This window comes from Gracilibacillus sp. Marseille-QA3620 (assembly GCF_054950035.1).
On sequence record NZ_CM143102.1, the window covers coordinates 2399386 to 2457056 of the forward strand.

Here is a 57671-nt window from a genome sequence, read left to right on the forward strand (position 1 = left end):
GACATCGATTTTGTTCCCTTTAATCGCTCCGCCGATATCCGCTGCTATCGCAGTACCATAGCCCTCTACATACACTTCTGTACCAAGCGGAATGACGGAAGGGTCGACTGCAATGACTTTGGCATCTGGGTTAGCTTTTAAATCAATCCCTGTATAGGTTACTCCGCTTCCCCCTTCACAGTCTGCCGTATAGGCTGTTGCTGTCATGGTAATCACGGTTTCTTCAGCAGCTTCTTCTATCTGAGGTTTCACGGTATCCTCTGTATTTTCAGGTGCTGACTCTTCTCTGCTCTCATCTACAGAGGCTATGACTGGTTCTTCCTCTGTGAGCGTTGCTTCTTCGACAACAGGTTCTTTTTTCTCTGGCTCAGCTTCTTCGGCTGCTGTCGTATCTATTACGCTATCATCCTTATCCTCTTTTGGAGATACAGCTTCCTCTTTTCTTTCTGTTTCTTCAGCGGAAGCAACAACAGTCTCCTTGGTTTTTACAGCCTGTATCTCGCTTGCGATTTCCTCATATAGCATAGCGGCATGGAAGGAGTCCTCCTTCTCTTTATCTGCAAGCTCAACAATTCCTTCGTTTATGAAATGTTCGATTGCATATGGATCAGCAGCTTCTATTTCCTCATCATCCTTCTCCGCAACGATTTTCATCGAAGACAGCCGAATAAATTCTGGTGATAGATTCGATAAATCTTTATCTATATTAATCATATTGGATTCTTCTGCATGCAGCTCTTCTGTCATAAGCTCCTCTTGGTCAGCCGCATAAAAGCCCTCTGCGGAGCCAATGATGGAAGCACATGCTAAAAAAGTCATACAAATTTTCTTCAAAACAAAATCCTCCTGTCATTTGCCGTTTTAACGGGCAAGACCTATCCTATCAGCGGGGATGGTTTTTTGTTAAGGTCAAGAATGTAATAAGAGCATGACATTGATTGCAACAGGATTACAATAATGTAACAAATTGACAGAAAAGTCCTTCTGTAAACGCTCCATCACCCGCCAGTCTTGAGGCTGGATTTGGTCCTTTTTTCGTCTTCATCATGGTTTTTATCCATAAATTACCGGACAATGGGGCTCATTTTTCATTTTCAGCATCTTCTTTATCCCCGTCCCTTTCAAAAAAGGGGATGATAATGATATAATTTGCTAGATAACAGTTAACGGAGGAATTTTATTACATGATAACAGTTAGTAATGTTGGTCTGCGTTTTGGCGACCGAAAATTATTCGAAGACGTAAACATTAAATTTACGCCTGGAAATTGCTATGGTTTAATCGGTGCAAACGGTGCAGGTAAATCCACATTCTTAAAAATATTGTCTGGTGATCTTGAGCCGCAGCAAGGGAATGTCTCCTTAGGGCCTGGTGAAAGACTTGCCGTTTTGAAACAAAACCACTTTGAATATGAGGACACAGAGGTCATCCAGGTTGTCATCATGGGTCACGCTCGTCTCTTTGAAGTCATGCAGGAGAAGGATGCCATCTATATGAAGGCTGATTTTACAGATGAGGACGGCATGAGAGCTGCTGAGCTTGAGGGTGAATTCGCTGAGCTTAACGGCTGGGAAGCAGAGCCTGAGGCTGCAATTCTCTTAAAAGGTCTTGGCATTCCGGAAGAATTGCATAACAAGAAAATGTCTGAGCTTGACGGCGGCGAGAAGGTTAAAGTTCTCCTAGCTCAAGCCCTATTCGGCCAGCCTGATGTTCTTCTTCTCGATGAGCCGACGAACCACTTGGACATTAAAGCCATCCAATGGCTGGAAGAGTTCCTCATTAACTTTGAAAACACAGTCATCGTTGTATCTCATGACCGTCACTTCTTAAATAAAGTATGTACTCATATCGCTGACCTAGACTTCGGCAAGATTCAGCTTTATGTCGGAAACTATGACTTCTGGTATGAATCCAGCCAATTAGCGCAAAAGCTAACGGCTGAATCCAACAAAAAGAAAGAAGAAAAAATCAAGGAATTGCAAGCCTTCGTTGCCCGCTTCAGTGCGAATGCATCGAAATCGAAGCAAGCGACGTCCCGTAAGAAATTGCTTGAGAAAATCACGCTTGACGATATCAAGCCATCTTCAAGACGTTATCCATACGTCCACTTCACGCCAGATCGTGAAATCGGCAATGATTTATTACGCGTTGAAGGCTTATCCAAAACAATCGACGGCGAGAAAGTCTTAAACAACATCAGCTTCACCATGAATAAAGACGACAAAATTGCCTTGCTCGGAGCGAATGATAATGCGAAATCCACTCTCTTCAAAATCTTGATGGGTGAAATGGAAGCAGATGAAGGCACATTCAAATGGGGAATCACGACTTCTCAATCCTACTTCCCGAAAGATAACTCTGAGTTCTTCGAAAACAGTGACCTCACATTGGTTGAATGGCTGCGTCAATTCTCTCCGCAGGATGAAAGCGAATCCTTCTTGCGTGGATTCTTAGGCAGAATGCTCTTCTCTGGCGAAGAAGTAATGAAGAAAGCATCCGTCCTATCCGGGGGAGAAAAAGTCCGCTGCATGCTCTCTAAAATGATGCTTAGCGGCGCTAATGTTCTCTTGCTTGACGAACCTACCAACCACTTGGATTTGGAATCCATCACAGCAGTCAATAACGGACTAATCAACTTCAAGGGATCCATGATTTTCACATCCCATGACCATCAGTTCATTCAAACGATTGCGAACCGTATTATTGAAATCACGCCAGATGGCTTGATTGATAAACAAATGACTTATGATGAGTATTTGGAAACAGTGAAGAAATAATCCGATTAAAGGAAATAAGGCTGGGACATAAATATTTCAGCCAATGATAAACCCGAATGATTAAACGATAAAGGAATGAATTCTATCGTCTGAACTGCCCCCTGTCAAGTAGACAGTGGAAATAATAAAAATACTTTATGCGGCTTGAGTCCTGTATTCTAGGGGGCTCAAGCCGTTTAATGTTTCTTGGTAACGTTCATTATTGTAGAACTTTATGTACTGATCAATGGCGTGCTTTAACGCTTCATAAGTCTCGTATTTATGTAAATAATACTTCTCTACTTTTAATGTCCCCCAAAACGCTTCAATGGGTCCATTATCGATGCAGCGACCCACTCTCGACATACTATGTGTCATGTTTGCTTTCTTTAGGATTCGCTTAAATTCTTTGGATGTATATTGATAACCACGATCGCTATGTAATAGTGGGCATTCATCCTCTTCTAATGCTCGAATAGCCGGTCTTATGGTCTTAAAGACAAGATCGTTATTATTCGAATGTCCCAATTCATACCTTACAATTGACTTATCATATAAATCGATAATGGCACTTAAATAAGCCTTTTTACCATTGCCATACTTAAGTTCAGTTACGTCGGTACACCATTTCTGATTTGGCTTTTCGGCTGTAAACTTGCGTGCTAACACGTTTTCAGCTACGTAATCTGGTTTTACTTTTCGATATTTTTTAGGGCGACGTCGAATCACCGCCTGTAGGCTACAAATTTGCATAATGCGATAAATACGCTTCTTATTCACTTTGTTTAAGCCGTTTTTTTCACGTTGGCGGTTAATGGTCATCGTAATACGGCGGTAGCCATATATGCCATCTACTTGTGTATATAATTGTTGGATAGACGCCACTAGTTGTTCGTTTTCTCTTTCTTGTGCAATTGGTTGCCGGTTTAGCCATTTGTAGTAAGCTGCACGTGAAATCTTCGCAATCCGGCAGAGTAACACGATTGATAGATTTTCTTTCTCAACTAATTCTTGAATCGCTAAATAACGGCTTTGTGTCCGAATTCTGCTTAACGAAACCTCCTTTCGATTTCCTCTAACTTTTTTAATAGTAAGTTTTCTGCACGTAATCGTTCATTTTCACGCTCCATCTGTCGGATTTTCAAGCGTAATTCATCTTCTGGTGTGCGATCTTCTACTGGTTTTGTACGACCACGGCGGTCATGAAGCCCCTCTTCTCCATGTTGTTCAAACTTACGTACCCATTGATATACCTGTTGGTATGACACCTCGTATTGCATTGCTGTCTCTTGATAATTCTTTTCGTTAGCTAGGCAAGCTTTGGCGATTTCAATACGTTCTTCTACGGTTGTTTTTCTTCCTTTAGTCATAGTTTGGCTCATTCCTTTATCCGAATCTTTTAATTCACTATGACTAGTATAGATTTTCAACCACTTTTTGAACACAGACAAACTGCTAATTCCGTATTTGGCAAGAATATCGTACTTTGAATATTTTTCTGTTAAATAGTCTTCAATAGCGCTTTGTTTCAATTCTTTTGAGTAAACTTTACTTTTCTTAGGACGCATTAAAGCTTCTATGCCTCCAAATTGATATAGCGAACGCCATTGGTAGAGTGTATCTGGATGAATAGCGAACATTTGACAAATTTCTTTTATCGTATATTGACCTTCCTCTAAATATTGTAGTGCCAGAATTTTAATGTCTGTTGAAAATGATTTTTTAGGCATAAAAAACTCCCCATTTGATAAACAGATTTTATTTTTTCATCTGTCTACCTAATGGGGAGCATATCAGTCTAATTATTCGGGTCTTTATGTTTTCCATACATATTAGTTGATTGTGGCCTTCTATTATTCGTGACTAGTAGAATGAAGCGAAATGCACTCGACTCCTGCGGGAAGTAGAGGAAAGGCTGAGACCCACAGGTGTAAGCGCCGAGGGGGCTCAAGCTTCCTCCCCGTGGAAAGCGGGTGCCTTTTTTGTGTTTCCAGCTGCTATTGAATAGGAAGAATAAGTTACCATCATTCATTTTTGAGAGTCATTTATTTAGTTTTCTCCCAACCTCATTTTCTCAGAAGGATATTCTGTTTATTCCCTTACAGTGTTAGAATGAATAAAAGGTAAAAACTGGAGGAGTGGGTATTTGAAAAAGATATTTGCTGGTCGCTATGTGACAGATGCCAAAACGGATTTTGTCCTCTTCATCATTGGGATGCGAGTTAACAATCTTCTTGCTTTTCGCAAATGGATTCCTGTTGCCAAAGCGATGGGTCCAATGATTAAGGAACTATATCAAAACCCTGAACTTGGATTTATACACACGGAGGTTTCATTAAGCTGGAGGGGAGTCACCCTCATCCAGTATTGGAGGAGCTTCGAGGACCTTGAAGCCTATGCACATGGAAGGATTCACATGAGAGCTTGGACAAGGTTTAACAAGAAAACAAAAGGGAATGATGCGGTCGGTATCTTTCATGAAACCTATCGGATTGAAAAAGGATCTACCGAGGGTATTTACGTAAACATGCCAAAAACCGGCCTTGCCCATGTTACCACCCATGAACCAGTGACGAAAGAAATGAACACCTCCCGTATGCGTTTGATGAAATAAGCAAAAAGGGAATCCCAAAATACATAGGACTCCCTTTCATTCATTTCTTAATATGGGGCACCTTCTCAAAAAACTCCCGGTAATCATCCACATAGTAATCCGCCTCAGCAGAATGATTCTGAAACAGGCACGTTTGAATGCCCAGCATCTTGGCGGGAATGATATCAAGCTCCCGGTCCCCGACTGCCAGGTCAAGCCCATATTTTTCATGCAAATATCGATAGCTCGCCGGGTCAGGCTTCCTCGGATACCCATCATCAATGGCGACAATCTCCGTAAAATAACGACTTAGACCATTTGCCTCTAGAATAGCTCTTGCAAGCGCCCGCTCCTTATGAGTCATAATCACATTCACGTCAGCCGCTGCAAGTACCTCGCAGAGACCTGGAAAAGGCTTAAAGTCTTCGGGTTCAAGTTCACGCTCCAGCTGTTTCACTCGCTTGATTTCCTCATCCGATAAACCAAGCTCCTTGAAGGCATGGCCAAAGGAGACCTTCAAGAGGGCAAAGATTTCTTCATCAGAAAGACCGCACTGAACGGCCTCCTTGACCATTTTTGTATAGGCAGGATACGTATCCATCAAAGTACCATCAAAATCCCATAATATGTTCATGCGGTTTCTCCTATTTCTTGACCGTCGTCCACCCGTCGGCCTGCGTCACTTTTCCTTCTTTCATTAATCGGCCTAAAGCACGCTTAAATGCCGCCTTGCTCATGCCGAATCGCTTCTGAATATCCTCTGGGTCAGATTTATCCCAATAAGGCATGCTGCCTCCACGGCTCTCAAGATACGTAAGAATTCCCTCTGCATCTTCATCTAAACGTTCATGTGTTCGAGGAAGAAGGGAACCATTTAAGCTGCCGTCCTCCTTCACGCCGATTACACGGCCTTTCACAAGCTCGCCAAGACGAGGCTCGACAGAACGCTCGCTTTCATGAACGAAGCAGCGATAGCCCTCTGTTGTCAGGATGAATGTCCCAACCCTAAGGAGACGATAGGCACGCCCTTCAAATTCCTTGTTCATGAGAGATTCTGGAGCTGGTTTGCTTAACTCCTGGACCACTGTTTCCGTCGCAAGACGGCCGAACATACGGCCGCGGCTGTCGACCATCAGCGTGACATACAGCTGATCGCCCACCTCCGGCCAAATTCGTTTAATCCGAGGAAGGTCATCAGAGGAAATCAATAAGTCCTTTTGAAGACCGATATCTAAGAATACCCCATGACTCGGGTGAACATCTACGACAGGTGCCCAGCCATATTCCCCTTCCATGATAGACGGGAGATTCATCGAAGCAGTCAAACGGCCATCCTTATCATTGAATAAGAATACTTCAATTTGCTGGCCAATTTCGATTTCTCCGACAATCTCATTTGTATGGAGCAAGACATCCTCTTCCCCATTTGAAAGGAAATAACCAAATGTCACTTCCCTTTCTACTGTTAATATTGCTTTCATTCCTGGTTGTAATTGATTCATTAACCTTCACCGCTTCCTTAAATTCAAAAATCGTTTATTTCATTATTATTCCCTATTCTCCGGTCAAATAAGGACTCATAGGATCATGTTTTTTTCGGTTTGCTTGGACAAGCTTATCACTTCTAACCGCATAGCAATACGGACAGCCGAACGGACAAGTGTCATAGCTTCCCATATCAATTGACTCTGCGCAGCCGCATTCTGCCCGCTGGTATTTATCCTTCTTAACCGGCAATGAATGATTCAGTACCTTTTCAATATAAGCTTGATCGATACAAGCTCCATGCATAATCCCATACTTCTCCAGATTTACCTGTTCCGAGCAGGTTGCAATGGACATTCCATTCTCTCGTGCGATGCTGGATAAGCCCTTCACTAAATCGGTCAGCTTCTCCTCTCGATCTGGAGAAAGCCAATCAAAGAACACATACTCCTTCTCTGTTTCCAAACGGCCTAGTCTTCCTTTTGTTTTGGCGTAAAAATCCATAAAACTGATTACGACCCTGCTTGTCTGTCCATTCAGTTCTTTGGCGATATGGGCAAACCGTTCCAAATGATAGCAGGCATCCGTTTGATTACTAAGGATGATTGGGTCATATCTCCACACCATATGCTCAGGGCCAAGCACATCAGCCAGGCGCCTAAAGGTGTCGATCCGAAAAGATAAGCTTGGGACTCCCGGCTCTAACGCATCCGGATAGTCATTTAAGGTATAATGCATAATAGACTTATACCCTTTATCCAAGAGCTCAGGCAGATAACGAAGAATGGGCCTCGGATTCTTTGACCAGAATACGATTGCATCCACATGATCTGCAGCCAAGGAAACCTGCTTTATCTGCTTTCGATTATACGGATTGACCTTCATGAAGGAACCTGCCCTGATTCGATTCATGAACCACTCAGCATAAAACGCCGGAATATCAGTACGCCTGCTTGCGCTAATGATCATTTTATTTCTCCCCTTGTCTTTATCTTAAACGGAAATATCTCTTTTGACAAAGAACCACCATGCCACACCGTAAAAGAAACAAAAATGAAGCCCTAATATGACTATGGAAAACAAGAAGCTCATCTCATCATAAACAGGTCTGTTCCCGAAGAAATATTGATCAAGCTTCGTATTCTCAAACAATAGTATCATTCCAGCCTTCCATTCAAGAAGACGAAACACCTCAGTCACCAATTTTCCGCCAAGTAAGGCAGCCATGCCAACTCCGATGGAAAAGGCCCCATTCTTAAAGACTGCCGATACCATATACGTAAATGTCACGATCAGCATCGATTCCGTAAAGGCTATCATGTATTTGAGCATAATCCCTTTGAACAGATAACCGCTTGCCGAGAACCCTTCAAACCCAAACAAAAGGCCGCCAATAACCGCCGATACGGCAAATGCGAGAATAAAGAGATAGAACAGATAGAGGATGACTGTGAGCCATTTCGAGAACAATAGAGCCGAGCGCGAAATAGGCCGTATCACAATCAGCTTGATGGTTCCATATTGAAACTCATTTGAGAGAATGGTGCCCGCAGCTCCAATCCCCATAAAGGCAATAATGATCAGTGTGTTTGCTGTAATAGACATGTAGTTTAACATATTTCCATTGTTAGCTCGCACTATATCTGAAAAAAATAAAGCAAGTATACACATCACGACCGGCATAATCAGAAAAGAGAGCTGAACAAACCGGTTCCTCGCCATCCGATAATGCTCATTGATCAGCATCGATATCATGATGGTTTCCTCCCTTCACTAACGGATTGGAGAAACACTTGTTCAAGTCCTTGATTTTCAAATGCTAAATGAAAGACATCTATCCCCTCTTGAACGAGCAGCGCATTGACAGCGGGGACTTGGCTCTTTTCGACTGCAAGCCGAATCCAGCCATTGTCATTAGAGATAACGGCATAGCGCTCACTCAATAGCATCGCTGCCTTGTCCGGCTCACTCGTCTCAATTACGAGCACCTCTTCTTGTACTGTTTCTCTTATATCCACTATTCGTCCATCCTTCATAATAGCAATTCGATCACAAAGCATTTCCACTTCCGATAGCAAATGTGTAGAAAGAAAGATGGCTGTTCCCTCTTCACGGGCAAGGCGCAGCAAATGCTGGCGCAAGTCATGCATACCGGTCGGGTCAAGCCCATTAGTCGGCTCATCTAATATAAGCAATCTTGGTTTATGTAGAATAGCTTGTCCGATTCCAAGCCGCTGCTTCATGCCTAGCGAGTATGAAGCAACCTTATCGTGAATGCTGTCTTCGAGCTGAATAAGCTCCACTACCTCTTGAATGCGTTCCTTCGTGATTCCGGTATATAGGTTGGCTACGAGCCGGAGATTCTGCCAGCCTGTCAACTCTAGATAGAAGGCAGGGTTCTCAATGACCGCACCAATTTCCCTAATCGCTGATAGATAGGATTTCTGGATATCAGAGCCCAACACTCGGATGGCTCCTCCCGAATGCTTCATCAACCCGCAAATCATCCGAATTAAGGTGGTCTTTCCGGCACCGTTCGGACCTAATAGCCCAAATATTTCCCCTTCCCGAACATCTAAGTTGATGTTTTCAAGAATGGTCCGGCTGCCGATTTTTTTGTCAACCCCGTTTATTTCAAGCACGGATTGTGCCATGTTCATTCCTCCTTCTTCAACAACCCATTTTACACTATTTGTTTCATGGATAATACGAATTTTTCTCAAAACCAAGTATCTGTCTAATCAGCACCAATAAAAAAAAGGAACGTTAAACGTTCCTTCATTAAGGTCCTCATGATAGGACAAATGCCCCTTCCTCTTTACTCATCAAATGGAGTCTATGCATGGCCCTTGTCATGGTTACATACAGCAATTTTAGATCAGTTTCATTTTGTTCATGATATCTTTCATCATGACTAAAGGCGATTACACAGTCAAATTCCAGTCCTTTGGCCAGATAGGAGGGAAGGATGATAAGCTTTCCCTTTGGAATGGACATTTTTTCTTCCAAAAGGCTTACAGCAAAGTTTCTCTTTCGGAGAATTTGATAGGCTAACTTGGCATCCTTTGCTGTTTTGGTAATGATGGCAAAGGTGTGAAAGCCTTCCTCCCTCCATTTTGCCGTTTGTGCTTTTACAGCCTCAGCCCACTGTTCTCCCTTTTCAAAGGAAAAGTATTGTGGTGCTTCTCCATGTCGCACGATCGGCTCAACGATAGGAAAATCATAGGGGAGCTTTTCGAGCAGCCTATTCGCCTCATTCATAATCTCAATCGTTGTCCTGTAGCTTTTCTTCAGCTCCTTATAGCTTGCCCGCGGGAAGATCTTCTCGGCTACTTCCTGCCAGCTCGTAATCGAACGATAAGAATGAATCCCTTGCGCGAGATCACCTACTAAGGTGAACATATCCGTTTCAAGAGCAGTCTTTAAAGCAGAGATCTGCAGGAAGCTATAATCCTGAGCCTCATCAATAACAACATTCTTTGCCTTCTGTCCAGGCTGAATGCCATAAAGCTTTGCATGGAGGTAGAGAAGCGGTCCAACGTCTTCTGCCTCATATTTCTTTTTGGCAAAAATCTTTTGGCTGTAGGTGCATAAGTCAGCCGCATCCGTTTCTGACAGCATCCCTTGGGCGTAATCACAAAGTCTTTCGGGTGAAGTGAATAATTGCCTGTAGTGTGTAAAGGTATCATGCTTCTTAATGGATTTCATATAACGGGTTGCAGCCGTTCTCATCTCCGCTTTTATATGGTTCAGGCGGAGATCCTTTCGCTTAAGCACCTCTGAAATATAGGCTTTCCTCTTCTCCTCGGCTCCTTTGAAATTTAACCCCTTCTCCATCTTCGCATCATAATGGGCGATGATTTTCTTCAGCATCACGTCCTTATGACTCTTCACCTGCTGCTGCAGGACCCTCTTAATCTTATCTAATCGTTTATAAAGCGGGAGATACGTATATTCCTGTGTCAGCAAATGGTTTAGTTGACTAGCCTGATAAAGCTTGAATGAATCAACCTTGAAATCTTCATGGAAATACAGACCGCTTTTGATTTCCTCAAAATAATGATCTAATATCCGCTGAAAGAGCTCGCTCCCCTTCAGACCGGCAAGCCTTGCTGCCGCACTTTCCCCGCCTAAGACCTCGATCAACTTACGGTCTTCAACGAGAGGGATTTTCTTGCCGATAGCCTCCTCGACATATTGGGCATAGGTCGCCTGCCTCACGCGCTCAGCTCCAAGCTCCGGCAAGGCTTCTTGGATATAATCCATAAATAGGGCGGTTGGGGTCAAGATTAATAAATCTGCCGGATTGAACTGATCTTTATAATGGTAAAGGAAGTAGGATATACGGTGAAGGGCGATCGTTGTTTTTCCACTTCCTGCTGCTCCTTGGACGATGACCGGTTTATTAAGATCCGCACGGATAATTTCATTTTGCTCCTCCTGGATAGTTGCGACAATCTCCGTAAGCCTGCTCACCGAACTCTTAGCCAATGTTTCCTGCAGCAATTCATCAACCGTCGTCAAATCAATATCGCGCAGGTCTGTGAGCTCGCCGTCTTCAATCATCAGCTGGCGCTTCAGTGTAATCTCACCATCATACGCTTCACCCTCTGAAGTATACGATACATGTCCAAGTCTGCCGTCATAGTACAAATTGGCAATCGGTGAACGCCAATCAATAATGAGCTGTTCTTGATTATCCCGCTGGAACAAGGAAGTCTTGCCAATATATAATCGTTCCGATACTCCAGAATCAGCGGGCGTGAAATCAACGCGGGCAAAATACGGCTTAGGCAAAGCCCGCTTCATGCTTTCCCACTCATCATTCGACATTTGATAAAAAGCGGCGGTCGTTAACAGCTGTCCATATTCCGTGTTTTCTTCCCAATCTGTATCCTCAAAGGTTTCCTTCATTTTTTGCAAGAACTGCTCCTTGCTTGTTCTGGCCGTATCAATCACAACTCTCATGTATTGTTTGATAAATTCCAGTCTTTCCTTTTCAAGCTGAAAGGCTGACTCTTCCACAGTAAATCCCCCTTTTTGACCTCCTGATGCGAATAAAGTTCCCTCATCCATCCGATACTGTTTGCTGGAGGTGGAAAAATGAATCGAACACAAATAGAAGCCATATTCATTGAAAATGGCCTATCGTCCCTTTATAAAGCATATGAGTATCCATTATATCTCCACGGACTCTTAGATCACAACGAATTTACCCAACAACTAGACTCATTCCTATCCTGGTATGATTTCCCCGATTCCCCTTTGCCATTCGATACCTTCCTCTATCATTACCGAATATTCAGCCATATGCTGAAGCAAAAGGAATGGGCCGATTTCGTTGGCTTCTGAGCCATAAATAAAAGCCAGACATCCTTCTTCTAGATGGAGAAGGAATGTCCGGCAGGCGAATCAAATGAGATATGGACCATAAAGTCCCGTCATCATGACGATATTCAACCCGATATAATAGGAAATACCTGCATACAGTCCCATATCCTTATTGGTTACCAATTTATAAATTCCATAGGAAACGGCACTGATGACTAACGGCCAAATCACCATACTATTCGGGAATGTCAAATAGTCAGGCGCCATCGAGAATAAGCTGTCCGACAATACACTGTTAAAAACATATAAGACGGTTCCAACATAGAGAAGGATGCCCACCGGCTCTATCCAGCCTTTATGATTCTCAAATTCTTCCTTACGCAAAAACATCATAACTGTGTAGAAAATCAATGAAGGAATAACCCAAATCATCCCAAAGAAAAGCATGATAAGGCTGCTGAAAACACCACTGATGAAGTCATATAGGGCCATACGGTAATCCTCTTTCGTCTTCACCATGGAAGATTCGACATACCCATTCCCATTAAAGGTGCCATAGGTTTGATATTGCTTTCCGCCATAGGTTTGCCAAAGAATATGGTTTTCTCCCGCCCACATTGGGCTTAAGCTCGTATCGGCTGAGGTGCTTCTTCTAAAACCTACCCACTCTCCGTCCTGCTTTGTGTTAGCGAAGTAGACATTATAGCCGGATTTTTTCCCCTCTCTTTGCCCTTCAGATACAAATAGCAGCTCCAGTTCCCCATCCAGATAACGCATATTGAAATAGCGCGGATTAGCTAATCGTGCACCATTGCTTCCATCTGTGAAAAGCATCCGTTCATCCCTATTCACCTGAAAATCCTTCGGGTTAAAGGTAATGAGATTAGCGTTATTTGTTCGTTCTCCTTGCGACATCTTAAATGTTTCAATTAAGATGGATGCTTCCTGACCATTAGAATCATAGAGGATATTTTCTATAGTCGCGTTGTTTGATGAAGACCAAGCATACAGCTCGTTCAGTTCTTTCCCTTCCATTAAATAGAATTGAATATCAAGCGGAGTCGGGTTGGTTGCAACTAAAATACTTCCATCCCCATCAGCGGATTTAACATGACTGATTGGGTCCTTTACAGTCACTAATACACTATTCTTTTGTTTACCTGTTTCATAGAGATAAATCTCGTTTTCGTTCCAATAGAGAATGTTTTCATTCGTCGGATAAAAGGAGTGAACCTCCTCATCAATGAGGGTTGACTTCCCATTTTCATATAATTGCAATTTCTTGTCCTGTAAATAGAAGAAGCGCTGTCCATCTCCCCAAACCGGTGTGTCGACATCAATACTAACCGGAATCACGGTTTCTTTGATTGTCTTATAGTTCTGATCTGTTATCGTATACCTAACTTGATCATCACTCGGCAAGTACATATGAATCTCTTTATTCTTAGTAAAGCTGTATTGCTGCATCGGGTATTTAGAAGCCCCCTCTACCTTGGAGGCACGGCCCCACCCTTCATCTGGCAAGGTAACCGCTAAATTAACATTATAAAAGTAATACAAGCCAAAAAGAGCCAACAGAATGACTATTGGCAGCACCTTTGCCTTTTTATTCAACACTTTCCCCCCCTAATGACTATTGATTCTATTTCTCACTAGACCCCAACTGATTATAGCACAATTGTTAATAAATGTATGTAATTTTTAAAATATTCAAATCATTACAAAAGACTATTCACAAAAGGGTTTTTGTGTTAACTTATAATCAATATTAGTTAACTTATTTATTGAGGAGGAAAAAAGTGCGCCGTTCAAAAACAAAAAATATGATGATAATCGCGATGTATGCGGCTATTCTCTCTATTTTGGCTCAGGTCACAATCCCGCTTCCGCTTATTCCCATCACTGGACAGACGTTAGCAGTCGGACTTATTGCTACCATCATTGGTTCCCGGTTTAGTACATATACCGTCCTCATCTATCTTGCACTAGGGACCATTGGAATTCCTGTCTTTTCAGGATTTACCAGCGGCCTTGGTGTTCTATTCGGACCGACGGGAGGTTATTTATTCGGCTTCATCCCCGCCGCTTTCCTGACTGGTTATTGGTTAGAGAAGAGAGGGTTCACGATTACTCAAGCCATCATAGCCAATTTAATTGGTATGATTGTCACATTGATCTTTGGGGCTCTTTGGCTGAAAACAGCCGCTTCATTATCCTGGAATGCAGCTTTACTAACGGGTATTACGCCGTTTGTCCCAGTTGGCATTCTTAAAGCCATGATGGCTGCCTACTTAGGAATCTTAATTCGAAAAAGACTGTTTTCTGCCAAACTTCTGCCAGCTGCCCAGTAAACATGCCGTGTACGGACCTTTTACGAGAGAGAAAAAAAGGCAAAAATCGTGGAAATATGATAAAATGTCATTTTATCTCACCGTAAAGGAGGTTCTGAATTGAAAAAGAAAGTATTGGCAATTGTCACAAGCCACGGAACGATGAAAAAGGATACAGATAAAACCGGGTTATGGTTCAGTGAACTCGTGCATTTCTATGATGTCGTAAGAGTCGCTGGGTTCCCGATTGATATAGTGAGCATCAATGGAGGCAAGGTGCCGATTGACCCAAAAAGCCTGCTTCCGGTCATCATGGACCAAACATCAAAAACCTATCATCTCGACCCTTATTTCATCAGTAAGCTTGATCACTCATTGCCACTTGAAGAGATCAATGGACAGGATTATGATTGTGTCTTCTTTGCCGGAGGTCATGGTACCCTATGGGATTTCCCTGAATCAAAGAAAATCCAAGAAATTACGGCCGCAATCTATGAAAATGGCGGTCTCGTAACAGCTGTCTGCCATGGACCTGCAGCATTACTTCGCACGCGCTTATCAGATGGCACCCACCTTCTTGAGAATGTCGAAGTGACCGGGTATTCAAATATAGAAGAAAAACTGATATTCCAAGGGGGAAAAATTCCTTTTTATCTTGAGGATGAACTGCGGTCTGTCGCCAAGTCCTATAAGAAATCAACGATTCCTTTCACCAGTCATGTGGTGGAGGACAAACGAATCATCACCGGACAAAATCCGCAAAGTGCGCGGGCAGTGGGCGAGAAAACCTTAAAAATCCTGCAAGCGCATGTATATCAATAAGAGTTCTGTCAAAGAACGTTCGATAAAAAAGCCGATTCACTCCTCCTGCTTCGTCAGGAAGGTCTGAATCGGCTTTCTTTATATTGATTATAGGGGCAAAATATATAGGAAAATGGATAGAAAATGGAGAATGGAGGCAACGAGTACCATTAAATGCCATACAGCATGATGATACGGAAAACCTCTCCATACGTAGAAAATAGACCCTAATGTGTATAAAAGCCCCCCATAAATAAGCATCTGCAGCCCCATCGGCGGCACCGCTTGTGAAAGGGGCTCCCACGCTACCACAATCATCCATCCCATGACAATATAAATTAAGGTGGAAATGATCATTAATTTCCTTAAGAAAAACGCCTTAAAGATAATGCCCAAAAAGGCTAATCCCCATACAAGAGCCAGCAGCGTATATCCCGTCTTGCCGCCTATGGCAATTACCGCATAGGGTGTGTAGGTACCTGCAATAAACAAGTAGATGGATGTATGGTCAAATAACTCCAAGACCATTTTCGTCTTTCCTTCAGGAAATGCATGACATAATGTCGAAAAGGTAAATAGCATCAGCATGGAAATTCCATATATCAGGACAATCGCGAGCCTGCCAGTTGCTCCGTTTACGACAGTATTCGTAATCATGAGCACTAAAGCTGCAATGGAAAGTCCAACTCCTATCCCGTGTGTAATGGCATTCACTACTTCTTCTTTCTTCGTATACGTATAGACACGATCCATGACATGGCTCCCTTCATGTTTTCTAAGTCTATTCCCGTTTATAAGTTTTTTTAGCATCAAATCATTCATTTTTTTCAAAATTTGATGTGATTCAACAAAATCTTTTGTATGACCTACTCTAGGTCTAACCTCCGAAGCAGCTCAGGCCATATTCGCATAATATCCGATGCCAGCATAGCACTCGGTGCATGATTCTCACTATAAAGCTCTGCTGTCTTCCCATGAAGATAAACACCATTCATAATGGCTGCTTTCCGGTACCCTTGAGTTAGGAGCCCTAGCAGGATTCCTGTTAAGGTATCCCCTGTCCCGCCTTTGGATAATCCCCTGTTTCCTGTAATATTTACATAGCCAGTTCCGTCGGGAAAAGCAATAACCGTATTCACTCCTTTCAGCACGACTGTTACCTGATGTTTGACCGCATAATCGCTTGCTGTCTGAATCCGGTTCTCATTCACTTCCACGGCGGTTTTCCCTGCTATCCTTGCCATTTCTCCTGGGTGTGGTGTCAAAATAATAGGACCCTTCCGCTGTTTTGGATAGCTGCGCTCTGAGAGGGCTCCTGCGTCTAGGATAAGCGGATAATCTGTTTCATTAAGATAGGCAGCAATCAACTCCTCTAGTGATTCATCAGGATTGATGCCTGGTCCAATGGCCACAGCTGTATACTTCTGCGTTAAATCCTGCTGCCAGTTTGATTTCGAACGATCTACATATGTAGCCTCAGGCAGGGAAATGGTGCATTTATGCACTACTTCTTCCTCTGTTGCAATCACAAGCTTTCCGATTCCTGCACGCATAGCCCCTGTTCCAGCGAGCAAAGCACAGCCAGGCATCTGCCTGCTTCCAGCAATCAGCAAACCAGTCCCGAACGTTCCTTTATGTGGATTTTCCTCCTCGACATGCCATGTTGCCCTTACATCATCCTCCGTCCAAATCCGGAATCTCGCCTGCGAAGGGAGCCCAATATCCACAATATGCAATTCGCCATAATAGGTGCTTGACGGATACAAGAAAGCAGATGGTTTAGCCCCATGAAGACAGAAGGTGTGATCCGCCTTAAAGGCTGCCTGTACTCTTCCATAGTCTGCTTCTGTTCCAGAGGGAACGTCGATCGCCATCTTTAAGGCCTTGGAGTCCATCCATTGCTGGTGCAATCGATTCATCTCCTCCGTGAAAGGCGGCCTGAATCCTATTCCAAATAGACCATCTATTAAGACGTCATAATTCCCGTCCAACTGGCTTGAATAAGCATATCCCAAGCTTTGATAATAGGCCAAATGATCATGAGCCACTTGTGTAGACGGAATACCTAATGGGAAAATCAGCTCTGCCTTAAACCCGTGGTTCTTCAAAAGGCGTGCAAGAACAATTCCATCGCCTCCATTATTCCCGCTGCCTGCGAGAATACCGATTCTCTGTTCCTTATCTAGAAGCTTCTTCATTCCCTCAAACAGAGCATGTCCGGAATTCTCCATTAAGGTATTGATAGATAATCCGTTTGCATCTGCTGTTTGGTCACTATCCCTTATCTCCCTTGCAAAATAGATATTCATAATGAGCAAACCTCCTTTGAAATTATTATACAATAATAACTATTATTAGTCTGAAAATTTTGTTTGTTTTCGAAACAACCTTTTATATATCCCCTGCATATCCATAAAAAAAGCATTCAGATTATGGATTCTGAATGCCTTTATATCCTTAATAATTAACGGCTCTCCACAGTAATCAGTCTTTTGATGGATTGGATCTGCCCAAGATGCATGGCTTCATGATGCAGGATCAAATGGAATAATTCTTCCCGGTCTTCAATCTTCAGGCTCGGAATAGGACTTGAAATCTTTTCGCTCCAAAATTCTTTCGGTAAGTCCTCAATCCTTCTTTCCTGTGTCTCTAATTGTTTTATCAGTTCCTCTAGGGAAGGAGCACTTCTCTGCCATCTTGAAGGAGCTGTCCCACTCTCAAAAAAGCTTGCATACAACTTAGGAACAGGAGAGCTTCCCTCTGGATATCCAAATAGAAAACTCTCTGCGCTGACTAAAAGATGACCCAGCTGCCACCTGATAGTATTAGAGAATCCCTCTGGTTGAAAGTCCGCTTCAGGTTCCGATAAATCACTCACAACCTCTTTCAATTTTTTACGTGTCAGATAAAATTGATTTTTCATTCCGGCTGTTTTCATCAAATTCCCTCCCGATGCAACTGAATAGTCCACATATGTGGCCATGTTCATTCATACCCGCTAACAGCTTTTGGAAAACAACATCAAACTTTAGTGCTTTATTCCTGCAACAAATGTTCCAATCCCTTCTCTGTCTTGATGATGCAGGGCATCCACGATTTTCGAACCGACAATGACCCCGTCACAAAAGGTCAGCAGGGTATTAGCCGTCTGCGGATTGGAAATTCCGAACCCTGCATAAACAGGTGTGTCAGTCATTTCCTTCAGCCTCTGGACTCTTTCTCGTAAATAGTTCTGTTCGAGCTCAGCCTTCTCCCCTGTCACACCATTTACGGTAACGGCATATAAGAACCCCTCAGCCCTGCTGCTTAAAGCCTGCAATCGTTCCAATGATGCCGTCAGCGGTACTAACCGGATCAAGACGATGCCCGTATCATTTAGCGGCTCCTTAAAGAGTGCTTCCTCCTCCAGCGGGACATCCGGTATTATACAGCCTGAAATCCTTGCATTCGCAGCCTCCCTTGCAAAGTGTTCCGGCCCCATTTGCATGATTGGATTGGCATAGGTCATGATAATGAGCGGAACTGAAAATTCATGCTTAGAGAGTTCTGATAAGACGCCTCTTAAGTTCACTCCTGCCTTGAGCGCACGCAGGCCAGCTTCCTGAATACTTGGACCATCAGCTACGGGGTCAGAGAAAGGTATCCCAATTTCAACTGCCGCTGCACCAATTCCTTCCAGATAACGAATCGTTTCAGACAGCTGTTCTAAGCCGCCGTCTCCTGCCATGATATATGGGATAAAACCTTTGTCTCCGTTATCTTTACGTTTTTGTAATTGGTCAGTCAGTTTATTGCTCATTCTCTTCCCCTCCCAGTTCTTTTATGACCGTATCCATATCTTTATCCCCCCGACCTGACAGGCAGACAATGACAGATTGCTCATGGCTCATCTGCGGGGCTCTTTTCATCACCTCAGCAATCGCATGAGAGCTCTCGAGTGCTGGAAGGATTCCTTCCTTGGAAGTGAGAAGCATGAACGCCTCCAATGCTTCATGATCTGTAATGGATGTATATTCTATCCTGCCGATATCCTTTAAGTAGCAATGCTCTGGTCCGACACCTGGATAGTCAAGTCCTGCAGAGATTGAATGGGCTTCTTGTATTTGACCACTATCATCCTGAAGTAAATACATATAGGCCCCATGAAGAATCCCCTTTTTTCCCTTCGTGATGGAAGCTGCATGATAATCCGTATCCACACCCTTGCCAGCCGCCTCGACACCAATCAACTCGACCGTCTTATCCGGCAAGAAATGATAAAACATCCCCATTGCATTGCTTCCACCGCCAATACAGGCCACCACCGCATCAGGCAATGTCCCGACAAGTCTAAGCATCTGCTCCCTTGCCTCCTTACTAATTACACTCTGGAAATCACGTACAATTAATGGGAAAGGATGCGGGCCAAGAACCGACCCCATTAAATAATGGGTATCCTCAATATGAACCACCCAATAACGCAAGGCTTCATTGACCGCGTCCTTCAATGTTTTACTTCCTGATGTAACCGGCACGACCGTTGCCCCAAGCAGCTCCATCCTGATAACGTTTTGCTTTTGCCTTGCAATATCCTTTTCCCCCATAAAAATGATTGGCTCAAGACCTAGTAAAGCACAGACAGAAGCTGTCGCTACCCCATGCTGGCCGGCACCTGTCTCTGCGACGACCCTTTTCTTGCCCATCTTCTTCGCCAGGAGTGCCTGGCCGAGTGTGTTATTGATTTTGTGTGCACCCGTATGGTTTAAATCCTCTCTTTTCAAATAAATTCTTGGTCCTCCTAAATGCTCAGTTAAGTTCTTCGCATAATAGAGCGGTGTTTCCCGGCCGACATAATTCTTCAATAAGGATTGATATTCACTTTGAAAATCATCACTCACTCCAATTCTCTCATAGGCTTCCTCTAGCTCCAATAGGGCTGGCATCAAGGTCTCCGGGACAAATTTGCCCCCATACTCGCCATATCTTCCGTTATTGTTCTTTTCTGCTTGCACTGTCATTACACCATCTCCTCCCTCTTTACTGCATCGATAAACGCCTTCATTAAGGCTGGGTTCTTCACTCTATCTGTTTCTACCCCGCTTGATACATCCACCATATAAGGATGAACGATTTGTATGGCATCCCTAACATTAGCTGGGTTTAAACCGCCTGCCAAAATTACCTTATCGTCTCCAAGGCCAATACCGCGAACCTGCCTCCAGTCAAAGGCAATCCCCATTCCGCCCCTTGCCTTCCCACCACCTGTATCCAGAAGATAATAATCTGCCTTTCCATACTTTTGGAGGAAAACATTCTCTCCTGCAATGACCGGTATGGAACGAATGATGGGCAAACCGATGATTTCATAATCAGCGGTGTATTCGTCTCCATGTAATTGAATGGCATCGAGTCCGCAGAACCCGGCAATCTCATTCACCATGAGCGGATGCTCATTGACGAAAACGCCCACCTTCAGATACTCTTTTGGGACATTCTCCGTTATGGCCCGAACATCCGCCGGTGTGATGCGCCTTTTACTGTCAGCGAATACAAACCCCAATGCATCAGCTCCCAGTCTGACAGCAGTTTGAGCATCTTCACCTGTTTGAATGCCGCAAATCTTCACGTTCATCATAAGGGCCTTCTTTCAATTTGGCCGATCTCGGCCAGAAACTCTTCTGGACGGGGATGTTTCATGCAAGCTTCTCCGATTAAGACGGCATCCACACCTGCTGCGGCAACCCGCTCACAATCCTCCCTGCTCTTAATGCCGCTCTCACTGACAACAATTATTGATGGGTCTGTAATCAGGCGCATGAGCGATTCCGTTGTGGAGAGATTGGTTGAAAACTCATGCAGATTCCGGTTATTGATTCCAATTAAATCAGGCTTCAAGGTCATGGCTGCCTCTAAATCCTTTTCATCATGAATCTCTAACAAGACCTCTAGACCGAGCCTGCGGGCGTGATTATATAAAATAACAAGCTTATCCTGATCAAGTATTCGGACAATAAGGAGAATGATTCCTGCTCCTGCCTGATAAGCCTGATTGATCTGCCTTTCCTCAATAATGAAGTCCTTGCATAGGACTGGCAGATTCACTTCCTTTGCCACCTTTTGCAAATCACTCATATGCCCATTGAAATAAAGTTCATCTGTAAGAACAGAGATGCCGTCCGCTCTGCCCTGAGCATATTTATTCGCCATAAAAACCGGCTCAACTGAGTGATTGATTGCTCCAAGGGAGGGAGAGGAACGTTTGAATTCTGCCAGGATTCCAAGAGTATGCTTATTGCGGACCCGTTCTGTGAAGCTGTTCATCGGCCGCTCCCTTCTCTGGGACAATCCTAATGTCTCTAGCTGCCCATCAGCCAAGTATTCCTTTTTGCTTTCGACGATTTTCGTTAAATAATCTGACATTCGTCTTCCTCCATTCTTGTGCCATACTGCTTTAATGCCTCGTATTTCCGCAGCGTTTCTCCTGAATCAATCAACTTCCCAGCCACATGAATTCCTTCGGCAAATGATGCCGCCTTCTCTGCCACATAAAGACCAATGGCGGCATTCAGGAGGACTGCATCCCTGTAAGCACTCCGCTCTCCCTTCAGCAAATGGATGAGAATTTCTGCATTCTCTGTAGGACCACCGCCTTTAAGAGCTTCATTCGCAATCACAGGCAAGCCAACTTGCTCAGGATGAAGATGAATTCGGCGCATACTCCCTCTATCAATCAAGACAATCACATTATCTCCGCTGAGAGATGCTTCATCCATCCCTCCCGCACCACGAATAACAGCTGCCCTCTTCCTTCCGGCTTTCACTAAAGTCCGCCCATATACCTCAAGCAAACTTTCGTCATAAATACCGACCACCTGATAGTCAAGCGGGACCGGATTCGTCAATGGTCCAATGACATTAAAAACAGTTGGGATCTTCAACTGCTTTCTAACAGCAGCAACATTCTTTAATCCTGGGTGAATATGCCCGGCATTCAGAAATACGAGATTATGCTCCTCCAATTGTCTTCTTGCCTCGGCCTCATCATTCAATGTATTGATCCCAAGTGACTGCAGCACATCCATGCTTCCTGATCTGCTGGTCATATTCCGGTTTCCGTTTTTAGCCATCTTGATGCCTGCACTTGCAAGGAGAAAGGCTGCTGCTGTGCTAATATTAAAGCTATTGCTATGGTCGCCTCCTGTCCCGCAATTGTCCATTGCCCCATGAATATCGGCCAGCTTATGGCTCGATGCTTTGCGGATAGTCTCAGATATGACATATAAATCCTCTTCATCTGCTTGATGGCTTGGATGATTCATTCCCATAAGAAAGGCAGCGATTTCCGCCTCTGAGCACGCAGATGTCATGAGCGCCTTGACCGCCTCCTCCAGCGTTTCTCCCCGAACCCTTTCTCCTCTGCTCAACACTCGTAGATATTCATGCATATATAACCCTCTCCTTTTGATTTAATGAAAGAAAATTCATTAATAGCTGTTTGCCAATCGGTGTACCAATGGATTCAGGATGAAATTGCACCCCATAAAGCGGATACTGCTTATGCGCGATTCCCATGATTTCCTGATCATCCTCTGAAACAGCTGTTTGTTCAAAGCATTCCGGAAGGCTTCCACGCTTAATGACGAGCGAATGGTATCTCATCGCCTCAAAGCTTGGTTCAATGCCTTCAAAAATCCCGCCTGATTGATGAATCATTCTGGAGCACTTTCCATGCTTTATTTGCCTTGCCCTTGTGATCGTCGCCCCGAAAAGCTGTCCAATCAGCTGATGCCCAAGACAAACGCCGAGAATGGGAACATCCTTATAAAAAGCTTTGACCACCTCAGCACAAATTCCACTGTCCTCCGGTCTGCCAGGACCTGGCGAAAGAATAATGGCATCCGGCCTCATCAATGCCACCTCACGAACTGAGAGGGCATTATTCCTTCTCACCACTACTTCTTCTCCCAGTTCGAGACAAAGCTGATACAGGTTATACGTAAACGAATCAACATTATCGATCAGTAAAATCATTTAAGGCAACCTCCTTTAAACCTGCTTTATGAAGCGTTTCATACCATTCATTTTCTGGAATGGAATCATGAACGATTCCCGCCCCAGATTGGCGATGGATTCTTCCATCCTTTACGACCGCCATCCGAATAGCGAGAGCCAAATCCATCCTGCCTTCAAAGGAAATAAATCCGACACCGCCGCCATATGCCCCTCTTTTCTCCTGCTCATGCGCCGAGATTAGCTCCATTGCCTTAATCTTCGGAGCACCTGAGACCGTTCCCGCAGGCAGACAGGCTTTCACAGCATCTAACGGGTGAATTGTATCTGCCATCGTACCCGTAATCTCTGAAACTAAGTGAATGACATTCTTATATTTCTCAATCTGCATGAAACGGTGAAGCCTAATGCTCTCTTTTCGGCAAATCCTGCCAAGGTCATTTCTAGCCAAATCAACAAGCATCAAATGCTCCGCCTTTTCCTTTTCATCAGAGAGCAGCTCCTCTATCAGCTGTTCATCCTCTCTTAGTGAACTTCCTCTCCTCCGCGTCCCCGCAATTGGATTGGAATGGATAACCCCTTGATCAACGGCAAGCAGTCGTTCAGGTGAACAGCCAAAAACCTCGCAATCCTCGAAGGGAAGATAAAAGCTGAAGGAGGTTGACTGCTGTTCTTTCATCTCCCTAAAGCAGGCCAGGCTTGAACCATGAAAAACTCCCGTCCACCTTTGGGATAGCACAGCTTGAAAGATGTCGCCTTCCCTGATGTGATTTTTAATCGATTCGACCGCTTTCATAAAGGAGGCTTTCGTTGAGTTGCTGGTTAATGAACCAATCGAATAAGCGGCTTTCTCTTTCCCCCGCTCTCCAGCACAAGCTTGATCAAGCACACTTGCCATCTGTTCCTCCGCTTCCTCCGGTGAAATAGAGCTGCCGTACTGAATATGAATCTGCTGACACTCTTCTTCGTCATTACCGCTGAACACGATATAATCTGAATGAAATAGCAGATGCAGATCATTCATACCCAGCGGGTCATCAGCCGGTATCTCTAAGTCCTCAAATTGAAAGGAGTAGGAATATCCGAAGTAGCCAATCGCCCCTCCTGCAAATGGAAGGGAGGATACTTCCTCACCTTGACTCGTCAGCCAGCTCTTCATATAGTCTTGGGCATCCTCCGAAATGATTTCCGTCGCCCCCTTAGACTTAACGGTTAAAATACCATCCCTTTGGACCACTTCAGCGTGCACATTAAAGGCAAGAATCCGCAGCCTTCCATGTTCAAGCGTCGGAAACTCTAATATGGCAACGTCCTTCATCCTTTCAAGCGCATAGGCTTTCTGTCTTTCTTCTCCTGAAATCATTCGTTTAAATACTTGCCGCTCCCTCATTCCTAATCTCCTCCAAATAAAAAATCCTCCATAAGCATAGAAACATGCTTATGGAGGACGTATGATCGTGGTGCCACCCCCGTTAGGACTCTATTCAGGTACGGAAAAATAGTTCGATACCCTATCCTTTTAACGGCGGAAACCCGGATTTCCCTACTGACGGTTCAAGAAATCACTCGAAAGCCCATTCACGGAAAGCCAGCATGCCGGTTCTCACCATTCCCGGCTCTCTGATATGCATCACTTACCGCTACTCCTCTTTCTTAACGTGTTAATCTAATTTAATTGTATACAAAAAGGGTCTTCCATCCTTATCAGATAAGGACGGAAGACCCGCGGTGCCACCTTAATTGATTGTCAAAAAGAACAATCCACTTTGAGACAGCTAGCTTCAACTGTCTGGCATTATATAACGGCTGCCACCACCGTTCAGGGCATACTAATCCACTAAATAAATGTTCTGCCTGAAAGCTCAGAAGTCCATTCACCAAAGAATTCGTACCGGTTCCCACCAGCCACCGGCTCTCTAAAACTCCTTCAAGGGCTACTCCTCTTCTTCAACGCCAATAATCTTATTCAACATATATAACGTTGGAATATATCCAATAACATCCATTGGTTTGATTTATCATAATTTAATTATTCTGAATTGTCAACCGATATTTTCAAAAATAATCCATCTAATCTTTTTAAATACTCATAATGAATTGACAAAACAGAGGACTCTCTCTTTATTCTGAAATGGTACGTATAAAAGGTCTTAAGTTTCCAATAGAATGAATTGGTCATCTTTCATTCTATGAATCACACAATTATTAACAACCTCGAACTCGCATAATCTTTCTTCTATGGTTTTACCTGTGCTGTCTTTAAAAATGTCCTCTCTATCGTAGTGAGGAAACACCATAAGTTCTACCAGGTTTAAACCGGTTAAATCTTCAAGGTTTACGTTATTCATTTCTGGCGTGAAAAATTGTACAATATGAATATTTGGTCCTAAAACGATAGCACCAGCACTGACACCAACAAATATTATATTTTGTTGGGATAAACGCCTAAAGATTTCTTCGGAACCGCTTCTTTTAATATGGAGTAATAAATGAAATGGATTTCCACCATTTATATAGATTACATCACAATTTAAAAGGACCTTTGGATCATCGTACTCTAAATCAAGAAAATTAATGAAGTTAAACCCCATATCTCTGAAATCATTGTATGCTTTTTGAACATATTTATTTTGTTCTTTTATCGGTGAGGCAGTTGTAATGATTGAAACCCTTAATTCACTTATTTTCCCACCAACTTCTTTTAGGAAAGTTGCTTTCATCTCATCAGTATGAAAACCATTAGAAGTTAAGAATAATTTCCCAACAATGATTACCTCCCCTCTATCCAATTAGTTGTCAGCCATTTTAACATGTTATCTAGGTAACGAAAACAGTAAAAAAAGAACAGCCATCAAAATGGCTGTTCTCTCCTTCATATAATCAACCTTCAAGCAATAAGCTTTCAGGATCTTCTACTAATTTCTTGATATTGGCTAAGAAGCTAACCGCTTCTGCTCCATCAACGATTCGGTGGTCATAGGAAAGGGCAATGTACATCATTGGACGATTTTCAATAGTTGTCTCGTCAATCGCAATTGGACGTAGCTTGATGCCATGCATTCCTAGAATACCGACCTGTGTACCATTTAAGATTGGTGTAGACATAAGGGATCCGAATACACCGCCGTTTGTGATGGTGAATGTGCCGCCCTGCAAATCTTGAAGGGCCAATTTATTATCGCGGGCCTTCTTCGCAAGGGTACCGATTTCTTTTTCGATTTCAGCGAAATTCATACGGTCTGCATCTCTTACGACTGGTACAACCAATCCTTCTGGCGCAGATACCGCTACACCGATATCATAATATTTCTTGATAAGCAGCTCATCCCCTTGGATTTCCGCATTTAGCATCGGGAATTTCTTCAATGAGCCGACAACCGCTTTTGTAAAGAACGACATGAATCCAAGCTTCACATCATTTTCTTTCAAGAAGGCATCCTTCCGTTTATTACGCAGGTTCATGATATTCGTCATGTCCACTTCATTGAAGGTAGTCAGCATCGCTGTATTGTGTTGAACCTCAACCAAGCGTTTAGCGATTGTTTGACGTCTTCTAGACATTTTCACGCGCTCTTCCGGTTTTCCGGATGGAGCCGGTTTTGCCTCTGGTGCTTTTTTCGGTTCTGGTTTTGCGGCCTTCGGAGCTTGCGCTTTATTTGGATCAAAGGATTCCACATCTTGCTTTCGCACACGTCCAAGCGGATCAACCGTTGGTACTTCAGATAGATCAATGCCTTTTTCACGCGCTAGTTTTCGGGCAGAAGGAGAAGCGACAGTCTGCTGGCCTTTTTTCACTTCCTGCTCAGGTGCTGGTTTACTTTGCTGTTCTTCTTGAGGTGCTTCTGCTTGTTTTGGTTCTTCCTTCTTCGGTGCAGGGGCACTTCCGCCGCCCTCTCCGTCTACAATGGCAATGGCTTCACCTACTAATACAGTGTCACCTTCCTCTTTTAATTGTTCCTTTAACACACCTGCATACTCAGAGATGATTTCCACATTTACTTTATCTGTTTCGAGTTCAACAATATAATCCCCTTTTTCAACTGTGTCACCCGGTTGTTTAAGCCACTGGGCTATTGTTCCCTCTGTAATTGATTCTGCCAATTCTGGTACGATAACTTCTGCCATTTTCTTTTTCCTCCTCTATTCGCGTGTAAGTGCACTTGTGATGATACGATTTTGAGCTTTTTTATGAATCGTTGGATCTCCCTCTGCTGGAGATGAACGTCTTCTTCTTCCGATATAATCCACTGTTACCCCTTCTGGTGCTGCCGCAATTAAACGCGGTTCAACAAATGTCCAGGCACCCATATTCTTCGGTTCCTCTTGTACCCACATGATTTCTTTCAAATTAGGGTAGGAATCGAACAACTCTTTCACACCCGCAAATGGGAATGGATAAATCTCTTCGATTCTGACAATATGGAGCCAGTCCATATCTTCTTTTCCTTCGACTGCCTGTGCAAGATCAATCGCCATCTTACCAGTTGCACATAGGATTCTCTCAACAGCTTTTTTGTTTTTGCCGAGGCCGGGCTGCTCGATAAAGGATTTGAATTCTCCTTCACTGAACTCCTGCGGCTCACTCGCCACAACTTGATTTCTAAGTAAGCTCTTAGGTGTCATTAAGACGAGTGGACGAACCTCTTCCTTGCCTAGAATAGAAGCTTGTCTTCTTAAAATATGGAAATATTGAGCCGCACTGCTCAAATTCGCTACAGTCCAGTTATTTTCTGCCGCTAGAGACAGGAAACGTTCCAAACGAGCACTGGAGTGTTCTGGTCCTTGTCCCTCATATCCATGCGGAAGTAGCATGACAAGACCGGACTTTTGTCCCCATTTCGCCCTGCCGGCTGCGATGAACTGGTCAAAGAATACTTGAGCCGTATTGGCAAAGTCTCCATATTGTGCTTCCCAGAGAACAAGCGTGTCTTGAGAATACACATTGTAGCCGTATTCAAAGCCAATAACCGCTGCCTCAGATAATGGACTGTTATGGATCGCAAAGGATGCTTTCGCTCCTTCAAGCGTATGAAGAGGCGAGAATGTTTCACCTGTTTCAGAGTCATGCAGCACCAGGTTTCTATGGGCGAATGTTCCACGCTCTGAATCCTGTCCAGTCAGCCTGATTGGCGTACCATCCTTGATAATAGAAGCAAACGCAAGCGCCTCTGCCAATGCCCAATCCACTTTATTGCCCTCGTTTAAGGCATCGCTTCTTCTCATCAAAATTTTATCGAGCTTTTTGAAGACAGTGAAATTGTCTGGACGTTTAAGCAAATCTTGATTAATCTTTTGCAATTCACCCAGCTCTACCTTCGTCTCAACCTTTGGAATACCGGATTCAATAATCTTCGGTACATCTGCATCCTCTAGATTTGCATCCTGCTTCTCGCCGACTTGATTATAATAATCCTTCAGCATAGCCGCATGCTCATCCGCAAGGCGCTGCGCCTCTTCCTTCGTGATGACACCTTCTTCAACTAACCGCTCTGCATATACCTCCCGAGGAGTTGGGTGGGCATGCACAAGCTTGTACATTTCTGGATTGGTTGTCATCGGCTCATCCATTTCGTTATGGCCAAATCGTCTGTAGCCAATTAAATCAATTAGGAAGTCCTTTTTGAACTTCTCTCTATACTCATACGCCACAAGAGCTGCTGCAAGGACCGCCTCCGGATCATCGGCATTGACATGAATGATTGGAATTTCGAATCCTTTTGCAAGATCTGATGAATACCTTGTTGAACGGGAATCTCTGCTCTCTGTCGTGAAGCCAATCATATTGTTCGCAATGATATGAATCGTTCCGCCTGTTTGATAGCCATTCAGCTGACTTAAGTTAAGCGCCTCTGCCACAACACCCTGACCTGGGAATGCCGCATCCCCGTGAATAATGATTGCCATGCTCGCATTAGGATCATGAACCGGATAGCCGCTCTTCGCACGGTCATCCTGAGCTGCTCTTGTGAAACCATTGACAATCGGATTCACGAACTCAAGATGACTAGGGTTGTTCGCAAGGGAAATAACCGCTTCTCTTGTATTCTCTTCCTTAATTTTCCTATCAGCACCAAGATGGTATTTCACATCACCTGTCCAGCCAAAGGTAACCCCAATGGAACCTTCGGAAGGAACAAGCTCTTTATTTGGTGCATGCTGAAACTCAGAGAAAATGTTTTTGTACGGTTTACCCAACACATGGGCAAGCACATTCAATCTTCCTCTGTGAGCCATTCCGATATTAATAGACTTCGTTCCGCCTCGAACCGATTTAGACACGATTTCATCTAAAAGAGGCACAAGGGAATCAACACCCTCTATAGAGAAACGCTTCTGGCCGACAAACGTCTTATGAAGGAACTTCTCAAATCCATCTACTTCTGTCAAACGTTTCAGAATTCTCTTCTTCTTCTGATCCGGAAGCTTAAACCCTGAAGCCGTACTTTCTACCATCTGCGTAAGCCATTTCTTTTCATTGAGGTCATGCACATGATCCAATTCAAATGCAATCGTCCTCGTATAAAGCATTTTCAAATATTCAATAGCTTCATAGCCATTAGTCAATTTTTTTGGAATAAATTCGCTGATTATCGACGCTGGCATCGCTTTCAAATCTTCGGTCGTTAAACCGTACTGTTTCAAGTCAAGATCGATGCCGTTTCGTTCCTTTTGATATAAAGGATAAATGTTCGCGGCCAAATGACCATTCGTGCGAATATCCTCTGCCAGCTTTACCGCTTGTGCAACCTTATAAAGAAAATCAGAAGCACCAAACCCCTTCGCAGTAAACGCTTGATTGCTGCTCTCCCTTACTTGACCAGCTTCCTCAACGACCGGAGGCCCCCACTGCTCAAATAAACTCGCTAATTCCGGATCCACCGAAGCCGGATCCGTTTCGAAAACTTCGTACATTTCCTGAACATATCCCAAGTTAGGACCTTGGAAATCGAGCCAAGGGTTTGTCGTATCAGGTGTATTAGGTTTCATCGAGAAATCCCCCTGTTATCCTTTGTTTTGCTTTAAACTTTCGACCAAAATACTATATTATAATAATCTTTATCCAAAAGTCGGAAGGATAAAACATTTCCGACATTATTCTACCATGATTTGGCTCTAAGACTCAAAGGTTTGAACTTAAAATTGAAAAAATTATGAACTTTATTGATTAAAAGAATGATATTGAAGTAATAATGAATAGCAATTCAGTTTTATAGGGGCGGAAAGGTAGGTTTTTGAGTGAGATCGGGCTGGTGGATTGATGAGTGTGATTACCTATTGTATACCTAATGATTACCTTTTGTATCTGTTATTTGGGAAAAGAGTGGGCCTTCTCTGACGATGCCACCCTTTCCCCTCCCTCTCAGCTCTGCTTACTCACAACAACCAGAACCGTGTCACATTTTGAATAATTACCACGAATATTGATGAAATACCTATCTCGTTATATAGTTGAACTGTCGCCATTTTTTAGTATGTTTAATATATTTTCACTATTCTTATAATAGCGATGTTCAGAATGGTTACCAAGGTAGTTGAAGGGATGGGTTTTTATGAAGAAGAAAATTTACTTTAATCATGATGGCGGTGTGGATGATTTAATTTCTCTGTTTTTGCTGTTGAAAATGGAGAATGTGGAGTTAACTGGTGTAGGGGTTATCCCTGCTGATTGTTATTTGGAGCCTGCAACATATGCAAGCAGGAAAATTATTGACCGATTTGGTTATAGCGGCATTGATGTGGCGATGTCAGATTCTCGGGGAAAGAATCCGTTTCCGAAGGATTGGCGGATGCACGCTTTCTATGTGGATGCCCTTCCGATTTTGAATGAATCTGGCAAGATAATGACGGCTGTTTCAGGTAAACCGGCACATCTTCATTTAGTGGAGACTCTCCAGTCAACAGAAGGGAAAACCACCTTGCTGTTCACAGGTCCATTAAGTGATCTTGCGTGTGCTTTAGATTATGCTCCTGAGGTAGAGGAAAAGATTGAACGTTTAGTTTGGATGGGCGGGACTTTCCTGGAAGAAGGGAATGTGCATGAGCCGGAGCATGACGGAACGGCGGAATGGAATGCTTATTGGGACCCAGAGGCCGCTGCTCGTGTTTGGAAGAGCGGGATTGAGATAGAGCTTGTAGCACTGGAAAGCACGAACCAGGTTCCGTTAACTTTGGATGTTAGGGAACGCTGGGCATCTGAGCGAAAGTATATTGGCGTTGATTTTCTCGGTCAGTGCTATGCGATGGTACCTCCGCTCGTCCATTTCTCGACCAATTCAACCTACTACCTTTGGGATGTCCTGACGACTGCCTTCGTTGGAAATCGTGACCTTGTTAAGGTAAAGACTCTTAAAAGCATGGTCCATACGGATGGGCCTAGCCAGGGTCGCACAGAGGAAACAATTGATGGAAGACCCGTTCATATCGTTTATGACGTCAACCGTGATGCATTTTTCGACTACATAACTGATTTAGCGAAAAAAGATCCAAGGGTGACAAACAAATGATTAATAAGAAAAGAGTCATCATAGACACCGATACGGCTGGCGATGATACGATTGCCATCTTGACTGCCCTTCATTATTTCAAGGTGGAAGGAATTATGATAACGGGCGGCAATGTGCAATTTGACCAGCAGGTTGAAAATGCCCTCTATACAATCCAAGTGGGTGGAAAAGGCGGTCAAGTGCCTGTTTACAAAGGCTGTGAGTGTCCTATCATGGGAGTTGGAGAGCAAACGCACCGAACTGTTGAGGACGTTCATGGAAAAGACGGAATGGGTGATTCCTTTTTCGAAAAGGCGATTCAAGCTCCTGAAGAAGGACATGCAGTCGACTTTCTCATTGAAACGATTCATAAGTATCCAGGAGACATACATTTATTAGCCATTGCACCGTTGACAAATATTGCGATGGCCATCAAGAAGGATCCCACGATCATTCCGAAAATCCCCCATTTATCTATCATGGGAGGAACCAATAATGCACTTGGAAATATTACTCCAAGTGCAGAATATAACTTCTGGGTCGACCCGGAAGCAGCGCGGATAGTCCTTCATTCAGGCATCCCGATTACCATGGTCGGCTGGGAAATGTGTACGCAATATTCGATTATGGACGACGATGATCATTTAGATATAGAGGCACTGCAGACTAAGGGATCAACCTTCTTCAAGGATATCAACAAGGTTGTCATGAAATTCAATAAAAAGGTACATAAACTGAGCGGAACGACACATCCAGATACTCTTCTAGTTGCAGTTGCAGCGAATGAAGCGATTATGACAACATCCAATCGTTATCATGTAGATGTGGAGATTAATGGGGAATTAACAAGAGGATACAGCCTCGTTGATATTAACAATCGGCTGGGGCGGACAAAAAATGTCCGAGTTTGCGAGGCAATTAACCGCCCTGCTTTTAAGGAAATGCTGTTAGAGGTATTGAGAACGATAGATTAATAGAAAAGCGCCGGAAGGCATCAATCCTCCCAGCGCTTTTCTTTTTCACCCCCGGCTCTCCACATTAAAATACCGGGCATCCGGATGCGAAAACACAAGTACCGACACGGAAGCTTCGGGCTCCATCATGCATCCTTCTGTAAGATGGATGCCGATGTCCTCCGGCTTCAAAAGGCCAAATAGCTTTTCTTGATCTTCAAGATTCGGGCATGCCGGATAGCCAAATGAATAGCGCTGGCCTGTGTATTTGGCACTAAAGCGCTCCTTCATCGTCATGTCTATGGAGTCATGGATTCCCCAGGTATCCCGCATGATATGATGGAGCCGTTCGGCGAATCCTTCTGCTGCTTCAAGTGCGAGAGCCTGGATAATATGGCTCTTTAAATATTCTCCGTCCCGCTTCCATTGATCAGCGATTTCCTTGACTCCCTTGCCGCTCGTGACAATCATGAAGCCGACATGATCACGTATATTTGCTTCTTCATCCGCCACATAATCAGCCAGACACAGATACGGATTCTTCCGTTGTCGCGGGAAGGTAAAGCTTTCAATGACCTGGGTCCTGCTTTCGTCTGAGTAGATTTTCAGTTCATTGCCTTTACTTGCCGCAGGGTAGAACCGATAGGCAGCATGCAGCTTAATCAAGTCTTGTTCAACAATTTCATTGACAATGGATAGCAGGTTCATCACTTTTGGGTCTTCCTCAGCAATCAGCTTATCAATATTGCCTTTTAAGCCGAAATGGTGTCCAAAAAGCATTTGCTTATTGATATATGGATATACTTGCTTCAGCGGATAGTCTCGCAGAATATGGCGTTCTAAGTCCTCCGGTACTGGCGGACTTAACTGGTCCTGCACCGTCTTAAGAGGTGTTTCAGCACTCTCAATGGGTGCTGCCTTAACCGCCTCAGGTTCTGTCGTTTTTCGTTGCTCCCCTACTATTTCCTTGAGGAAATCTGCTTGTTTTTCTTGGTCATGCAGCTGGTTTACAAGATCAAGGCCTTTCATGGCATCCTTCGCATATACGACGGGTCCAGTATATTCTGGAGCAATCTTATTTGTGGTAAATTTCCTCGTTAAGGCTGCGCCGCCGACAATGATTGGCGTATTAATTCCAGCCTCTTTCAAGTCTTGTGCCGTTATGACCATTTGCTGGGCTGATTTCACAAGCAGACCGGATAAACCGATGATGGTTGGATGTTCCTTTCTTACTGCCTCGATAAGGGTTTGAGGAGTTACCTTGATGCCGAGGTCCACAACTTCATATCCATTATTGCTTAAGATAATGTCAACGAGGTTCTTCCCAATATCATGAACATCCCCCTTCACGGTTGCGAGCACCATTTTGCCCTTAACAGTCTTATCACCGGACGTTGTCATCAGCGGTTCAAGCTGGGAGACAGCTGCTTTCATTGCTTCTGCACTTTGAAGTACCTCAGCAACGATGAGCTGATTATCATTGAACAACTCGCCAACCTTGGCCATCCCCGCCATTAGCGGCCCATTGATAATATCAAGAGGGGCCATTCCTTCTGTGAGAGCTTCATCAATATCCTCCTTCAGTCCCTCCTTCGTTCCTTCAATGATATATTCAGGAAGGCGCTCAAGAAGCGGCAGCTTTTCCTTCTGCTCTTTTTCCACCGGTTTCTTCGTACGGTAAAATTCCACGAATTTCGAGAGCGTTTCATCAGAATTATGAAATAGCAAGTCTTCTGAAAGCTTGATTTCCTCCTCAGGTATGAGGGCAAACCTTTGCAGATTCTCTGTATTGACGATGGCATAGTCAAGCCCAGCCTTCGTGCAGTGATACAAATAGACGGCATTCAACACTTCCCTTCCTTCAGAAGGAAGCCCAAAAGAAACGTTGCTGATTCCGAGGATGGTGAGTGTACCTGGGAACTCCTTCTTGATGGCAGCTAATCCTTCAACTGTTTCGGCAGCTCCATTTCGATATTGCTCATCTCCCGTTCCAACTGGGAAGACGAGTGGATCAAAGATAATATCCTCCGGATGAATTCCATATTTCTTCGTCAATAACTCATAGGAACGACGGGCAACCTCAAGCTTTCGTGCAGCACTTACCCCCATCCCCTTCTCATCAATCGTTCCGACGACAAGGGCTGCGCCATATTGTTTCGCCAGCGGAATGATACTCTCAAATCGCTCTTCCCCGTCCTCAAGATTGATGGAGTTGATGATGGCCTTCCCTTGGGAATAGCGGAGTGCTCGTTCAATGACGGCTTCATCTGTTGAATCAATCACAAAGGGAACCTTCACTTTATTGGCGACAACCTTCATGAATTGCTCCATATCCTCTACCTCATCGCTGTCAGGGTCAGCCAGACAGACATCAATGACATGCGCTCCCTTTTTCACCTGTGCGCGGGCAATTTCGGCAGCCTCTTCAAAGGCCCTTTCTTTAATAAGCCGTTTGAATTTACGTGATCCAATAACATTGGTCCGTTCTCCAACAAATAATGGGCGCATGGAATCGTCATAGGTCAGCGCTTCAATTCCTGAGAGCATATGCTTCATTTGAGGCTCCGGTGCTCTGCGGGGCTCAATCCCTTTGACTGCTTCGGCAATAGCCCGAATATGATCTGGGTTCGTACCGCAGCATCCGCCGACAAGATTGATCCATCCTTTTTCCGCGAATTGCTTGATTTTCTTAGATAAGGATTGCGGCGTTTCATTGTACTGCCCGTTCTCATCTGGCAGCCCTGCATTTGGGTAACAGCTGACAGCACTTGGCGTCAGCTCGGATAAACTGCGCAGATGCTCGGCCATGAATTCTGGACCTGTTGCACAATTAAGCCCAATCGCCAATGGATTCATATGGGCGGACGATATATAAAATGAATCGATCGTTTGTCCGGCAAGTGTTGTTCCCATTGGCTCAATCGTCCCTGATAGAATCAGCGGAAGCTCTCTCCCTTTTGAGACGAAGGCATTCTGCATTCCGATATACGCAGCCTTTACATTCAGCATATCCTGGCTGGTCTCAAGGAGGAGCAGATCAACTCCGCCGTCAATTAAGCCCCTCACCTGGGTTTCATAGGATTCGACGAGCGTCTCAAATGTCGTTCCTCCGGTTACAGATAAGGTCTTGGTTGTCGGTCCCATTGAGCCGGCTACAAAGCGGGTCCCGTCTTCTGTTCCGAGACCATCGACAGCCTCTCTCGCAAGCTGGGCTGATTTCACATTCAACTCATAGGCAAGATGGCTTAATCCATATTCATCTAGGACAATCGGTGTCGCACCGAATGTATTCGTCTCGATAATGTCAGCTCCCGCAAGCAAATACTGCTCATGGATGGTTCGAATTGCATCCGGTCTTGTGATGGACAAATATTCATTGCACCCATCATATTCCTCCCCTCCAAAATCCGCTTCCGTCAGATTAAGTGCCTGGATCATCGTTCCCATTGCCCCATCAAGGATGACAATTCTCTCATTCAGTAAATCTCTTAATTTATGTGAATTCATTGTTCAAACACATCCCCGCTTATGACTGATTTCTTCGTGCTGGCGTATGCCACAAGTTCTCCGCTTAATTCATATCTCATAAAAGGTGTAATAATATAATGTCCGTTAAAATATTCTGCCGCCGCATCCAAAAGCTCCTTAGAAATGGCGAGACTTTCCCTCATCGATGCCTCCGCATCTGTTCCTGCCTTTTCCATTGCACGCAGCACAGGCTCCGGCAAGGTAATTCCCGGCACCTCATTATGCAGGAACGAGGCATTCCGGTAACTCGTCAGCGGCATAATCCCAATAAAGATCGGGGCTTTAATATGCCTGGTCGCTTCATAAACTTCCCGAATTTTCTCGACGGAAAATACCGGCTGCGTGAGGAAATAATCCGCTCCCGCCTGGATTTTCTTCTCCATTCTCACAACAGCCTTATCCACATATTTTACATTTGGATTGAAAGCCGCAGCCACCTCGAAATTCGTCTGTCCGCCCAGCGATTTCCCCGAATAGGAAATACCCGCATTGAACTGTTTGACTAATGAAATCAAGTCAATGGAAGACAAGTCATAGACAGAGGTTGCACCTGGAAAATCACCGATTTTCGAGGGATCTCCCGTTACAATTAGGACCTCATTAAGCCCTATTGTGTGCATCCCCATTAAATGAGATTGCAAGCCAATGAGGTTGTGGTCGCGGCACGTCAAATGGACAAGTGGATTCTTCTTCAGCTCAGCCTTCAGCAAGGAAGCAATCGCGACGTTTGATATGCGAGGGGAGGCCAGAGAGTTATCCGCTAGCGTAATGGCATCAGCCCCCATCTCGTGCAAATATCGACTCCCCTTCATGAACTCTTCCACTCCAAGCGTTTTCGGCGGATCCAATTCTACGAGAATAGCAGGCCCTTTCTTCACCTTCCCTAAAATCGTCTCTTTATCCGGCTGTCGAAAATCATAGGTGTAGACATGGGATTTTCGGCTGATGACCTCCTTCTTTTCTGTCAAAGGCACAAGACCAAGAATCCCCTTTTTAATGGCCCGTACATGGGCGGGCGTTGTCCCGCAGCAGCCGCCAATTAACCGCACACCCTGTTCCACGAGCTGTTTCGCTGCGCTGACAAAATAATCTGCATCAGTCGAGTAAACATAACGGCCATCCGTAAAGTCGGGCAGACTCGCATTAGGATAGGCAGAGTAGAAGGCATCTTCTCTTAATGGCACCTCCTCGAATGAACGAATCATATGGTAGGGCCCCATACGGCAATTTAACCCAATGATATCGACTCCTTTTCCTTTGATCAGGTCAAAGGCATCCTTCACCTGCATGCCATTTTGAAGCAGGCCGACTTCATGCAAGGAAATATTGGCGACAATCGGTAAATTCGTTTGCTTTCTTGCTATCTCAAGGACATGTAATAATTCCTCTAGGTCATAATAGGTTTCCAGGATTAGACCGTCCGGCTCTTCTAGAAGAAGCGCATCCAGCTGCTCTTTGAAATAGGTCCCAATCTCCGTCAAGCTTAGCTCGGATTTCCGTACGCTGCGTAGCCCGCCTATCGTACCAAGGACATAAACCCGGCCTGCTGCCGCTTCCTTGGCAAGCCTGACTCCCTCCCTGTTTATCCGCTCAACCTCACCTTCAAGTCCGTAGCGCTTCAGCTTATGATAGTTAGCTCCAAATGTATTTGTTTGAATCAGATCGGCACCTGCTTCTATATATTCCTTATGTAATTCGGCAATCCGTTCTGGATTGGTGAGATTTAATTCCTCATAGCATGTATCTATCCCAAAGGAATAGAGCAATGTACCGCTCGCTCCATCTCCAACAAGGATTTCCCCCTTAAGTCTCTCTAGTAAACGCATCATTTCCCCTCCCCTTGAGTATGCAGATGGATGTCCGATTATAAAGAAAGAGCCTTTCAAAAATGAAGGCCCCAGTTATGTACGGCACTCATCTTTCAAGCTAAGCTTGCTGGATTTAGCACCTTGGACACTGTTTGTCCAGGTTGCTGAGGTTTCGCAGGGCCAGTCCCTCCGCCTCTCTAGATAAGAAAATATTGGATTGTTTATTAAATTTACTACAAATTTTCAGTAATTTCAATTTATTTAGAAGATTATTCTCAAAAAGTTACCCCTCTCCCATATTTGGGTAATAAGGGAATGAGGTGAATGATGTATGAAGGATTTCGTTTCAAAGCAATTTAAAGAACCAAAGGGGTTGATTGGAAAAGCAGCAGGCAAGGTCATGGCAGTTGAAAATGGCGTATTATATGATTGGACCTTCAAGGAGCTCGGATTGGTAAATGGAGATAAAGTACTCGAGATTGGATTTGGCCCAGGTGAGGGGCTGCATATGCTTCTCTCTTCCTTCCCGAAATGCCGTCTTGATGGCTTTGATCCATCACAGGCAATGATAGACTTGGCCAAAGAGCGAAATGAAGACTCCCTGAAAAGCGGGCGTCTCACCATCACGCTTGGAACAGCTTTAGATGTACCATTAGAGAATCAATATAACCGTATATACAGCGTTAACAGTTTCCCTATGTGGGAAGAAAAAGAAACCTCCCTCAGCCGTTTGCATGCCCTTTTGACAACTGGAGGAAGCCTCACCATCACCGTCCAGCCCCGGCAAAAGGATGCCACCATCAAACACGCTGCCAAGCTCTCCCTCGAGATTTCGTCACTCATGAAAAGGACTGGATTCCATTCCATCAGAACAAATGAAATGGAGCTGAAACCATGTACCGCTGTTTCCGTCAGCGGGATAAAAGGGGACTAAGCTATTTTAATAAAGATTGTAAGAGGCACCCTAAAAGTCAGAATTAAAATCTACCTTTTGGGGTGTTCGATTATCACGAACTAATCAGCTATTGGATATGATTCTTATCAATCAGTTAATAACTCAGTCTTATACGTAGACCGAATATTTACCGGTATTTTATTAAAAATGTGAAGGGGAATTCCCCTTTCACACTTTTAAAGTGTGTATGGAATCTCCAATATTAAATAAAAAAATGGGGTAAGTTGGTTCGTAAACAAACTCCATCCAGCCCTCTGGAATGTGTATCTCTTTCATCACATATATTAATTCCTATGAAGTATTCTTCACTTAATTGGTTTTCTACTAACATTCTTAATTTAAGACCCATTTTATCTGAGAATCCTAAGTCAGTATAATTCGCTTCTATATTCTCTCCCCTTAGTCCGGTTTATTCAGTAAAATACTGCTGCCCTTACTAATTAAACCACATGTAACGAAACTGCTCTATTTGTCCAATAAGACATCAGTAAAAAAAGCGTCAATCCTTCTTGATACGAATAGGTAAGGGTTTAAAGTTATCGCTCCCTTTTCCCCTCGTTCACACCGTACGTGCAACTTTCATCGCATACGGCGTTCCAACTAATCCAATTCGTTCATTTCTATGTGTAGGCAAGATGTTTTGTATAAATCAGATTGCTCCATTGTTACATTGCTTACGCAATGCGTTGACTTTTTCTTTTTGCTTTTTGGTTATTTTTAACGCTTTTACTAAGCAATTAATTTTCTCGCGGTCTTTCAGATGTACGAGACGATGTATGGATTCATGAAGTACGATAAGATTCGCATATGAATCATCTTTTGTAAGATGATAGGGTGTTTTATGATGGCAATGCCAATCGGTTAATCCTAGTTCCATTCCTGTAACCGCACATTTCCCATATTGGGCTATGAATCTACTGATTCGATTGTCATTGTATTCTATCGTACGATTGGGAATAAACTGTTTCATGATGTAACTCAAAACATGCTTATTAATTGCTTTCAGGTTCTTATGAATTTTATCTCTGCCTTCGGCAGTGTAATTACATATATTCTGCGAAAAGCATAAATTCACTTTGTTACGTTGGGCATGTATGGGGACAAATACCATATCTTTAATCTTGTAAAGCCTTGGTTTGTACCCTTCATAGCGTTTTTGTAGCGTTTTAGTCAACTCTTGAAATGTTGCTTCTGTTCTAACGTTTTTTAATCGATTGTGTAACGTCTTACGTAGATGAAAGTTCAGCTCATTTAAGTTTTTCGCTATTTCAGTAGCTACTGAATAGTAATTCTGTATTCCCATCACGACAGTATTGAAATTCCAGACCGTTTGTACACAAGGGTTCTTTTGTATCGCTTTTATGGATTGCTTGATATTGTCGAAAGCATTTTGCTTTGCTTTCTTTGACATATTTGATTTGACTACATATCCCATTCGGGTCTTTCCTTTGCGAAAGACTTTAAATTGAAAACCAAGAAACTCGGACGAGTTTTTCTTTAGGTTGATAACCTTTGATTTTTCTTCACTAGTTTCTAGATGCAGCCTTGTTTTCAAGAAATCCTTTACAGCGTAATTCATTTTCACCGCTTGAGAACGTGTACGGCATAAAATTTTAAAATCGTCCGCATAACGGACGATAAAGCATTCTTTTAATCTGGTCTTTTTAAGTGCTTTATGTTTACTGCCAGTATGCCTATATTGATGATGACTAGTAACCGTTTCCCATTGGCTACTAACCCACCAATCTAGTTCGTTTAAGACGATGTTTGATAAGAGAGGGGATAAAATCCCTCCTTGCGGAGTACCTTTTGTCGGTATTCCTTCTTCTACAATCTTTGCTTTCAGTAGTTTTGAAATAATCGAAAGTAGGGCTTTATCCCGAATGCCTAAAGTCCACATTTGTTTTAATAGCTTTCCATGATTCACATTATCAAAGAAGCCTTTGATATCCACATCCACACAATGATGTAATCCAACCATATTTACAAGATATTCGAATCTTGCTTTCGCATCATGTGTACTTCTATTTGGTCTAAATCCATAGCTGTGCTTATGAAATTTCGCCTCGCAAATCGGCTCTAACACCTGAAGAACACACTGTTGAAAGATTCTATCCCAAATAGTTGGAATACCTAAAGGTCGTACTTTTCCATTTGATTTAGGTATGAATACACGTCTTACTTCTTGTGGTTGATACCATTTAAACATATCTTGAACTTTTCTAATTACTTCTTCTACTGATAAATCTTTAATATCAATAATAGTTAATTGATCTGTTCCAGCCGTTTTACTTCCCGTATTTCTTTTAATATTTCGGTAAGCAAGACGGATATTTTCATCTGAATGCATTAAATCAACTAGCCCATAGAAATTATGACCATTAGCACTTCGAGCATATAATTGGTCAAAACAAGTTTGCATATCATAATACTCGCTGTGTCTCAGTTTCTTCCGTTTCAACAAGTCGGCTGCTCCTTTAGGAGCTGAACCTCTATTAGTCTCACAAGAACCTTATTAACCGATAAAGAACTGCCTTGCATGGTTGAATGATTCTTCTTTAGTCTAGTGGCTATCCCTCCATGTGGATTAGACATTTCATCGGTACTGTGCCACCACTTTCACTGATATAAAGAAGAGTTATACATTCGCTACTCTCACGAATGTTTTCCTCCTCAACGCTTCTTAGGGAGTAAGCCCTCCACGTTACCAGCTTACCATGTTGAGTTATATCTATTATGAAACCAACTTAGGTGCTTCCTCTGAGCCTGTTAACAATCATACGCCTGTAACGTATCATGGACTTTCATATTAGCTAGTTTTACTCATCCACCGTTAACCTCACAGATGGTGAGATACGCATTTCTACGTATTGGGCGTTTAGACCCGTACATTCGGAAGTTCGTCAGCAACCCCATTTCTTCTTGTAAGGCGTTTTGCATTCTCACCATATTGGTTCAACTCAAGCATCATGATTTACACCGCCCCCTCGGGTAAGGCTTTCGTCAGCCGATACTGTTACGGTAAATTCTAACGCCTATTTGCCGAGCTTATAACACAGAAAACCTTACTAGAGTCAGTGCTATTCGACGCAGAGAGAGCCTTTCAGGACGTTACTCCATCATTCGACTCTTCGATATAACCCTTCAATTTCACCAAAGTGAAATTGTCTAACCTTTATCGAGGTAATGTGTCCATTCCTCATTTGAGCTAGAAACATTTCGCACGATCAACGTCCTCATTTGCTGAACCGGAATTTATCCCAGATAGTTTCTTCCACCCAAAAATATCTTTCGTGGGAACACACAGCTAACATACATTTATCATTTTGATAAAACATTAAATCTTCTGGCAGCCCTCCAATCCAATCAAAGATGGAATGACTATGTTCTTTCAAAAACTGCCTTGTAGCATTATTTAATTGGAAGTAATAAACATAGGCTGTATCTTCAAGAAGCATTTGGGTTTCCCACTCTTTTTGGATTCGTCTTTCAATTAGATGCCATTTAATATCGGATATAAGATTGTCAACATAGGCAAGACGCTCTTCTTCAATCTCCATCAATTGTCTATTTTCTACAAAGGCAAAGCGATTGCATTCCCTTGAGAGTATGTCTATTAATTGCCCATAACGCTTCCCCTTTACATTTTCATATATCTCTAACATATCCATCTCATCTCAACATACCATCTCTATTAATAGCTTTTTTCCACAAATTGAAATTGGATTGACATATTACTAGAGAGTCTCATCCAATTTTCGAATCTTTGAGCGGGAAATGAAATATACATTGCCCAAAATATCCATTTTATCTCCCTTTATCCGTATTGCACAATCTTTGTTAGACGCATAAATATTCATTTCTTCCGATAAGGGAGACAGTTCGCTTTGAAGCAATGCAATATTATTTTCAAGATCAAAATGAGACAGGACGGAAAAATCGTCAAGACCGATTCCATCGTAAACAGAGCTCATTTCAACCTTATAGCCCAAGTTTTTCGAACATAACCATTTAGCGGACATATTGATCGCACCAGCGCTTGCACCCATCACAACAGCTCTGCTTTTTATAATTGAATCCGACAATTCATATTCCATTAAAAACTCATTTTGTTTAAGAGTATTACCACCCAACAAGAAAATAACTGAAGCATTTTGAATGACGGATTGGGCCTCTTCTTTCTGTACGCGATAATTAATTAAATGATATTCTTCAAACATAATGCCGGCCTGGTCAAACCACGAGCGTTCAGTAGCCCCATCATCCTCAAAACATAATGGATTCGAACTAATCAAAGCAAGCGATTTTCTATCCATTATATCCTCCTGTAACACCCTCCCTAGATTGTCCGGAAAAAAATGATTAAACCAACCTAAATAATAATGAGTTTTCATAAGTTCCCCCTGTAGCAAAGTGTAAATACCATTCATTTATTGTGTTACTCATTCTATTTTTTTGTTACCAAAACCATTTCCATGCCAAATGAAGGCCTAATCCCAATAATTAAAGATAATGTTCCCAATTCTTTCAGGCTTCCAATAAGCTATTTGCTTCAATTCATCATCATTGAGATTATTTTCATTTTGCACACTATTCTTTTTTGATCCTAACTTCAGTATCACAGGTTCATTCAGTTTCTTTGTATCTAGAACATTATAAAAAGGACTAAATAGTGTAACTAACTCAGGCTCATCAAAAAATACAACCTTCCCGTATTCCACCTTTTTTGCAAAGGCCATGAATGGATAATATGCATTAAGCAATATATGTAAATGTTTATTAAAAACTCTAGCTTCAACATCAAAAAAATTAGTACCCATTTGTGGCCCTTTAAACTCTACTATCACGCCGTTCAGATGGGTTACGAGACTAAAACAGTTCTGCTTAAATTGTATTTCGTCAATTGTTGGCGGTTTTTGATGGTTTGCACTATAAAAACCAGTTATGCCGTTAGGGAGTATCATGTAACAACACCTTCATTATTATTTATTCCTGCTCAATTGAACCATAATGTGTACAGCAATATTAGACTGTCAATAATACTCAGCTTTCAGCTCTTTTATCATGTCTCCATATCTATCTAGCACTCGATCTTTTTCTAAGGTTTTTAGTACTCTACGAAAAACAAATCTTTTATGGGAACAAAATTTTCTATCCAAATCCTAACCTGTTCTATTGTCAGTTCTATTTTTGCACTCATTTTTCACCACATCTCTCATTTTTGCTATATAAATATTTTTTTCTGTTCTTCCACTATAACATCCGTTATTTAAAAGAATTTGAAGCGACAATAATTGCAGCTTTTTGCTACTTTATATAGGTTAATACAAAACAACATAATCCTTTATAAATCAATAGTCCGTTAATTGTTCGAAGAATTGGGCTTGAATGCCATCGTTATGTAGTTAATAAGATAATCTCTATCTTCAGGAAAGCTTAATTCGATAGCATGAAGTTCCTCTAAGTTTTTCCAAGCAATATCATAAATAAGATTATCCGGGTCTTGAATAGTTCTTTTTCCACCAACAATCCTTACTAAGAAATAATGGACTTCTGCTATAATATCAAGATGTTCATAGGTTTTTCTCTTAACCTTAATTTCTTCAATAATTTCACCTAAATACCCTGTTTCTTCGGTTATTTCTCGAAGACAGCACTCTTCGAATGTCTTAACGTGCTTTTTTCCTCCCGATGGAATGGACCACGTTTTACCCTCTTCTGGTTTTCCTTGTAAAACCATTAACAATTGTCCATTTTCATTCATACACACACCTGAAGAACCAAACCATTTTTTCACTTTACAATCCTCCGTCTTTAATGGTTTTGCTTATAAAATTCTATTAATTTTATGAAGTTCCTTCTTCCTCAATCCTGCCGGCTTAGTTGATCAAGATTATGTTTTATCTTATTTTGACAGAAATCTATTTTTATATAAAAAAAAGACCAGACTCTTTTTCTGAAATCCAGCCAAACTTTTTGAATACAAATTATACCTAATCTTATTCTTTCACACACAATCACTAACCTTAATTCTCCAAATCATATGATCATTTCCACTGCCCCAATAATCCCTTAACCGGTATTCAGGGTCTCCAAATTTCTTCTTCCAAATTCTTTGTGCGCGATTATATCCACTATCTAAACAGAATTTCTCAACCCCATTTTTTTGCAACACCTCATAAATTGCCTTCAATAATAGATTCCCCACTCCATTCCTTTGAGAATTAGGATGAACAAATACTGTACCGACCTCAATCAGTCCTTCGTAAGCATTGTTTGTCAATTTTTTTATAAGATTACTTACTGGACCATATTCAATTGACCCAATTATGTTGTCACCGTTAAAAGCAATTAAGAAGAACCTTTTCTCCCCATTGCTTTCAAAATCACTTCTTATATACTCTTTCTTAATGTCTATTTCAGCCTTGATATCATTCCATTTATCCCCTATGCCCTCTTTGATAAACGTATCAGTTATGACTGTTTTAAAAAAATCATTTAACTGGCTGATGTCTTCAGGTTTCGGTCTCCTAATCTCTACATTGAGCATCATAATTCCTCCAAGCTTTCATACATCGTTCAGTAATCTTTCTCATTCATTTATATTCCACATACTAGTTGAACGAACCTGCCAAGCTTTATCGTATCGCAAAATTGATTTCCCTCATATTTTTCATCCAAAGAAAGTAAATCTCCCTCTCAAAAAAAGCCTTCATGTAAACTCAGCAAGAGCTCTGAATGAAGGCTTTTTCAGCTATTTTTTCTTCTTTCCTCCGCGGTATTCCCAGTACTTGAATACCTCTGCCGTAATAATCAGCCAGACACCGCCTGCTGCATAGCCGGCAAGAACATCGCTTGGATAATGGACGCCAAGATAGATTCGGCTATAGCCCATTAATATAATCATCACGGTGCAGACTAAATAGACTGGAAGGCGTATATGCCAGTTCTTCGTCATGCGGGTCGCGATAATCATCAACGCTCCGTACAGAATGAAAGAGGACATGGAATGCCCGCTCGGAAAGCTGAATCCATTCTCAACGACAAGGGGATTCAAGGACGGGCGTTCACGTTGAAAGGTCCATTTCAGGTATTTGTTCACGTAGGCTCCGGATAAGCAGACAAATATGAGGAATGCCGTACTCAAATAATGGCGCTTCCAAATAAACCAGATTGAAAATAGGACTACTAGCACGATGTTTCCCTTAATCGTCCCAAGGCTTGTCAATAAAAGCAGGACATTGGTGCTCATATCGTTGATGCTCCCCTGGACCACTTGGATGATACCTAAATCAAATCGGTGCAGGCTGTCGCCGTCAATTCCCCTGGCAAGATGAACAAAGAGATACGTTAATCCGGCCAGGATTATGAGGGAGATGAGAAGCCTGCCTGCTTTAAATTGCAATCGGCCGCTCCATGGCACAATTAATCACACACCTTACTCTTTTCATAATAAGAAAACTATATGGCCTTGATAATATTTTTCACATGGCTGACAAAGGCATCATATGCTTTCGTTTCATTTTCAAAGCTTTCTCTCTCACCAAAATGAATCTTCTTAGCCTCTAAGTCTACAGTCAAAGTCTGTTTATACTCATACGTGGCATTCCCGATTAAATCAATCCACGTTTTCTCTGGCAGATCGTGAACATGACACTTTACCATCCCTCCTGGATTATAAACATCGAGCAGCACTTCATCCTCAAGATTCTCCTCCCACTTTGTCACAAGGCTGGAAGCAGACATCGCCGTACCGCATGCATTCGTGAAGCCCACCCCGCGTTCATATGTACGTACGAATATACTTTGGTCACCCATTACATTAATAAAGCTCACATTAACGCCATCTGGGAACCATTCATTCTCTCCGTTTACATACTTCGCTATTCTTTCCTGCTTATCCGTCGCAAGAACCTCCTTGCCAACAATGCTGATTAGATGCGGGTTTGGCACGGAAAGAGCGGTGAAAATCAGCTCATCATCCAAGAATGGCAGGCGCTCATGAATGATTTCACCCATATCCGTATTCATGGGCAGAGCTTTCGTGGACTTCAATACAGGAGATATCTCCACTCGATAGGTCGGAATATCCGGGAAGATTTCCGCTTCTTTTCTCACTGCAAGGTCAGCTTTCATCGTTTCAATGACGAGCTGGTTCTTCCCTAGCTTTTCTGAGACATAACGACCTACACAGCGAAGTCCGTTTCCGCACATAGATGCCTCTGTTCCGTCAGAATTAAAGATTCTCATTTTGGCGTCACAGGTGCTTGAGGCTTGTACGAATAAAATTCCGTCCGCTCCCTCCTCTTTCGTCCGCCTGCATACCGCTACAGAAAGCGCGCTCCTCTCTTTTTCGGTGATTGGCAGATTTCCGTTCATCTCATCAATTAAATAAAAGTCATTATTAGAACCGTGTACTTTAATTACCTGAATATCCACAGCTTGTTGCTCCCTTCACTCATATGCTATTCAAAAATTAATTATTCCTCTATTATATGACAAAACCCGATACAAACCATATGATTTTTCCATCAATGATTCTGAGCCTGTAAATAATCTACACAATAGCTGAAAACAATACGCTTCTCATCTTCAGTTGCATTCAAAAAGGTTAGGATCGGCATATTAGCATCAAGGAACCGTCCGCTAGTATAGGCAGGCATCCAGCCGCTATTAAACGCTGCAATAGCTTGCTGATTCCTCGAGTGAGCGATGGAAAAAGCAGCGCTGTGCTCCATTTCCCCTTCATATTGCCTGATGCCATACTCATTCGTAACACCGCTCATTCGCATTTCCTGCCTGTAGACACCAATCCTCCTCTCCTCTGCATCTAGGATGGAGATGGCTCCATTCAGCCCATACTTTACTTTATATTCTGCCAGCATATTCCCCTCATTATCACATAATTGATAGCTTCTCGGCATGAGCAGAAGAAGGGACGCAGGCATAATCCACATCGCTATATTGGTTCGTTTATCCTTTAGACTTCCCGCATAAACCCCGTCACCAGTAAAAAAAATCATATGCAGCGTTGGTGAGGGCAAAAAGGCTATGAATAATTGATTCTCATCCAAAGGGGATGTCGCTCTATTCGTTTCTTCATAGGAGAGCTTACTCTTATTGATCAGATGCATACCAAACCGGTTAAGAGATAGAAGCATCAGGACGAGCAATGGAATAACCCCAATCCCGCTCCATAAATAATGCCCTCTCGTCACATATGCCAACAGCCCGAAACAGGCCACGGAAGCAAGTAAGTAAGCCAAGGATTCTCCGATATAGATCTTCATGATTCGGCTGTAATATTCCTTCGTCGTCATCCATCTTTCACCACCAACTTGTCAGGCTTCACTTTACAGTCATTCTAAGTCTATGTAACATCTAGCAAATTTAGTATTAGAATCTATTAAAAGATTATCACTCGTTCGCAGGTTAAGTGCTTTATTTACTAGAATGTAAAAAAGCAGGTGACATGTATTCACCTGCTTAGCCTGTCCATTATTTAATAAATCGTATAATGAGCGGTATCTGATAATACTCTCCGCTGAACGCTTTAACTGCTGCAATAATCGTAAAGATTAACACATACGCACTGAGCACCCATGCCAGTATGATGCCTATTCCAACAAACACCAGTATAAATGCGATAAGTGTATAGATCGTGTAGCTGATTAAGAAATTAAAATATTCCTTGCAGTGATAGTTTACAAATTCAGAATCATTTCTCTTAAGCAGCCAAATCACGAGCGGACCGAACAAAACGAAAACGAAACTGCTTAAATAGACTGCCCCCGCCCATATTTTATCATTGCTATGTACCATATGATGTCCTCCTCTAGTTGTCTCACTATTAATTACGTTAGATTCCCCTAAATGTTTCAATAAACTTCATACCATTTATCGGAAGGACATACAATGGATGTAAAAGCGCAATCTGAGGAATTAGAAGGGGTGAAAGCTATGTTTGCTGAATGGAAGGCGATGATTCTTGGCGTCATACAGGGATTAACGGAGTTTCTGCCCATCTCGAGCACTGGGCATCTATATATAGGCCGTCATTTGTTTGGATTGGACGAGGCCGGACTGCTCCTTGATACCCTGCTGCACACAGGAACGTTGCTTGCCTTATTAATTTTCTATTGGCAGGAGATTCTTAAACTGCTCCGCAGACCATTCTCGAAAATGACCGGATTATTAATAATCGGGACATTGCCTGCAGTCATAGCCGGAGTTCTCCTAAATGATTTTTTTGAGGAAATTTCAAAGACCGGTGTCACCATTGGATGGGAATTCCTTGCTACAGGACTTATTCTATGGTGGGCAGATATTATGCCGAAGCAATCGAGGGGTATGGAGGACATTACCTATAAGAACGCCTTATTCATCGGAGTTTTTCAAGCTGCTGCCATCTTCCCTGCCATCTCCCGCTCCGGCTTTACGCTTGCCGCTGGTTTAATGAGCGGACTAAATAGGGAAACAGCTGCTTATTTTTCCTTCCTATTATCCATTCCCGTCATTTTCGGAGGAATTCTGTTTAAAGGGGCAGATCTATTGAGCGGGCCTGTTGAGGCAATCAGCTTTAAAGGCTTATTAATTGGGACTTTATGTGCGGCTGTGTTCGGTTATCTGGCTGTTTCCTGGATGATTAAATACATCAAAAATCATTCATTAAAGCCTTTTTCTCTCTACGTCATCACGCTTGGAATCCTCATTCTCTTCCTGCAAACAATCGGTGTTTTTTAATGAACTTTCTTCACAAAAATACACGAAGAAAAATTACGAAAAATGACGAATAAAAACTATTTCCTTTTTGCAAAAATTCTTGTATTATACTTTCAGTAATATAATTTCATAAGAAGCAAAAATTAGGGAAGGCAAATGGTGCGCCACCAGTAATGGTCCTAGTGGGTTCGATTCCCACCCCGAAATTTTTTGATATTACATTAAAAAATTTCGAGGGGAAATCGCAGTTAGCGGCTGCCCTCATACGGAGGCGATCTGTATGTTGAAGAAACGTGAATTATCTGACTGTCCTGTTCTTTTTGATTTAATGACCCATCCCGACGTCTATCCATTTGTTCGTCACAAAACGAAGCAATATGAGGAGTACTTGTTTATCACCAAGCAGACGATTGAAGCAGAGGAACGAGGAGAACTGATCTCCCGCACCATCCTTGATGAATGGGGCAATCCGATAGGGACCATTACACTGTACGATATATCAAACAATGCTGGATTCTTAGGCACTTGGTTAGGGAAGCCGTACCATGGGAAAGGCTTTAACGCTTTGGCTAAACAGCAATTCTTTGATGAATTGTTTTTCACGCTGGATATTGAGACGGTCTTTCTTCGTATTCGGAAGAATAATATCCGATCGTTGAAGGCAGCTTTAAAAATGCCTTACACGGTTGAAGCCAATGAAACACGTTCAGCTTTATATGATGAAATCAATGCAGAAGGACCTATATACGATCTTTTTGAAATCTCAAAGGACCATTTTACTTTGGCCCAAAAGCGGCTTGACACCGAAGTGCCCGCTGAAGTTTCCATATACGGAGCCAAAGAAGCATAAAGCATAAAGAAGGTGTATGACAGGCAAGGCAATCTTGCAGCTCTGTCACACACCTTCTTTACATTTACATAGCGGATATTTTGTTTTTTGCTCGAGCCTGTTCGTACAGCTGCCGAAGTATGTAGGTTTTATACAGTTCAAGCTTCCGGCGTTCAATTGGATGTTTCGTTACACCCATTTCCTTTAATCTAGCCACGTACCAACCCTTCGATCCTATATAAGCCATGTTCTCTCCCCCCAAAAAACCGCTGCTGCAGTCTTTTAAAGATTGTATGGGGCAATATTGGAGAATATTCATCATTTCTTATTTTTCTATTCCCTTTTTCAGAGTATGATAGATACTAGCGAAAAAAAGATTCTATTCGGAGGCTTCATTCATGGTTCAGTCACTATTTACTAAAGAAAAAACATCAAAGATGATGATTGTGTTTCTGCCGATTTTGATTACCCAGCTCGGCTTGTTCGCTATCAGCTTCTTTGACACCTTCATGTCCGGCAAATTCAGCCCCATTGATTTAGCGGGTGTCGCCATTGGAACTTCCCTTTGGGTGCCTATCTATAATGGGTGTTCAGGCATTCTTTTAGCCGTGACTCCAATTGTGGCCCAGCTCTTCGGACAACGGTCAAAGCCCGCACATATTAACCGAGCAGTCATGCAGGCGATCTACCTTTCCCTTATCATGAGTATCCTGCTTATCCTCTTAGGAGCTCTGTTCTTACGTCCAATGCTTGGTCTCATGAATTTAGAGCAGGAGGTCGGACGCATTGCTTTTCAATATTTAGCAGCTCTTTCATTCGGGATTGTTCCACTCTTTGTTTACAACGTACTCAGATGCTTCATTGATGCGCTCGGAAAAACATCCGTTTCCATGTTCATCACGATTGTCACTCTTCCGGTAAATGTCGTGGCCAATTATGCCTTCATTTATGGTAAATTCGGTCTTCCTGCATTCGGAGGGGTCGGGGCAGGCATTGCTTCATCCATCACCTATTGGGTCATCATGCTAATTGCTATTGTGATCACGACAAGAGTGCATCCATTCTCTGAGTATGGATTACTGCGTTCTCTGCCAAAGCCATCACTCAGCGAGTGGGGAAATACAATGAAGATTGGACTTCCGATTGGAATGGCTATCTTTTTTGAAACAAGCATATTTGCTGCTGTCACTCTTTTCATGAGCTCTTATAATACCATTACCATTGCCTCCCACCAGGCGGCTATTAATTTCTCCTCATTCCTCTATATGGTGCCGCTCAGCTTCTCGATGGCCTTAACGATATTAGTCGGTCAGGAAGCAGGGGCCAATCAGCTGAAACGGGCGCGGGAATTCAGCCTGATGGGCATCCTGTTCGCAGTTGGATTTTCCTGTATCAGCGCCATCATACTCTTAGTATTTCGAGATCAAGTGGCTTATTTATACACAAATGATCCAGAGGTAGCTATATTGACGGCGAAGTTCTTGATATTCGCTATCTTCTTCCAGCTATCTGATGCCCTTCAGGCGCCCATACAGGGGGCTTTACGAGGATATAAGGATGTGAATGTGACATTTTTCATGACACTCCTATCCTATTGGGTCATCGGCTTGCCGGCAGGTTATGCACTGGCCAATTACACCGCCCTCGGAGCGTTTGGTTACTGGATTGGCTTAATAACCGGCCTTGCCATCGGTGCTGCTGGGCTGAGTGCTAGACTAATCATTGTTCAGCGCAGGATAAGAAAGACAGCCTAATCAGCAAAAAACTCGCAAGTGCGCATTTGCAGCCTTGCGAGTTTTTTTATCGATATTTAGACAGAACATCCTGTCCGCCTGTTACAGGAATAACTGCTCCTGTAATAAAGTCAGAATCCTCATTGCATAAGAAGGATATCACTCGAGCAATATCTCCTCCAGTACCAGGTCTGCCGACAGGTACAACCTCTGTTTTTTCCTTTCTGTCCGGATGATTCATTTCCTTATATGGAGGGACGATATCGCCAGGGCATACCATATTGACGGTAATGCCATATTCGGCCTCTTCGATGGAAAGTGTCTTGGTCAGAGAGGTCAATCCAGATTTAGCTGCCGCAAACGCTGACCGGTATTTCCAGCCTGGGGCTGTATTTGATTGGTCAAACCCCATGGTGATAATCCGTCCCCATCCATTCTCTCTCATGCGAGGAAGGATGCCGCGCGCTAGGAGAAACATGCTTGTCAGGTTCCCCTGAATCATATATTCCCATTCCTCCACCGTGTATTCTGCCATTGTTTTTCGTTCTTGAATATATGGGCCTGCATTATGTACGAGGATGTCTATGCCTGTACCAATCTGAGCACATTGTTTAAGCAGATTGGCATGAGACTCACGCTTCGCCGCATCATATGGAAGTGCAGCCGCTGTTATTTGATACTTTTCTTCGAGCTCAGCCATAAAGGACTCTGCTCGCTCCCTGCTATGCCGGTATGTTGTAATAATGGAATAGCCGTCCTGCGCTAATCGCTCTGCCGCGACTCGTCCAAGACCGCTTGCCGAACCGGTAATCAAAGCTGTCCGTTTCATCGTCGTATAACCTCCAGACTCATTCACTAGAATACCTTTCCCTTTCTATTATACTGAACATTATGTACATATGACCATGATGATGATTAACGAATAGGGCCCAGTTCGCATATAGTAACTGTAACCCATCCTGCTCTCTTGAAAGTTGAGGTGATACATTGTTCCCTTGGAACCTTTTCCCTAATAACAAGCAGCAAATGCCTGATTGGATGAAATATTTGAATCAATCTGGACTGGAAAAACAAATGGAACAATTGTTATCCATGCTATCACCTGAACAATTCGGGAGCCTGATGAAGCAAGGCTTGTCCAGTGACCAGAGGGAAGAAGCCGAACAAGAGAATGAACAACCCAGCAGGCATAAACCGGAGATATTCGAAACACATGATTATGTATTCGTACGCCTGCCTATACCGGAAGACGAATTGCCTCATCTGAAGCTGTATCATACGAATAATCGCATTATTCTACAGGGCTTGCCGCCCAACCGCGAAGAAAGCTTGACCTATCCCCTGCCATGTCTAGTCAAAAAGAAAGGGGCTAAATCAAGCTATAAAGACGGCATATTAGAAATTATCCTTTTCAAAATCCCTGATACTCAATACTCTGAAATATCCGTGCCTGAATGGTAAGAAACCGTATACGGCAGAGCTTTCCTCTGCCTATCTTTATTTCTCTCCCTGTAAGAATACAAGCCCTTTATCACCTGTTTGCCCCCATATCTCCACTTTGACAAAACGGAGCCTCTTTTGACAATCCAGAATTTCAAGCTTGCCATTCTCAATCTCCATCTTGTGAATCGTTGAGGCATAAAGTCCATTATCGGGACTAACATATAGCGATCCGTGGATCAGTCTGTCATTCGGATTGGCAATCGCCAGGGTAAAATGCTGCAACTTTTGAATATCGAAAATGATATGAGCCTTACCGGTTGATTTAATGAACAGCTCTTTCTTGATGTTCACGTATTCATTTACACTTAAGCTCCCCTTCGTCATTGCCTGGAACTCTCCGATATCCAACCCGGCAATCTCCTTAATGCGCAGCTCTGTCTGGTTATGCGTTTCCTGCATAAAGGAACGTTCTTCCCTCTGCAGCCGGTAGATTTGTCCTTGTTCGTGAACTATCCGGTTATTTTCATGCGTGGCCATCCATCCCCCTCCCCTTCTTTCGAGGATTCCTTACATAGATATATATGGCCTAATCATGAAAAAAAGACATTAAGGGGTTATTTCAAATGTCTCTTTAGGCATAGAATGCATATCCCGAGCAGTTACATGAGTGATAATGGTATAAAGCCCTTCTTCTGTAAATGATTTCTCCAATCGATATATACCGTTTTCTTGATGCTCGACCATAACTTTTTCTGTCTCTTCTTCTCCCTCACGTTCGAATTCAAACTCCACTTCCTTCGCATCTTCAACAGGTTCGCCGCCTTGTGTGACGATCGCTTCAAACACAATCTCTTCATTTACCTTGGCAGGACTTGTTTCAATCTCAATTTCTACCTGTATGGCTTCTGAAGCCATCCCGCTTTCATGTCCCTTGTGTTCATCCTTCTTTTCTGCTTCCTGGCTTCCACAGCCAGCCGTAACCATCATCAACATGACGGCTGCAGCTGCAAACAAAGTCCGCTTCTGTCTCAATCCTTCCATCCCCTTTTTGAATCCTTTAGCTACCTTTTCGAATACCCCTTACGTTCTTTCGTTAATGTGATGCATATTCCCGCTCCTTTTAACGGAAAATAGGTTGAAAAGGAGGTCGTTTGTCATGTCACATCCATATTGCTGCCCTAATTGTAAAACAAACCGTTCCCGCTTCAATGTTATTGAGCAAACCCCTATCTATGTAAAGCTTGACCCACACTCAGGGACCATTGTGCAAATGTATTCAGATGAAGAGCTTGAGGCTTACCATCTGCCTTACAACGGACCCGGTATACGAGTGCAATGTGCATCCTGCGGATTGATTGAAGATGAGAAGACATTTATCGCCTTCGGCTTACGGAACAATTAGACATATAAGGGATACTATTCCTTCTGTAGTGTATCTCACTTTTCATATGCAGGGCAATGGTTTCACCCTTTTGTCACAAATGAAGTCGAGCCAGCCCTACTTGTTCGACTTCTTTTTCCCCTTTTCCTAAACAGAGAACATTAATAACGTTGATTATTACTGAAAAATTATCACTATCATCAATCCTAACAGAATGGCGTTAGCAGCTGTTAGCAACATTGATAGCCATACCGCCTTCTTTGCCAGTGAAACTGCTGCACTAATGTACAATATGGGGAAGATAAGCCCCCATCTTTCAAATAGGGGTGTAGCTGAAAGATATAAGGACAAAGGCAAGATAAGTATAGCCGATACAAAAAGAAGGATGATTTTCTTTATACGAATGGCTAAAATGGCGATCATAAGTGAAGCCAACATTAAAAACATAAATAGCATGCTATAATCTCCTCCTCAATTTCACATGAACCCTTTTAAAGAGTAACCATTCCACAAACCTGTCATGCTTTCCTTACCGCATACAATCCTCCTATTATAAATAGCTTTATTAAGTAAAAAAACCGTCATCCCTCTATAGGTATGACGGTTTCTTTATTATTACTTCAGTTCTTTCACAGCTGCTTCTACCTGTGGATCATCTGAATTAATCTTCTCACGAAGCTCGTTCATCAGTTTTGTCGTTGTCTCTCCAGTGACAATGCCGGTTTGCTTGATTCCCTGATTTTTTTGGAATTGTTTAACCGCTGATGCTGTGGCAGCATCATAAGATGTGTCCACTTTACCTGGATTAAACCCAAGGGCCTCCAGCATTTTCTCTATGTTTTCAATATCTGCAGAGGATGCTCCTTCCTTCCATTCCTTTTCAGGATCAACATAGGTCAAGTTAGCATATTCAGGGAGCTCAGCCTTCACATCCGGGCTGATGCCCTTCTTGTGAATCCAGTTTCCATCCGGCGTCAGCCATTTGGCGGTCGTGAATTTCAGATTGGAGCCGTCTGTGAAATCCTGTGCGGATTGGACGGTGCCTTTTCCGAATGATTTCATGCCGACCAAAGGTATATCAGCTGATTCCTTCAAAGCCGCAGCAACTATCTCAGAGGCACTAGCGCTTCCTTCATCAATTAATACAGTAGTTGGAAGGCTGACCTTATAACCGTTCCCGGTCGCTTTTGTGACCTCTTTCTTGCCGTTTCGGTATTCCACCTGATAAAGGATTTTCCCTTCATCCACAAACATATTCGCAATTTCCTGAGCTTGGTCGAGAAGGCCTCCAGGATTTTGTCTTAAATCAAGAATAATCCCTTTTGCCCCATCCTTTTCCGCACTCTTTAATGCTTTTTCAAGCTCTTCAGCAGTATGCTCGGAGAAGCTCGTAATTTGAATCTTTTCAATATTATTTGAGACTGTCTCTGCATAGACAGTTTCGATTGGAATCGTATCGCGGACGATTTCAACCTTCATTGTATCGGATTGGCCGGGACGCTGAATGGTCAAAGTCACTTTTGTGCCTTTTTCTCCTCTGATTAACAAGACCGCATTACTTGATGACATTCCTTGCAGGCTTTCACCATCCACTTCAAGAATAATGTCACCAGCTTTTAAACCAGCTTCCTCAGCAGGTGCTCCCTTGATAGGTGAAACAATCACAATTTGGTCATTTTCTTGCTGAATTTCTGCCCCGATTCCTTCAAAGGAAGAAGAGATACTTTCATGGAAGCTTGTCGCTTCGTCCGTAGACATGAAATCAGAATATGGATCATCAAGGGACTCAACCATACCGTTAATGGCACCATTTACAAGTGCTTCCTCATCAACATCCTCGAAGTAATAATTCTCTAGTGTATTATACACTTCATAAAGCTTGGAGAAGTCTCCATCCGTATTAGTTGATAGAAGTGAACCTCCACTACCGGATTTCGATTGTGCCTTTTCCGTAAGAAGGTAAACCGTTGTGCCGACCGTCAGTAGTACAAGTGCCAGTGCACCTAAGACGATATAGATCCACTTAACCTTTATGTACCCTTTTTTCTCTGGGCCGTCATTCGCTTGCTGCTCCTGTCCTTGTTCTTGCTCCTTATCCAATTGACTCACCACTTTCACAATATCATATCAAGTGAAAACACACTTCATTATACCAAAAGTTGGTTTCATTCTTCCACAAGCTGGACATATTCCTCAAAAGACAGTCCTAGTGAATGAATGTCTTTCGCGACATCTATGCCAACATAGCGGACATGCCAAGGCTCGTACATATAACCGGTGATGCTTTCTTTTCCTTCCGGATAACGGATGATAAAACCGTATTCTGATGAATTCTCTGCCAGCCACTTCCCTGCCGCCGTTTTACCAAAATCCTGGTTTAGATTAAAACTGTTCTCTGCACTAGAGACATCCATGGTCAATCCAGTTTGATGCTCGCTTTTTCCCGGCTCTGCTACAGCTTGCTGAGCATGCTCTGCACCAGATGCTGCTACTTCAGCTGTATATAGCTGTTCCTGACGCTCATAAGAACGGAAGCCGGACACAGCAACGA

54 protein-coding genes, 1 riboswitch and 2 other annotated features (2 of these 57 only partly in view) are annotated in these 57671 nt (G+C 43.0%); of the genes, 14 read left to right on the top strand and 40 right to left on the bottom strand.

Features of this window, described 5'->3' with window-relative positions; genetic code table 11:
* Positions 1–834, bottom strand: partial view of a 3D domain-containing protein gene (locus tag ACY8DX_RS12105; RefSeq protein WP_462405252.1) — the 5' portion only. Its footprint begins 69 nt before the window's first position; only the first 834 of its 903 coding nucleotides appear in the window; it begins with the start codon at positions 832–834; its stop codon lies beyond the left edge, outside the window.
* A gap of 350 nt (positions 835–1184) precedes the next feature.
* Here ACY8DX_RS12105 and ACY8DX_RS12110 point away from each other — a divergent pair, with 350 nt between their 5' ends.
* Positions 1185–2777, top strand: a complete 1593-nt coding sequence (locus ACY8DX_RS12110; RefSeq protein ID WP_462405253.1) for an ABC-F family ATP-binding cassette domain-containing protein — start codon at positions 1185–1187, stop codon at positions 2775–2777.
* A 135-nt stretch (positions 2778–2912) separates the two neighbouring features.
* Here ACY8DX_RS12110 and ACY8DX_RS12115 read toward each other — a convergent pair.
* A protein-coding gene (locus ACY8DX_RS12115) for an IS3 family transposase (protein WP_462405254.1) occupies positions 2913–4486 on the bottom strand; the annotation gives its coding sequence in 2 pieces (ribosomal slippage) (positions 2913–3853 and positions 3853–4486; 1575 coding nt in all).
* A gap of 416 nt (positions 4487–4902) precedes the next feature.
* Between ACY8DX_RS12115 and ACY8DX_RS12120 the strand changes: the two genes are divergently transcribed.
* Positions 4903–5370 (top strand): DUF4188 domain-containing protein, encoded by a 468-nt coding sequence (locus ACY8DX_RS12120; protein ID WP_439802752.1) that lies wholly within the window; start codon positions 4903–4905, stop codon positions 5368–5370.
* 40 nt (positions 5371–5410) lie between these two features.
* Here ACY8DX_RS12120 and ACY8DX_RS12125 read toward each other — a convergent pair whose 3' ends face one another.
* From ACY8DX_RS12125 to helD, 6 genes are all read right to left on the bottom strand, one after another.
* Positions 5411–5983, bottom strand: coding sequence for an HAD-IA family hydrolase (locus tag ACY8DX_RS12125; protein ID WP_439802750.1), 573 nt, complete (start codon positions 5981–5983; stop codon positions 5411–5413).
* Positions 5984–5993: 10 nt separating this feature from the next.
* On the bottom strand, positions 5994–6830 hold the full coding sequence (locus ACY8DX_RS12130; protein ID WP_462405255.1) for a CvfB family protein: 837 nt from the start codon (positions 6828–6830) through the stop codon (positions 5994–5996).
* A 73-nt stretch (positions 6831–6903) separates the two neighbouring features.
* Entirely contained in the window at positions 6904–7803 is a 900-nt protein-coding gene (locus ACY8DX_RS12135; RefSeq protein WP_462405256.1) for a DUF1848 domain-containing protein, read from the bottom strand.
* Between the two features lie 24 nt (positions 7804–7827).
* Entirely contained in the window at positions 7828–8589 is a 762-nt protein-coding gene (locus tag ACY8DX_RS12140; RefSeq protein WP_462405257.1) for an ABC transporter permease, read from the bottom strand.
* A complete protein-coding gene (locus tag ACY8DX_RS12145) occupies positions 8586–9488 on the bottom strand; it encodes an ABC transporter ATP-binding protein (RefSeq protein ID WP_462405258.1) in 903 nt (300 codons plus the stop codon). Before ACY8DX_RS12145 ends, ACY8DX_RS12140 begins: the two co-directional genes overlap by 4 nt.
* Before the next feature lie 136 nt (positions 9489–9624).
* Positions 9625–11859 (bottom strand): RNA polymerase recycling motor HelD, encoded by a 2235-nt coding sequence (gene helD / locus ACY8DX_RS12150; RefSeq protein WP_462405259.1) that lies wholly within the window; start codon positions 11857–11859, stop codon positions 9625–9627.
* Between the two features lie 78 nt (positions 11860–11937).
* On the opposite strand from helD, the gene ACY8DX_RS12155 reads away from it, so the two are divergent.
* Positions 11938–12186, top strand: coding sequence for a hypothetical protein (locus tag ACY8DX_RS12155; protein WP_462405260.1), 249 nt, complete (start codon positions 11938–11940; stop codon positions 12184–12186).
* 60 nt (positions 12187–12246) lie between these two features.
* On the opposite strand, the gene ACY8DX_RS12160 is transcribed toward ACY8DX_RS12155, so the two are convergent.
* Positions 12247–13779, bottom strand: coding sequence for a hypothetical protein (locus tag ACY8DX_RS12160; protein ID WP_462405261.1), 1533 nt, complete (start codon positions 13777–13779; stop codon positions 12247–12249).
* 209 nt (positions 13780–13988) lie between these two features.
* On the opposite strand from ACY8DX_RS12160, the gene ACY8DX_RS12165 reads away from it, so the two are divergent.
* Complete coding sequence (locus tag ACY8DX_RS12165) at positions 13989–14516, top strand: biotin transporter BioY (RefSeq protein ID WP_462406934.1); 528 nt, start codon at positions 13989–13991, stop codon at positions 14514–14516.
* A 99-nt stretch (positions 14517–14615) separates the two neighbouring features.
* A complete protein-coding gene (locus tag ACY8DX_RS12170; RefSeq protein WP_462405262.1) occupies positions 14616–15317 on the top strand; it encodes a type 1 glutamine amidotransferase domain-containing protein in 702 nt (233 codons plus the stop codon).
* Positions 15318–15404: 87 nt separating this feature from the next.
* Here ACY8DX_RS12170 and trhA read toward each other — a convergent pair whose 3' ends face one another.
* The 13 genes from trhA to sucA form a co-directional block, all read right to left on the bottom strand.
* A complete protein-coding gene (trhA, locus tag ACY8DX_RS12175; RefSeq protein ID WP_462405263.1) occupies positions 15405–16049 on the bottom strand; it encodes a PAQR family membrane homeostasis protein TrhA in 645 nt (214 codons plus the stop codon).
* A gap of 113 nt (positions 16050–16162) precedes the next feature.
* A complete protein-coding gene (locus ACY8DX_RS12180) occupies positions 16163–17605 on the bottom strand; it encodes an NAD(P)H-hydrate dehydratase (protein ID WP_462405264.1) in 1443 nt (480 codons plus the stop codon).
* A gap of 155 nt (positions 17606–17760) precedes the next feature.
* Complete coding sequence (locus tag ACY8DX_RS12185) at positions 17761–18234, bottom strand: DinB family protein (protein WP_439802083.1); 474 nt, start codon at positions 18232–18234, stop codon at positions 17761–17763.
* Between the two features lie 90 nt (positions 18235–18324).
* Positions 18325–19095, bottom strand: coding sequence for a tryptophan synthase subunit alpha (gene trpA / locus ACY8DX_RS12190; protein ID WP_462405265.1), 771 nt, complete (start codon positions 19093–19095; stop codon positions 18325–18327).
* Positions 19085–20293: a tryptophan synthase subunit beta gene (gene trpB, locus ACY8DX_RS12195; RefSeq protein ID WP_462405266.1), complete on the bottom strand. Its 1209-nt coding sequence runs from the start codon at positions 20291–20293 to the stop codon at positions 19085–19087. The genes trpA and trpB overlap by 11 nt, the downstream gene beginning before the upstream one ends.
* Positions 20293–20910: a phosphoribosylanthranilate isomerase gene (locus tag ACY8DX_RS12200; protein WP_462405267.1), complete on the bottom strand. Its 618-nt coding sequence runs from the start codon at positions 20908–20910 to the stop codon at positions 20293–20295. Before ACY8DX_RS12200 ends, trpB begins: the two co-directional genes overlap by 1 nt.
* On the bottom strand, positions 20907–21695 hold the full coding sequence (trpC, locus tag ACY8DX_RS12205; RefSeq protein WP_462405268.1) for an indole-3-glycerol phosphate synthase TrpC: 789 nt from the start codon (positions 21693–21695) through the stop codon (positions 20907–20909). The genes ACY8DX_RS12200 and trpC overlap by 4 nt, the downstream gene beginning before the upstream one ends.
* The gene (gene trpD, locus ACY8DX_RS12210) at positions 21680–22720 is read right to left on the bottom strand and encodes an anthranilate phosphoribosyltransferase (protein WP_462405269.1); all 1041 of its coding nucleotides are present in this window, start codon (positions 22718–22720) and stop codon (positions 21680–21682) included. The genes trpC and trpD overlap by 16 nt, the downstream gene beginning before the upstream one ends.
* Positions 22713–23306, bottom strand: coding sequence for an anthranilate synthase component II (locus ACY8DX_RS12215; RefSeq protein WP_462405270.1), 594 nt, complete (start codon positions 23304–23306; stop codon positions 22713–22715). The genes trpD and ACY8DX_RS12215 overlap by 8 nt, the downstream gene beginning before the upstream one ends.
* The gene (locus ACY8DX_RS12220) at positions 23287–24675 is read right to left on the bottom strand and encodes an anthranilate synthase component I family protein (protein WP_462405271.1); all 1389 of its coding nucleotides are present in this window, start codon (positions 24673–24675) and stop codon (positions 23287–23289) included. Before ACY8DX_RS12220 ends, ACY8DX_RS12215 begins: the two co-directional genes overlap by 20 nt.
* A 50-nt stretch (positions 24676–24725) precedes the next feature.
* Positions 24726–24951 (bottom strand) — a binding site (T-box leader).
* 41 nt (positions 24952–24992) lie between these two features.
* Positions 24993–25245: a binding site (T-box leader), on the bottom strand.
* A 190-nt stretch (positions 25246–25435) separates the two neighbouring features.
* The gene (locus ACY8DX_RS12225; protein WP_439802075.1) at positions 25436–26074 is read right to left on the bottom strand and encodes a Type 1 glutamine amidotransferase-like domain-containing protein; all 639 of its coding nucleotides are present in this window, start codon (positions 26072–26074) and stop codon (positions 25436–25438) included.
* A 91-nt stretch (positions 26075–26165) separates the two neighbouring features.
* Positions 26166–27410 (bottom strand): 2-oxoglutarate dehydrogenase complex dihydrolipoyllysine-residue succinyltransferase, encoded by a 1245-nt coding sequence (odhB, locus tag ACY8DX_RS12230; RefSeq protein WP_462405272.1) that lies wholly within the window; start codon positions 27408–27410, stop codon positions 26166–26168.
* A 15-nt stretch (positions 27411–27425) separates the two neighbouring features.
* Entirely contained in the window at positions 27426–30272 is a 2847-nt protein-coding gene (gene sucA / locus ACY8DX_RS12235) for a 2-oxoglutarate dehydrogenase E1 component (RefSeq protein WP_462405273.1), read from the bottom strand.
* A 563-nt stretch (positions 30273–30835) separates the two neighbouring features.
* On the opposite strand from sucA, the gene ACY8DX_RS12240 reads away from it, so the two are divergent.
* Positions 30836–31789, top strand: coding sequence for a nucleoside hydrolase (locus ACY8DX_RS12240; RefSeq protein ID WP_462405274.1), 954 nt, complete (start codon positions 30836–30838; stop codon positions 31787–31789).
* Positions 31786–32742 carry a nucleoside hydrolase gene (locus tag ACY8DX_RS12245; protein ID WP_462405275.1) on the top strand — a complete coding sequence of 319 codons (957 nt, stop codon included), beginning with the start codon at positions 31786–31788 and terminating at the stop codon, positions 32740–32742. The genes ACY8DX_RS12240 and ACY8DX_RS12245 overlap by 4 nt, the downstream gene beginning before the upstream one ends.
* Before the next feature lie 45 nt (positions 32743–32787).
* On the opposite strand, the gene metH is transcribed toward ACY8DX_RS12245, so the two are convergent.
* Positions 32788–36228, bottom strand: coding sequence for a methionine synthase (metH, locus tag ACY8DX_RS12250; protein WP_462405276.1), 3441 nt, complete (start codon positions 36226–36228; stop codon positions 32788–32790).
* The gene (locus ACY8DX_RS12255; protein WP_462406935.1) at positions 36225–38075 is read right to left on the bottom strand and encodes a bifunctional homocysteine S-methyltransferase/methylenetetrahydrofolate reductase; all 1851 of its coding nucleotides are present in this window, start codon (positions 38073–38075) and stop codon (positions 36225–36227) included. The genes metH and ACY8DX_RS12255 overlap by 4 nt, the downstream gene beginning before the upstream one ends.
* Positions 38076–38160: 85 nt before the next feature.
* Positions 38161–38265: riboswitch (SAM riboswitch) on the bottom strand.
* Between the two features lie 123 nt (positions 38266–38388).
* Between ACY8DX_RS12255 and ACY8DX_RS12260 the strand changes: the two genes are divergently transcribed.
* Positions 38389–38991 (top strand): class I SAM-dependent methyltransferase, encoded by a 603-nt coding sequence (locus tag ACY8DX_RS12260; protein WP_049670689.1) that lies wholly within the window; start codon positions 38389–38391, stop codon positions 38989–38991.
* Positions 38992–39661: 670 nt separating this feature from the next.
* Here the strand turns inward: ACY8DX_RS12260 and ltrA are convergent.
* The 10 genes from ltrA to ACY8DX_RS12310 form a co-directional block, all read right to left on the bottom strand.
* Positions 39662–41473 carry a group II intron reverse transcriptase/maturase gene (gene ltrA, locus ACY8DX_RS12265; RefSeq protein WP_462406936.1) on the bottom strand — a complete coding sequence of 604 codons (1812 nt, stop codon included), beginning with the start codon at positions 41471–41473 and terminating at the stop codon, positions 39662–39664.
* 775 nt (positions 41474–42248) lie between these two features.
* Positions 42249–42677: a stage III sporulation protein AH gene (locus ACY8DX_RS12270; RefSeq protein WP_156185593.1), complete on the bottom strand. Its 429-nt coding sequence runs from the start codon at positions 42675–42677 to the stop codon at positions 42249–42251.
* 72 nt (positions 42678–42749) lie between these two features.
* Entirely contained in the window at positions 42750–43406 is a 657-nt protein-coding gene (locus ACY8DX_RS12275) for a Type 1 glutamine amidotransferase-like domain-containing protein (protein ID WP_462405277.1), read from the bottom strand.
* A gap of 96 nt (positions 43407–43502) precedes the next feature.
* Positions 43503–43976 (bottom strand): hypothetical protein, encoded by a 474-nt coding sequence (locus tag ACY8DX_RS12280; RefSeq protein ID WP_462405278.1) that lies wholly within the window; start codon positions 43974–43976, stop codon positions 43503–43505.
* A 398-nt stretch (positions 43977–44374) separates the two neighbouring features.
* Complete coding sequence (locus ACY8DX_RS12285) at positions 44375–44809, bottom strand: NUDIX hydrolase (RefSeq protein ID WP_462405279.1); 435 nt, start codon at positions 44807–44809, stop codon at positions 44375–44377.
* 210 nt (positions 44810–45019) lie between these two features.
* Positions 45020–45562 carry a GNAT family N-acetyltransferase gene (locus tag ACY8DX_RS12290; RefSeq protein WP_462406937.1) on the bottom strand — a complete coding sequence of 181 codons (543 nt, stop codon included), beginning with the start codon at positions 45560–45562 and terminating at the stop codon, positions 45020–45022.
* 204 nt (positions 45563–45766) lie between these two features.
* On the bottom strand, positions 45767–46417 hold the full coding sequence (locus ACY8DX_RS12295) for a phosphatase PAP2 family protein (protein WP_462405280.1): 651 nt from the start codon (positions 46415–46417) through the stop codon (positions 45767–45769).
* A 56-nt stretch (positions 46418–46473) separates the two neighbouring features.
* Entirely contained in the window at positions 46474–47451 is a 978-nt protein-coding gene (gene dapF, locus ACY8DX_RS12300; RefSeq protein WP_462405281.1) for a diaminopimelate epimerase, read from the bottom strand.
* A gap of 92 nt (positions 47452–47543) precedes the next feature.
* Positions 47544–48332: a hypothetical protein gene (locus ACY8DX_RS12305; protein ID WP_462405282.1), complete on the bottom strand. Its 789-nt coding sequence runs from the start codon at positions 48330–48332 to the stop codon at positions 47544–47546.
* Between the two features lie 178 nt (positions 48333–48510).
* Complete coding sequence (locus ACY8DX_RS12310) at positions 48511–48834, bottom strand: DUF4870 domain-containing protein (RefSeq protein WP_049670677.1); 324 nt, start codon at positions 48832–48834, stop codon at positions 48511–48513.
* 138 nt (positions 48835–48972) lie between these two features.
* On the opposite strand from ACY8DX_RS12310, the gene ACY8DX_RS12315 reads away from it, so the two are divergent.
* Together ACY8DX_RS12315 and ACY8DX_RS12320 are read left to right on the top strand one after the other, a co-directional pair.
* A complete protein-coding gene (locus ACY8DX_RS12315) occupies positions 48973–49755 on the top strand; it encodes an undecaprenyl-diphosphate phosphatase (protein WP_462406938.1) in 783 nt (260 codons plus the stop codon).
* 259 nt (positions 49756–50014) lie between these two features.
* Positions 50015–50584, top strand: a complete 570-nt coding sequence (locus ACY8DX_RS12320; protein ID WP_049670676.1) for a GNAT family N-acetyltransferase — start codon at positions 50015–50017, stop codon at positions 50582–50584.
* A gap of 64 nt (positions 50585–50648) precedes the next feature.
* On the opposite strand, the gene ACY8DX_RS12325 is transcribed toward ACY8DX_RS12320, so the two are convergent.
* The gene (locus ACY8DX_RS12325) at positions 50649–50810 is read right to left on the bottom strand and encodes a YflJ family protein (RefSeq protein ID WP_082197084.1); all 162 of its coding nucleotides are present in this window, start codon (positions 50808–50810) and stop codon (positions 50649–50651) included.
* Between the two features lie 151 nt (positions 50811–50961).
* On the opposite strand from ACY8DX_RS12325, the gene ACY8DX_RS12330 reads away from it, so the two are divergent.
* Positions 50962–52317 carry an MATE family efflux transporter gene (locus tag ACY8DX_RS12330; RefSeq protein WP_439802905.1) on the top strand — a complete coding sequence of 452 codons (1356 nt, stop codon included), beginning with the start codon at positions 50962–50964 and terminating at the stop codon, positions 52315–52317.
* 46 nt (positions 52318–52363) lie between these two features.
* Here the strand turns inward: ACY8DX_RS12330 and ACY8DX_RS12335 are convergent, their stop codons facing one another.
* A complete protein-coding gene (locus tag ACY8DX_RS12335) occupies positions 52364–53125 on the bottom strand; it encodes an SDR family oxidoreductase (RefSeq protein ID WP_462405283.1) in 762 nt (253 codons plus the stop codon).
* A 209-nt stretch (positions 53126–53334) separates the two neighbouring features.
* Between ACY8DX_RS12335 and ACY8DX_RS12340 the strand changes: the two genes are divergently transcribed.
* Positions 53335–53757, top strand: coding sequence for an Hsp20/alpha crystallin family protein (locus ACY8DX_RS12340; RefSeq protein WP_462405284.1), 423 nt, complete (start codon positions 53335–53337; stop codon positions 53755–53757).
* Positions 53758–53793: 36 nt separating this feature from the next.
* Here ACY8DX_RS12340 and ACY8DX_RS12345 read toward each other — a convergent pair whose 3' ends face one another.
* Together ACY8DX_RS12345 and ACY8DX_RS12350 are read right to left on the bottom strand one after the other, a co-directional pair.
* Complete coding sequence (locus ACY8DX_RS12345; RefSeq protein WP_049670672.1) at positions 53794–54276, bottom strand: hypothetical protein; 483 nt, start codon at positions 54274–54276, stop codon at positions 53794–53796.
* A 69-nt stretch (positions 54277–54345) separates the two neighbouring features.
* The gene (locus ACY8DX_RS12350; protein WP_462405285.1) at positions 54346–54771 is read right to left on the bottom strand and encodes a FixH family protein; all 426 of its coding nucleotides are present in this window, start codon (positions 54769–54771) and stop codon (positions 54346–54348) included.
* 124 nt (positions 54772–54895) lie between these two features.
* Between ACY8DX_RS12350 and ACY8DX_RS12355 the strand changes: the two genes are divergently transcribed.
* Entirely contained in the window at positions 54896–55141 is a 246-nt protein-coding gene (locus tag ACY8DX_RS12355; protein WP_462405286.1) for a DNA alkylation repair protein, read from the top strand.
* Between the two features lie 193 nt (positions 55142–55334).
* Complete coding sequence (locus ACY8DX_RS12360) at positions 55335–55583, top strand: hypothetical protein (protein ID WP_462405287.1); 249 nt, start codon at positions 55335–55337, stop codon at positions 55581–55583.
* Between the two features lie 152 nt (positions 55584–55735).
* Here the strand turns inward: ACY8DX_RS12360 and ACY8DX_RS12365 are convergent, their stop codons facing one another.
* A complete protein-coding gene (locus ACY8DX_RS12365) occupies positions 55736–57238 on the bottom strand; it encodes a S41 family peptidase (RefSeq protein WP_462405288.1) in 1503 nt (500 codons plus the stop codon).
* Positions 57239–57285: 47 nt separating this feature from the next.
* Positions 57286–57671, bottom strand: the end of a protein-coding gene (locus ACY8DX_RS12370; protein ID WP_462405289.1) for a M15 family metallopeptidase. 412 nt of this gene lie beyond the right edge of the window; 386 of the gene's 798 nt are visible here — the last part of the coding sequence; its start codon lies beyond the right edge, outside the window — the gene reads right to left on this strand; the stop codon is at positions 57286–57288.

Coding starts and splice junctions, on each gene's coding strand:
- ACY8DX_RS12110 (WP_462405253.1), top strand. CDS start 1,185: ATGATAACAGTTAGTAATGTTGGTCTGCGTTTTGGCGACCGAAAATTA.
- ACY8DX_RS12125 (WP_439802750.1), bottom strand. CDS start 5,983: ATGAACATATTATGGGATTTTGATGGTACTTTGATGGATACGTATCCT.
- ACY8DX_RS12130 (WP_462405255.1), bottom strand. CDS start 6,830: ATGAAAGCAATATTAACAGTAGAAAGGGAAGTGACATTTGGTTATTTC.
- ACY8DX_RS12135 (WP_462405256.1), bottom strand. CDS start 7,803: ATGATCATTAGCGCAAGCAGGCGTACTGATATTCCGGCGTTTTATGCT.
- ACY8DX_RS12140 (WP_462405257.1), bottom strand. CDS start 8,589: ATGATATCGATGCTGATCAATGAGCATTATCGGATGGCGAGGAACCGG.
- ACY8DX_RS12145 (WP_462405258.1), bottom strand. CDS start 9,488: ATGGCACAATCCGTGCTTGAAATAAACGGGGTTGACAAAAAAATCGGC.
- ACY8DX_RS12155 (WP_462405260.1), top strand. CDS start 11,938: ATGAATCGAACACAAATAGAAGCCATATTCATTGAAAATGGCCTATCG.
- ACY8DX_RS12165 (WP_462406934.1), top strand. CDS start 13,989: ATGATGATAATCGCGATGTATGCGGCTATTCTCTCTATTTTGGCTCAG.
- trhA (WP_462405263.1), bottom strand. CDS start 16,049: ATGGATCGTGTCTATACGTATACGAAGAAAGAAGAAGTAGTGAATGCC.
- ACY8DX_RS12180 (WP_462405264.1), bottom strand. CDS start 17,605: ATGAATATCTATTTTGCAAGGGAGATAAGGGATAGTGACCAAACAGCA.
- ACY8DX_RS12185 (WP_439802083.1), bottom strand. CDS start 18,234: ATGAAAACAGCCGGAATGAAAAATCAATTTTATCTGACACGTAAAAAA.
- trpA (WP_462405265.1), bottom strand. CDS start 19,095: ATGAGCAATAAACTGACTGACCAATTACAAAAACGTAAAGATAACGGA.
- trpB (WP_462405266.1), bottom strand. CDS start 20,293: ATGACAGTGCAAGCAGAAAAGAACAATAACGGAAGATATGGCGAGTAT.
- ACY8DX_RS12200 (WP_462405267.1), bottom strand. CDS start 20,910: ATGATGAACGTGAAGATTTGCGGCATTCAAACAGGTGAAGATGCTCAA.
- trpC (WP_462405268.1), bottom strand. CDS start 21,695: ATGTCAGATTATTTAACGAAAATCGTCGAAAGCAAAAAGGAATACTTG.
- trpD (WP_462405269.1), bottom strand. CDS start 22,720: ATGCATGAATATCTACGAGTGTTGAGCAGAGGAGAAAGGGTTCGGGGA.
- ACY8DX_RS12215 (WP_462405270.1), bottom strand. CDS start 23,306: ATGATTTTACTGATCGATAATGTTGATTCGTTTACGTATAACCTGTAT.
- ACY8DX_RS12220 (WP_462405271.1), bottom strand. CDS start 24,675: ATGAGGGAGCGGCAAGTATTTAAACGAATGATTTCAGGAGAAGAAAGA.
- odhB (WP_462405272.1), bottom strand. CDS start 27,410: ATGGCAGAAGTTATCGTACCAGAATTGGCAGAATCAATTACAGAGGGA.
- sucA (WP_462405273.1), bottom strand. CDS start 30,272: ATGAAACCTAATACACCTGATACGACAAACCCTTGGCTCGATTTCCAA.
- ACY8DX_RS12240 (WP_462405274.1), top strand. CDS start 30,836: ATGAAGAAGAAAATTTACTTTAATCATGATGGCGGTGTGGATGATTTA.
- ACY8DX_RS12245 (WP_462405275.1), top strand. CDS start 31,786: ATGATTAATAAGAAAAGAGTCATCATAGACACCGATACGGCTGGCGAT.
- metH (WP_462405276.1), bottom strand. CDS start 36,228: ATGAATTCACATAAATTAAGAGATTTACTGAATGAGAGAATTGTCATC.
- ACY8DX_RS12255 (WP_462406935.1), bottom strand. CDS start 38,075: ATGCGTTTACTAGAGAGACTTAAGGGGGAAATCCTTGTTGGAGATGGA.
- ACY8DX_RS12260 (WP_049670689.1), top strand. CDS start 38,389: ATGAAGGATTTCGTTTCAAAGCAATTTAAAGAACCAAAGGGGTTGATT.
- ACY8DX_RS12270 (WP_156185593.1), bottom strand. CDS start 42,677: ATGTTAGAGATATATGAAAATGTAAAGGGGAAGCGTTATGGGCAATTA.
- ACY8DX_RS12275 (WP_462405277.1), bottom strand. CDS start 43,406: ATGAAAACTCATTATTATTTAGGTTGGTTTAATCATTTTTTTCCGGAC.
- ACY8DX_RS12280 (WP_462405278.1), bottom strand. CDS start 43,976: ATGATACTCCCTAACGGCATAACTGGTTTTTATAGTGCAAACCATCAA.
- ACY8DX_RS12290 (WP_462406937.1), bottom strand. CDS start 45,562: ATGCTCAATGTAGAGATTAGGAGACCGAAACCTGAAGACATCAGCCAG.
- ACY8DX_RS12305 (WP_462405282.1), bottom strand. CDS start 48,332: ATGACGACGAAGGAATATTACAGCCGAATCATGAAGATCTATATCGGA.
- ACY8DX_RS12310 (WP_049670677.1), bottom strand. CDS start 48,834: ATGGTACATAGCAATGATAAAATATGGGCGGGGGCAGTCTATTTAAGC.
- ACY8DX_RS12315 (WP_462406938.1), top strand. CDS start 48,973: ATGTTTGCTGAATGGAAGGCGATGATTCTTGGCGTCATACAGGGATTA.
- ACY8DX_RS12320 (WP_049670676.1), top strand. CDS start 50,015: ATGTTGAAGAAACGTGAATTATCTGACTGTCCTGTTCTTTTTGATTTA.
- ACY8DX_RS12325 (WP_082197084.1), bottom strand. CDS start 50,810: ATGGCTTATATAGGATCGAAGGGTTGGTACGTGGCTAGATTAAAGGAA.
- ACY8DX_RS12330 (WP_439802905.1), top strand. CDS start 50,962: ATGGTTCAGTCACTATTTACTAAAGAAAAAACATCAAAGATGATGATT.
- ACY8DX_RS12335 (WP_462405283.1), bottom strand. CDS start 53,125: ATGAAACGGACAGCTTTGATTACCGGTTCGGCAAGCGGTCTTGGACGA.
- ACY8DX_RS12340 (WP_462405284.1), top strand. CDS start 53,335: ATGAAATATTTGAATCAATCTGGACTGGAAAAACAAATGGAACAATTG.
- ACY8DX_RS12345 (WP_049670672.1), bottom strand. CDS start 54,276: ATGGCCACGCATGAAAATAACCGGATAGTTCACGAACAAGGACAAATC.
- ACY8DX_RS12355 (WP_462405286.1), top strand. CDS start 54,896: ATGTCACATCCATATTGCTGCCCTAATTGTAAAACAAACCGTTCCCGC.
- ACY8DX_RS12360 (WP_462405287.1), top strand. CDS start 55,335: ATGGCGTTAGCAGCTGTTAGCAACATTGATAGCCATACCGCCTTCTTT.